The organism is Mesorhizobium sp. PL10 (genome assembly GCF_053714315.1).
The window spans coordinates 456,805-512,808 of record NZ_JBSKBR010000002.1; the positions used below are offsets into that span (position 1 = coordinate 456,805).

Sequence of the window (56,004 nt, forward strand, 5' to 3'; positions counted from 1 at the left end):
CCGGCGCCACCGGCACCGGCAAGACGGTCAGCCTGCAGATCCTGGCCGAGGGGTTTTCCAATGCCGGCGTGCCGGTGTTCTGCGCCGATATCAAGGGCGACCTGTCCGGCATCGCCATGATGGGCAAGGCGCAGGATTTCCTGGTCAAACGGGCCGAACAGGTCAAGCTTGATCCTTACGACTTCCAGGAATTCCCGGTCATCTTCTGGGATCTGTTCGGCGAGCAGGGCCACCCGATACGAGCCACCGTCTCGGAAATGGGGCCGCTGCTTCTGTCGCGGCTGATGAACCTCTCCGAAGCGCAGGAAGGCATCATGAACATCGCCTTCCGCATCGCCGACGAGGACGGCCTGCTGCTGCTCGACATGAAGGATCTGCAGGCGCTGCTGGCCAACATCGCCGAGCGCGCCGACGAGATAAGCTCCCGTTATGGCAATGTCACCAAGCCGTCCGTCGGCGCCATCCAGCGCACGCTGCTGGTGCTGGAACAGCAGGGTGCGGCGCATTTCTTCGGCGAGCCGGCTTTGCGCATCGCCGACATCATGCGCACCACCCGCGATGGCCGCGGCGCCATCAGCGTGCTCGCTGCCGACAGACTGATGATGAACCCCAGACTCTACGCCACCTTCCTGCTCTGGCTGATGTCGGAGCTGTTCGAGGAATTGCCCGAGGTCGGCGACCCGGACAGGCCGAAGCTGGTGTTCTTCTTCGACGAGGCGCATCTGCTTTTCGACGAAGCGCCGAAGGTGCTGATCGACCGCGTCGAGCAGGTGGTTCGCTTGATCCGCTCCAAGGGCGTCGGCGTCTATTTCGTCACGCAGAATCCTTTGGATATCCCTGAGAAGGTTCTCGCCCAGCTCGGGAATCGCGTGCAGCACGCGTTGCGCGCCTACACGCCGCGCGAACAGCAGGCGGTGAGGACGGCCGCCGACACCTTCCGGCCCAACCCGGATTTCGATTGCGCCACCGCGATCACCCAACTCGCCACCGGCGAAGCGCTGGTCTCGACGCTGGAGGCCAAGGGCGTGCCGTCCATGGTGCAGCGGACGCTGATCCGGCCGCCGTCGTCCAGGCTTGGCCCGATCACGGCGGACGAGCGCCGCAAGCTGATCGACCAGAGCCCGGTCGCCGGCCAGTACGACCAGACCATCGACCGCGATTCGGCTTTCGAGATGCTGCAGAAGAAAGCCAAGGATGCGCAGGACGAGCAGGCGCAGCAGGCCGATAGCGGCCGCTCGCGCTGGACCATTCCGGGCTTCGACAATGACGGTCCGCCGCCGCCGCAATCGGGCGGTCGCCGTGCACCGGCGCCGAGGCCCTCCAACCGCCAGACGGTCGCCGAGGCCGCGATCAAGGCGGTGGTGCGTTCCGTCGGCTCATCGGTCGGCCGCGCCATCGTGCGCGGGATTCTAGGCAGCCTGTCTAGGGGGCGATAGAAAAGCATTAGCCGGCCAGGCTGATTTGAGGCAGTGGACGTCAAGCCTGCTGCCTGCCCACCATGCCGTGTCGCGGACACCTCGATCGATGAAGCCCACGGCGTTCTGTAGGAGGTGGCAATGAAGGTCCTCGTCGATCGCGTCGTGCTTCTGACCGGCGGCCTTAGGCCGCTCGGGCCGGACCTAGGCGGTGACACCGACGCGAGCCGGCACGCGCGTACTGGTGCTCGACCGCCGATGTAGAGGACGGACCAGGGATTGCCTCGGAACTGGCCGCTGAGACAAGCGGCGACGTTCATCGGCTGGGATCTCAACCGGCTTGCGGAGGCAGAAGCTGCCGTGGTGGCGCTGGCGGCTGGCGCGAGCGCTCCTCCTCAGTCGCGGGCGGGGTAGCCCAAATCCTGCCGGTCAGCATTGTCGGTCCAGCGCCGGAACAACACGCTGGCGTTGACGCCGCCAAAGCCGAAGCCATTGGAGATCGCGTAGTCCATCTCCATTGGCCGGGCGCGGTTTGCGACGAAGTCGATCCCCTCGGCGGCTGGATCGGGGGCGCCCAGATTGAGCGTCGGCGGTGCGACCTGATCCCTGAGCGCTAGAATCGTGAAGATGGCTCCAAGCCCGCCGGCGGCTCCAAGCAGGTGTCCAGTCGCCGACTTCGTTCCGCTGACGGCTATGCCGAAATCCGTCCCGAAGACGCTTCTTATCGCCGCGATTTCTCCGAGGTCGCCGACCGGCGTTGAGGTCGCGTGTGCGTTGAGGTGGCGGACCTCACGCGCCGAAATACCGGCCTGGTCAATCGCGATCTCCATGGCTCGACGCGCACCGTCGCCGTCCTCGGGACCGGACGTGACGTGGTGGGCATCCGCCGTCGTGCCGTAGCCGACCAGCTCGGCCAGCGGTTTGGCGCCGCGCGCAAGCGCATGGCTCAATGCCTCGATGACCAGGATGCCAGCGCCTTCGCCCATGACGAAGCCATCACGCGACATGTCGAACGGGCGGGAGGCCTCGTCGGGACGGTGATTGAACGAAGTCGAAAGAGAGCGTGCCGCGGCAAACCCACCGAGACTGACGATGTTTATGCAGGCTTCCGTTCCGCCGCACACCGCGATGTCGGCCTCGTTGGCGCGGATCAAACGAGCCGCGTCGCCGATCGCCTGAATGCCGGCCGCGCACGCCGTCACCGGCGCGCCGAGCGGACCTTTGAAGCCGTGACGGATCGAAATCTGTCCTGCCGCCAGGTTCACCAGGAAGGATGGCACCGTGAACGGTGAAAGACGTCGAACACCCCGCTGATCGACCGTTCGCACCGCTTCGGTTATGGCCGGGAACCCCCCAATCCCCGAGGCGATGATTGTCGCGGTGCGGCCCCTGTCATCTTCCGAGACAGGCTTCCAGTTCGCCTGGGCAATCGCCTCTTCCGCTGCCGCCAGTGCGAAGAGAATGAAGCGGTCGACCTTGCGCTGATCCTTCGGCGCCAGGACGGCATTCGGATCGAAGCCGGCTTCGGGATCCTGTTCCCGGGAAGGAACCGTGCCGCCGATCTTCGCCGGCAGGTCTCCGACCACATCGTCGGTCAGCCTTCGGATGCCCGAGCGACCGGCCAGGAGACGCGACCAGGATGCTTCCACATCTGCGGCAAGGGGCGTGACCGCTCCCATGCCGGTAACAACGATCCGTCGCATCTATTCTCCTATCACTTGGGTGCGTCGCGAGCGCTGCGTGCGCTTTCAGGCCGCGACGGCTTCGCGAACTTGATCGGACGCTGCACCAAGAAAGGCCTTCGCGAGATCCGCATCATTGACGGCGCGCGAAAGGACGACCGCACCGACCATTGTCGAGAGAACGGCCATGGCCTTACCGCCGGTCTCCTCGCCGCCGGCTTTGCCAACCCATGAGCCTAGCATCCCGAGATATTCCCGGATGCCGGCCTCGAATGACGCCTTCACATCGGCACCTTGCCTGGCAGCATCCGAGCCAAGCGCAACCACCGGGCAGCCGTCCCTCTTTTCGTCGCGATGCCCGGTACTGAGATAGAAATCGATCACGGCGCCAAGCGGATCCTCAGGGCTCGCCGCGACCGCGGCCGACCAGCGGTTCGCGGCGCTTTCCAATGCCCGTCTGGACGCCTGCGCGACCAAGTCGTCCTTGGACGCGAACTGCTTGTAGAACCCCCCTTGGGTCAGCCCGGCGCTCTCCATCAAATCCTTGACGCCGATGCCATCAAATCCGCGCTCCCGAAAAAGCCGGCTTGCCACGTCGATTACGGTTTGCCGGTTTTGCTCAGCCTGACTGCGGGTCACACGCATCATCGGTCTCCTTTTGATTGCGTTCATAATCTATATAAGTTATAGAGTACGAATGCAATCTATTTTCACAAAAGGCGATGGGCATGAAAAAGCGACTTGTTATTGGACTGGGGGGGCATCCTGATCGCGTGTCATCGACACCATCCTGGCCTACCACGCCACCGATCAGACGGCGGCGAGCACGAGCCCGGAGCCGCCATGGCGAAGAAAAAGCGCGAAGCGCCCTGACCGATGTAACTCGTAACGATCTTGGCCTCCGGCTGCTCGCCAAGCCAGTGTTCCAGTTTCTCGACCGTGGCGGTCGTCGTACCGATGCTGGTGCCTTCCGGCAGGCGAACCTCGACCAGCACTTCAGGGCGATCGGATGTCGGGAAGAACTGTTGCTTGAGACCGCTCATGGCCGGAACTGCCGGATCCCGCCTACGCCAACATCGTCGTGCTGACACCGGACGCGGAGGCGCGCGAGCACCTGTGTCTTGCGGCCCCGGGCAGAAGCCGCGGGCCGCCATCCCGCACCTAGAGCGTTTTAGCGATCAGCATAAGAATCACCCAAACGCTATAACTCTTTGTTTTTACGAAATTTCGGACGGAAAATCGCTACGCACTTTTCCTGGAATTGCCGTGATTTTCTCCGCGCCAGATGCGGTCGATCACATCGAAAGCGAGAGAAACATTCGGATCGGATCGCCTTGGGAACAGGCAGGCAAAACCCAGACTTGTCTCCAGTCTGACTTTGTCAGCGATGACCATGCCGTTTGCCTGTCGTTCGTTAAGCGCGATGGATTCGCGGCAAAGGCTGAGCCCAAGGCCGGTGCGAACCATCGCCAGCATTGAGGATTCCTGATCGACGAGAGCGACGATGTTTTGCCTGATGCTGCCCAGTTGCCTTGCCAGCAGCCGGTTGTGGACCGATGCCGGCGGCGTACCGATCCATGGTAGTTCGGCAAGCTCCTTCCAGTCCCGTCCTGCGACCATGCCGGCGAAGGCAGGCGGCGCCACGACGCGATAGGTCAGGCGCGACAATGGCTTTATGAAGAACTGGGCTTCGGCATCGATGGTGGTGGTGCTGGTGCCGAAATCATCGAGGTCGCCGAGAAAAAAGCCGACGTCCAACTCGTTGCGCTTCAGCCGGATGGCAACTTCGCCGCTCATGCCTTGTCGAAGTTCGGTGTCGATGCCTGGGCCACTTTCGCCAAGAGCTTGCAGAAACGCGCCAAGGCGAGTGAACTCAGGGTCGATAATCGTGCCGATCCTGAGTTTGCCGCGCAGTTGTGCGTTGAGATGCCTCGCGGTCTGCCTGAACTCGCCCGCCAGCGCCAACACCTGCTGGCCCTTGGCGGCGAGCAGCGCGCCGTCGCGGGTCAGTTCAAGTCCGCTCGCCGTTCGCTGGAACAATGTCACGCCAAGGTCCAGAGAAAGGCGCTTGAGTTGAAGGCTGATGGCGGGCTGGGTCAGATGCAGCAATTCGGCCGCCCGGGTCACGTTGCCTTCCTGCGCCACGGTGACGAAGGCTGTCAGCAGCCTCAGATCGAGGTGATCAGGCATATAAAAATTCCTTATAATGCTTTCTCGCGTTTATCATTGGATTTGCCACAGGAATAGCCGCTATGTAGGCATTGGAGGATTTTCATGTCTGTAATTGCTGGCCAGAATTATAAGAGATGGCGGGGTTTTGGCCGCGCTGGTCGCGCCACCCGTCACTTCTCTCCGCTCATTGCTCTTCGTGGGAAACGCAAGCCATGAATCCGCAGACGAACCGTCCGGTTGCCGCGGTTTTCGACTATGTTGTCGTCGGCGCCGGCTCCGCAGGCTGCCTGCTTGCCAACCGCCTCAGCAATGATCCCGCCAAGCGGGTCCTGTTGATCGAGGCTGGCCGCAAGGACAATTACCCCTGGATCCACATACCGGTGGGCTACCTCTACTGCATAGGCAACCCGCGTACCGACTGGCTCTACAAAACCGAGGCCGAGGCGGGCCTCAACGGCCGGTCACTGCGTTATCCCCGAGGCAAGACCCTCGGTGGCTGCTCGTCGATCAACGGCATGATCTACATGCGCGGCCAGTCGCGCGACTACGATCATTGGGCGGCCATGACGGCCGACAATGAGTGGTCATGGGAAAACGCGCTGCCGGACTTCAAGGCGCATGAGGATCACCATCGACTCGACGGCGGCGCCGACCCGGTGACCGGCGACAACAGCCGCTTCTCGGACATGCATGGCCATGGCGGCGAGTGGCGCATCGAAAGGCAGCGCCTGAAATGGGATATTCTGGAATCATTCACCGATGCCGCGGTGCAGGCGGGGATCCCTCGCTCTCCCGACTTCAGCAGCAGCAATGACGAAGGTGTCGGCTACTTCGAGGTCAACCAGAAATCCGGCTGGCGCTGGAACACCTCGAAAGCCTTTCTGCGCCCGGTCCGCCATCGCCGCAATCTGGCGGTCTGGACCGAAGCCGAAGTAGACAGGCTGCGCATCGAAACCGCGCCGGATGGGCGCAAACGATGCACGGGGCTGTCTCTCCACAGACGCAACCAACCGCTATCGGTCGAGGCCAGTGGCGAGGTCATCCTGTGCGCCGGTGCCATCGGCTCGCCGCAGATATTGCAACTCTCCGGCATCGGCCCGGCGGCCCATCTGAAGGGTGCCGGCATCGACGTCGAACTCGATCTTCCCGGCGTCGGAGAAAACCTGCAGGACCATCTGCAAATCCGCACCGTCTTCAAGGTCACCAATGCCAGGACGCTCAACACGCTCGCCAACAGCCTCTTCGGCAAGGCGATGATCGGGCTGGAATATGCCGTCAAGCGCAGCGGCCCGATGAGCATGTCGCCGTCGCAGCTCGGCGCGTTCACGCGCTCCGATCCCGGCCAGACGCACCCCAATCTCGAATATCACGTTCAGCCGCTCAGCCTCGATGCTTTCGGCGAACCGCTGCATTCCGTCCCGGCCTTTACCGCCAGTGTCTGCAACCTCAATCCGACCAGTCGCGGCAATGTGCGGGTCCGCTCCGGACGGCGTGGCGAAGCACCTGCCATAGCACCCAATTATTTGAGTACCGAGGAAGACCGCAAGATCGCCGCCGATAGCATCCGGCAGATCAGGTCGGTCGTCGCCCAGCCGGCCCTTGCGAGATACAATCCCGTCGAATGGAAACCCGGCATCGAGTTTCAGAGCGACGAAGATCTGGCCAAACTCGCCGGCGACATCGCAAACACCATTTTCCATCCGGTCGGCACCGCCAGGATGGGCGGCAAGGACGACGCAATGGCTGTCCTCGACAGCCGGCTGCTTGTGCGCGGCATCGAAGGTCTGCGCGTCGTCGATGCCAGCGTGATGCCGACGATCACCAGCGGCAACACCAGCGCCCCGACAATGATGATCGCCGAAAAGGCAGCACGCTGGATCATCGACGACGCGCGACAGCGCGCCCACTGAAGAAAAGCGCCGGAGGATCACAATATGACATCGATCTCTCGTTCGGCTCTGCCGCTATCGGGTATCAGGGTCGTCGATTTTGGGCAGTATATCGCCGGCCCCGCGGTGGCGATGATCCTTGGCGACCTCGGTGCAACTGTGGTGCATGTCGATCCGCCGTCCGGTTCGCTTTGGGACAATCCCGCCAATGCGATCCTCAACCGCAACAAACTGATCGTCACCATCGATCTGAAAACCACAGCCGGCCTGGAACAGGCCAGTGCACTTGTTGCCGAGGCAGACATCGTCATCGAGAATTTTCGGCCCGGCGTGCTGGCCCGGCTCGGCATCGACTTCACAGCACTGCGAAAGGCCCGCCCCGAACTGATCACGGTGTCGATCCCCGGCTTTGCCTCGAACGATCAACTGCGCCGCGACTGGCGCGCCTTCGAGACCGTTATCGCCGCTTCGTCCGGCGTCTTCACCGACATGGGCCTGAACCGGGTGCTGATGGGGATCAATCCATCCTTCTCGCCACTTCCGCTCGCCTCCGCCTATGGCACCATGCTTGCGTCCTCTGCCACGGTTCTGGCTCTGCAAAGCCGGCAACGGACCGGGCATGGCGACCATATCGAGGTGCCGCTCGCCTGCGCGGTGATGGAGGGCCTGTCCTACAACTCCATCAGGATCGAAAACTATCCGCTTCGCTACCAGACGCAGCGCGAACAAGAGATTGAGCGGCGCCGTGGGCAAGGCCTGCCGATGGACATGTCCTACGACGATCTGCAGGAGTTTCTCGACCCTTTCTATCGCAGCTACATGTGCAGCGACGGTCGCATGTTCTACGTCGTGTGCCCGAGCCACAAAAATCACGCCAAACGCTGCCTGCAGACGCTCGGCCTTTACGACGAGCTTGTGGGCGAGGGGCTGCGCGAGGAAGACGACACCTATCTTCCAGTCTCAGAATGGTCGTCGGACGTGTCGCTAGGCGTCTATCCCTTGCCGAAATTCTGGGCCGACAAGATTGCGGCGCGGATGAAGGAGGTTTTCCTGACGCGCCCGGCGGCGGAATGGGAGCGCATCTTCGGCGAGGGATTGTTTCCCGGTGCGCCGCAGCGCTGGCTGCAGGAATGGATCGCCGACGATCATGCCAAGGCGGCTGGCCTGATGATCGAGGTTGAGGATCCGATTCTGGGCCACATGATCCAGCCGGGGCCGATGGTGTGGCTGCAGGAAAGCGGCGAAGCCATGCTGAGCCCGGGGCCGCGGAACTGGGTCACCGTGGCCGAGGCGCTGGCAAAGCTGGCACAAACACCCCGCCCACGCTTCCCCGACCCTATCGCAGATGCCTCCGCTGGCTGGCTCGACGGCATCAGAATCCTCGATCTCTGCAACGTCATTGCCGGTCCGCACTCAGCCGCTTACCTCGCTCGCTTCGGCGCGGAGGTGATCAAGGTCGATCCGGCAAAGCCATTTTATGATTGCTGGAACACCGTGATCTTTGGCATGTCCCACATGCGCGGCAAGAAGTCGGCGCTGCTTGATATTGCAAGCGCGGACGGGCGTGGGGCCTTCGAAAGGCTGGTCAAGTCCGTAGATGTCGTCATCTGGAATGCCACCGACCGTCAGGTCGAAATCATGGGCCTCGATCCCGAAGGGCTAAAAGCACTCAATCCTCAGGCAATCTTCTGCCAGCTCGATTGCTTCAGCGGCGTCCGTGCCGGACCTCGAACCAACTATCTCGGCTACGACGATCTGGTTCAGGCGGCGACCGGCATCATGCTTCGGTTTGGTGGATCGATGCAGACGCCGGAAGAGCATGCCCATGTCGGCACCATCGATGTCATGTGCGGGTTTGGCGCCGCTCTCGGCGTGGCCGCAGCGCTTTACCAGAAATCGACGACCGGTATTGTCGGCCGGCCACGCACGTCGCTGTCGGCGCTGACGGGTCTGGCGCAGATCCCGTTCTGCTACGACTATGATGGTCGCCAACCGTTCGACGAACCCGCTGGCCGCGAGACAAAAGGCTTCGATGTGTTGTCCAGGCTCTATGAAACGGCGTCCGGCGGCTCAATCCTGCTCTGCGCCGACGAAGCCGACCTGCCACGCTTCGACACCGTCGAAGGCCTGCGAGGACTGGCTTCGATACCGAAGCCCGAACGGGAGGGCCATCTGGCCAGCGCGTTTTTAACCGAACCAGCCGAAACCTGGCGGCAGCGCCTGGTCGACGCCGACATTGGTGCATCGCTGTGCGAGAACATCGAGACGATCCGAAGCCGCAGCGCAAGGACGGCGGATGGGAAGCCCGGCATTGAATATGGCAGCTATTCTTTCTCGGTCTTTCCGGGCCACCCAAGCGGTCATATGGTGACGCAGCTTGATCCTTTCGCCGTCCGGCCGGCTCGGGGAAAGGTCTACGCTCCCGCATCCGCCGAGAAGTACGGCGCATCGACGCGCGCCGTACTCGCTTCGGTTGGCTACACCGACGCTGAAATCGACAGAATGCTGAAGTCGGGTGCCGCCAGTATTTCCTGGAGCGGTGCCTATTTGCCGAACTGACAATAGGCACACGCCCAGCTTCGGTTCGCGACGCTCACTCAGAAAAAATCCCGTTTCGCCGCTCAGTTTACCGGGCCAAGCAGGACCGAACCGTCGGGCACGCCGCCGTCGATCGGGATGGCTTGGCGGTTTGCGCTCGCCACCATCGGCTGGCCGATGTCGGACGTTACGACCACCGGGCTCTTCGACGGTACGCGGTCGTAGAGATCGATGATGTCCTGGTTCATCAGACGCACGCAGCCCGACGAGACGGATTTGCCGATCGAGTTCCACTCCGGCGAACCGTGCAGGCGATAGAGCGTGTCGACATTGTCATGGAAGAGATAGAGCGCACGCGCGCCGAGCGGGTTCTTCAGCCCGCCGGGCATGCCGCCATTCTTGGCGCTGTACTGTTCCAGTTCAGGCTGGCGGGCGACCATCTCATCCGGCGGCGTCCATTTCGGCCACTTCTGCTTCCACTGGACGACGGCGTCTCCAGACCATTCGAAGCCGGCGCGGCCGAGGCCGACACCGTAACGGATCGCCTGGCCACCCTCGCGCACCAGATAGAGGAAATGGTTGGTCGTATCGACGATGATGGTGCCCGGCCGCTGTCCGGTCGGGTCGGGAACGATCTGGCGCAGGAACTGCGGGTCCATCTTCTTGATCGGGATGGCCGGCAGTACGAAGCCGCTGTCCGACATCGGGCCGTACATCGTGGCGTAGTCGCCGAGCGGTGGCTCTTCATAGGTCGGCGGCGGCGGTTCGGCCGGCGGCGGCGCCGAGCCGGTGGTGGTGCAGGCGGAGACCGCAATCGAGGCGGCGCCAAGGGCTGCGGCGTTCAGGAAGCCGCGACGGCTCAGGCGATAGGGGTCGATTTCGGTCTTCAACATGGTTGCCTTTTTTAAAGTCTCAGATCGCAAGAAAGCGTGAATGCCTTCAGGCGGCGCACTGTCGGCCTACCCCCCAATGCCTGGCGCGACAGGCGGTTCCGATTCTGGCCTGAGGGTGGACAAACAAAGGCGAAGCTGTGACCGTCCTGCCACTGTTGCTCCAAGGCAACAGAGCCCTTAGCCGCCCGTCAACAACCCTTCCAGCGACGGCAGGATAAGCGCCGGCGGAAAGTCCCTGTATTCCTCAGGCTGGTTGGCGCGGTTGATCCACACGGTGCGAAAACCGAATTTGGTCGCCCCGGCAATATCCCAGCGGTTGGACGACTGAAAGGAGACCGCGCCTGGATAGAGGCGCCAGCCTGTCGCCACCATGTCGTAGGTCGACGGGTCGGTCTTGAAGCGCTTGACGGCATCGACGGAAAAGATGTCGTCCAGTACCTGGTCGAGGGCCGCCGACTTGACAGCAGCTTCCAGCATCTCGGGCGAACCGTTGGACAGGATTGCCAGCTTGGCGCCGGACGCTTTGAGCGCCTTGAGCACGGCGGGAACTTCCGGATAGCAGTCGAGCCGCCAATAGGCTTCGAGCAGCTTTGCCTTCAGCCCCTTGTCTGCTGAGGGAACCTTGCGCAGGGCGAAATCGAGCGCCTGTTCGGTGAGCTGCCAGAAATCGGCATAGCCGCCCATCAGCGTGCGCACCCAGGAATATTCCAGCTGCTTGGCGCGCCAGATTTCCGACAGAAGCTGGCCGTCAGGCCCGATCTCGCCGTCGTGACGGCGCACGGCGGCATGCACGTCGAACAACGTGCCGTAGGCGTCGAAAACGTAAGCCGCGTAATGCATGGCAACAGTTTTGAGCGCAGGCGGGGCAAGGTGCAAGCATCGATTGCAGTCCTGGTCGCTTTCTTGCGGCTCGCTGGCCTCAACAAAATCCGCCGGATGCCGGTTGACGGCGCCGCCCAAAGCATCTTCCAATGTCGGCAACAGGCAGCTTTGAAGCGGAACCGAACAATGACACTGGCGACTGCGGCGCTCTCGACGACATGGACCTTCGTCGACGGCGACTGGTACGAGGGCAACGTCGCCATCCTGGGGCCGCGCAGCCATGCCATGTGGCTTGCCACCAGCGTCTTCGACGGCGCCCGCTGGTTCGAAGGCGTCGCCCCCGACCTCGAGCTGCATGCCGCCAGGGTGAATGCGTCCGCGATCGCGCTCGGCCTGAAACCGTCGATGAGCGCCGACGAGATCGTCGGACTGACCTGGGACGGACTGAAGAAGTTTGACGGCAAGACCGCGGTCTATATTCGGCCGATGTACTGGGCCGAGCATGGCGGCTATATGGGCGTGCCGGCCGATCCGGCCTCGACCCGCTTCTGCCTCTGCCTCTACGAATCGCCGATGATCTCACCGGCCGGCTTTTCGATCACCGTGTCGCCGTTCCGGCGGCCGACGATCGAGACCATGCCGACCAATGCCAAGGCCGGCTGCCTCTACCCCAACAATGGCCGCGCCATTCTCGAAGCCAAGATGCGCGGCTTCGACAATGCGCTGGTGCTGGACATGCTGGGCAATGTCGCCGAGACCGGAACCTCCAACATTTTCCTGGTCAAGGACAGCCATGTGCTGACGCCGGCGCCGAACGGCACCTTCCTGTCCGGCATCACCCGCTCGCGCACCATGACGCTGCTTGGCGATTACGGTTTCAAGACCACCGAAAAGATGCTGTCGGTACGCGACTTCCTCGAAGCCGACGAGATCTTTTCGACCGGAAACCATTCCAAGGTTGTGCCGATCACCCGCATCGAGGACCGCGATCTCCAGCCCGGGCCGGTAGCCAAGAAGGCGCGTGAACTCTATTGGGAATGGGCGCATTCGAAGCCTGCAGGCTGAGCCGCCGCGCTTCGTTTGCTAGGCGTTCTTTTTTGACGCAGCATCCTGTCGGCAAAACCGTGTGACACTTTTCCTGAACCCGCTTAGAAAAGGAGCCGGCACTTCAGTTCCGGAGTTGTTCCAGATCAATCCAGCCCTATCTTAATCCGGTATTCACACCGGGTTTTTCCATGAGGAGTATGACCGATGGCTTTTGAATTGCCCGCTTTGCCCTATGATTACGAGGCGTTGCAGCCCTACATGTCGAAGGAGACGCTGGAGTATCACCACGACAAGCACCACAAGGCCTATGTCGACAACGGCAACAAGCTGGCCGCGGAAGCCGGCCTTGGCGACCTGTCGGTCGAAGAGGTGGTCAAGCAGTCGTTCGGCAAGAATGCCGGCCTCTTCAACAACGCCGCCCAGCACTACAACCACATCCATTTCTGGAAGTGGATGAAGAAGGGAGGTGGCGGCAACAAGCTTCCCGGCGCCTTGCAGAAGGCGGTCGACGCCGACCTCGGCGGCTATGACAAGTTCAAGGCCGACTTCATCGCCGCCGGCACCACCCAGTTCGGCTCGGGCTGGGCCTGGGTCTCGGTCAAGGACGGCAAGCTGGCAATCTCCAAGACCCCGAATGGTGAGAATCCGCTGGTCCATGGCGCCTCGCCGATCCTCGGCGTCGATGTCTGGGAACATTCCTACTACATCGACTACCGCAACGCCCGGCCGAAATATCTCGAGGCTTTCGTCGACAGCCTGATCAACTGGGACCATGTCCTCGAACTCTACGAAAAAGCGAAAGCCTGACTGATCCTGAGAAGCCCCGGTACCCGGGGCTTTTCTTTTTCCGCTCGAAACGGGAAGCACACAGCAAATCGGCAGAATGCGTGTCGGCGAGAGGGAATAATCCCGTCTCGCCATCCGTTAACGTCAGGTCGCGAACCCTCATTACCCCCTTGGAGCCAATTGAATGAGAAAGCTTGTCATCGCCATCTCTATGCTCAGCCTCGCCGCATCGGCTGCTTTTGCCGACCCGATCCTCGACCGGCAGGGACTGATGAAGGAGCGTGGAAAGATCGTCGGCGGCCTGTCGAAAATCGCCAAAGGCGAACAGGACTTCGATGCCGCCGCCGTGCTGACGGCCTTGCAGGCATTGCAGGTCAATGCCGAGAAAGTCGATGTGGACACGTTGTTCCCGGCGGGCAGCGATACAGGTGACACCACGGCTTCGCCGAAAATCTGGGAAGACATGGCCGGCTTCAAGAAGACGAACGAGAAATATGTCGCCGACGTCAAGGCGGCGGTAGCCGCGGCGCCTGCCGATGTCGATGCGCTCAAGGCGCAGATCGGCACTCTCGGCAGCGATTGCGGCACCTGCCACCAGACCTACCGGGTGAAGAAGGGCTGACCCCGGGCAATGGCCCTGTTGAAAAAACTCATCGGCGCCGCCCTTGTCCTGGGCGTCGCCGGCGCCGGGGCCGGCTGGTTGTTGTCGGCGCCAGTGAAACTCGACACCGAAACCCTGGCGCAACTCGGCCCCGGCGATGCCGTCAGGGGCAAGCGCATCTTCAATGCCGGCGGCTGCACCTCCTGTCACGCAAAGCCGGGGTCCAAGGGCGAAGCCCGCCTGCAACTGGTCGGCGGCCTTGAACTCAAGACCCCGTTCGGCACCTTCGTGCCGCCCAACATCTCGCAAGATCCCAAGGACGGCATCGGCGCCTGGACGGTCGAGGACCTCGCCAATGCCATGCTGAAGGGCGTGTCGCCTTCGGGCGAGCATTTTTATCCGGCCTTTCCCTACACGTCCTATGCCCGCATGAAGCCGGCTGACATTGCCGATCTCTATGCGTTCCTGAAGACGCTGCCGGCGGTTGCCGGCAAGGCGCCGGACAACTCGCTCAGCTTCCCCTTCAACATCCGTCGTGGTCTTGGCCTGTGGAAGCGGCTCTATCTCGGCAAGGAACCGGTGGTTGCCTTTGCCGACGGCACGCCTGACCCGGTGCTGGCCGGCCGCTATCTCGTTGAAGGACCCGGCCATTGCGGCGAATGCCACACGCCGCGCGACATCACCGGCGGCACGCAGAAAGGCCAATGGCTGGCCGGTGCGGCCGCCGCCGAAGGCAGCGGCATCGTGCCGAACATCACATCGGGCGAGGGTGGCATCGGCGATTGGTCGGAAGCCGACATCGCCAATTACCTCGAAACCGGCTTCACGCCCGATTTCGATTCCGTCGGCGGCGCCATGGTCGACGTGCAGCGCCACATGGCCGAACTGCCGCCGGAAGATCGCGCAGCGATAGCCGCCTATCTCAAGGCGGTGCCGCCGCATCCCAACGGCTACCCGGTACGCGCCAAGCCGGCCAAGTGATCCCTGTTACGGATGGCGGTCGCCAAGGAAATCGAAGCCGCTGTCGAAGAAGTGGTTGTAATTGCAGGTCAATTCCTCGCCGGGTGCGATGTCGCGCAAAGCATAGGTCTCCTCGGGCGAGGAAACATCGCAATTCGGTTCGTCGTCATGGTTCATGTAGCGCGCGTCGTCGGCTTCGAAGACGATGTAGCTCGGATCGCGCCGGTCGGGATAGGAATAGCGATCGAGATAGCTCTTCACCGGCCCGCTCTCGCCCTCATAAGTCTCGACGTCGATGATCCGGTCAAAGCGCGGGTCGAGCTTCCAGACCAACGTGCCCTTGGCAATGTGGGTTTTGGCGAAAACACCGATGCCCTGGATCGGCGATTTCTCAAGATAGGTGTCGACGAGCAGCATTGTGGACCCTTTGCGTATGCCATGACCTGGAAGGCGCCGCGCATTGGGTAGCGCGCAGCCATCCCAAATGCGAGTAAAAATGCGCAGCGAGAAATTCAAAAAGTGATGATCAGCACGCCTCGAAGGGCGCGCCTTTCGCCACCGACATCAGCGCTGCTGCAAAGCCAGGCGAATGCCCAAGGCGCAGTAGATGCCGCCAACCACCTTGCCTTGCCATTTCACCACGGATGGATTGCGGCGCAGGAAAGTGCCGAGCCGGCCCGCGCTTACGGCAAAAACAACTGTGCTGAAAAGGCCGAGCAGAACAAAGATTACACCCAGCATCATCAGCTGGAGCATCACCGATCCGTTTTCAGGTCGCACGAACTGCGGCAGGAAGGCGAGGAAGAAAAGCGCGGTCTTTGGATTGAGTACTTCAGTCAGGACGGCCTGTCGAAACGCCTTGCCCGCGGAGATCGCGAGCGCGCCGGCAGCAGGATCGGCCGGTGTTCTCTCGATGATCGCGCGAACGCCGAGGTAAATGAGATACGCCGCGCCGATGTATTTCACGATGCTGAACAGTGTTGCCGAGGTGGCGATGATCGCTGAAATGCCGACCATCGCCATGACGGTATGGAACACATCGCCAGCCGCGACGCCGGCTCCCGTCGCGATGCCAACTCTCGTTCCGGAACTCGTCGCTCGCGCCACCGTCAGAAGCGTGGCTGGGCCTGGAATAAACACAAAGCCAAGCACAACCGCGATGTAAGTCGTCAAAGTGGGGAGATCGATCATTTCTACGCCTCCGTTGAAGTCTCAGCCTTGCCTGTCACCTTCAGCGCAAAGGAATAGGTGTAGGCGATCTCCTCCAGCCGGGAAAACCGGCCGGAAGCGCCGGCATGGCCGGAATCCATGTTGATCTTGAACAGCACCGGATTGTCGCCGCTCTTGCGCTCGCGCAGCCGCGCCACCCATTTGGCCGGTTCCCAATAGGTGACGCGCGGATCGGTCAGGCCGGCCAGCGCAAGGATCGGCGGATAGTCGTGATCGGCGACATTGTCATAGGGCGAGTAGGCGGCGATGATCCGGTAGTCCTCCGCTGACGCGATCGGATTGCCCCATTCCGGCCATTCCGGCGGCGTCAGCGGCAAGCTTGCGTCGAGCATGGTGGTCATCACGTCCACAAAGGGAACCTCGGCAATGATGGCGCCGAAACTTTGCGGCGCCATATTGGCGATCGCACCCATCAGCATGCCGCCGGCCGAGCCGCCTTGCGCGACGATGCGGTCGTGTTGTGTGTAACGCTCGGCGACGAGGTGCTGCGCGACGGCGATGAAATCGGTGAAGGTGTTCATCTTGTGCTGGCGCTTGCCGTCGTCGTACCAGCCATAGCCCTTGTCCTTGCCGCCGCGGACATGGGCGATGGCAAAGACAAAGCCTCGGTCGACCAGCGAGAACCAGTTGGTGTTGAAGGCGGCTGGAATGGCGATGCCGTAGGAGCCGTAGCCGTAAAGCAGGCAAGGTGCGGAACCATCGAGCGGCGTGTCGCGGTGATGTAGGAGCGAGATCGGCACAAGTTCACCATCGGCGGCAGGCGCCATCAGCCGGCGCGTGACATAGTGGTCCCGATCATGGCCGGAGGGCACTTCCTGGGTCTTCAGGAGCACGCGCTCGCGGCTGCGCATATTGTAGTCGAAGACCTGCGCCGGCGTCGTCATCGACGAATAGGTGAAGCGCATGATCTCGGTGTCGTATTCATAGGATCCCGAAAGGCCGAGCGAGAAGGCCTCTTCGTCGAACGAGATCAGATGTTCCTCGCCGTTGCGGCGGTCGCGCACGACGATGCGCGGCAGGCCCTCCTTGCGCTCGAGTCTGATCATATGGTCCTTGAAACCGACCACCGACAGGATCAGCCGGCCCGGCTCGTGCGCCACCAGCTCTTGCCAGTTGGCGCGCACCGGGTCATCAGCCGGCGCCGTCATGATCTTGAAGTCCTTGGCACCGTCGGCATTGGTAAGGATGAAGAAGATGTCGCCGCCTTCTTCCAGGTCATATTGCAGGCCGGTCTCGCGCACCGCCACAAGCTTTGGCTCGGCGAAGGGTTCATCGGCGCGCATCAGGCGGTATTCCGAGGTTTCGTGATCGTTGATGCCGATCATGATCCATTCATTGGAGCGCGTGCCGCCGACATCCATGAAGAAGCCGGGGTCGGTTTCCTCATAGATCAGCCGGTCATTCTCGGTTCTGTCGCCGAGCGCATGGAACAGCACCTTGGACGGGCGATGATTGTCGTCGAGCCTGGTGTAGAAGAAACCGTCATCGGCGGCATTCCAGGTGCCGCCACCACTGGTGGCGCCTATCTGGTCGGGCAATTCCTTGCCGCTGGTGAGGTCGCGCACGCGCAGCGTGAAGAATTCGGAGCCCTTGTCGTCGAACGCCCACAAAAGCTTGCGATGATCGGCCGAATGGTCGACGCCGCCGAGACGGAAATAGGGCTTGCCCTCGGCTTCCGCGTCGCCGTCGAGCAGGATCTGCTCATCGCCGCCATCGCGCGGCATGCGGAAATAGCGCGGCTGTTCGCCTCCAAGCTTGAAGGATGAGCCATAGGCATAGGGGCCATCCTTCATCGGCACCGTCGAGTCGTCTTCCTTGATGCGGCCTTTCATCTCGCCGAACAGCTGCTTCTGCAGCTCTAGCGTGTCGGCCATCAGTGTTGCCTGATAGGCGTTTTCGGCTTCGAGATGGGAGCGGATGCGGCCGTCGAGCAGGGAAGGGTCCCTGAACATCGCCTGCCAGTTATCAGCCCTTAGCCAGGCATAGTCGTCGGTGCGGGTAAAGCCGTGATGCGTGTCGAAGACGGGGTGTTTCTCGGGGCTCGGCGGGCTGGCGGTCGGAAAGGCTGGGGTCTTGGTCATTGCGTCTCACTGGAGAAGTTACTTGAATGGCAAATGAACACGCCGATCAGCGCGGGTTCAAGGGCAGGCAGGCATTGGTGCGGCGGGCTCGCGACAATGAGCCGAAAGGAGAGGATGATGAATTTCTACACCAGCACCGCCGCGGCTCTCGCCGTCGCTTCGACCGTTCTGGCCGTTACCGGCCAGTCTCATGCAACCGCGTTCGCCGCTTGGCAAGTGGCTGGTGTGCCGTTCGGCGACACGCTCAACGTTCGCAAATATCCGTCCAACGCATCCCAGAAGCAGGCTGCCTATCCCAACGGGACGATGCTGCAGATGACCGGCAAGTGCACCGGAGGGCTGAACCTTCTGGAGATCGCCGGCCAGCCGCACTGGAAGCAGAAACAGGCAATCCGCTACCAATGGTGTCAAGTTTGGCACGACCCAGCGCAGAATGGCGGTTTTGTCGCTGGCTGGGTCTACGGAAAATATCTCGTTCCCTATTGAATCCGGTCTAAAGCAGGTCTTCCTTTGGCGGGTCTCGCAAACACCTTGCAACTTCTGATTTTGTACGAATCAAACAATTCAGCCATTCGAGCCTACAAAGCATAGGCTAAGCATCGCAGTCCACTTTATGAGTCCTTGCTGATTTAGTGATGCATGACCTTACGTCATGCCAGTCCTGGTCCGACCAGAAAATATCGCGAAGTTACAGAGTGCACGAAAGATTGAAGCTGAAGAGCGACTATTCGATGAATATCGTTGAATATAGCGCAAGATGCGAATTGACTTACTTGGCCCGCAGGCTCATTAAGATGTCCGGACGCGAATCCATGAAGCTCTTCCAGCGTGAAATTCGCGCCATGCCCGATCTCTCAAAAAGGGCGCAAACAGAAACATCTTTCGTTGGGGCCTGAACACCATGGATATCGTCGAAACACCTTCCAGAAATAGCGATGCGCTGATCGAGCTGACCGCCGATGTGGTCGCTGCCTACGTCAGCAACAATCCCGTGCCAGTCGGCGAACTGCCGAATCTTATCGCCGACGTCCATGCTGCTCTCGGGCGCGTGGGCGGAGCAAGCGAACAGCCTCCCGCCGACAAGCAGAAGCCTGCGGTAAACCCGAAGCGTTCTGTCCATGACGACTACATCGTCTGCCTTGAAGACGGCAAGAAGTTCAAGTCGCTGAAGCGTCATTTGATGACCCACTACGGTCTGACGCCCGATGAATACCGCGAGAAGTGGAATCTCGACGCCAGCTATCCGATGGTTGCTCCCAACTATGCTGCTGCCCGTTCGCAGCTGGCCAAGAAGATGGGCCTCGGCCGCAAGCGCAAGGGCCGGTAACACCGGCTGCAGTTCGACAAGATCAACGGCGCCTTCGAGGCGCCGTTTTTGTTTCCGGAACTAAGCGGTCTGCTTGAGCGCCATTTCGGCATCGCGCTTGATGCGCTTGACCATCGAACGCAGACCGTTGGCGCGCTGCGGCGACAGGTGTTCGTCGAGGCCGAGCGACTTCAGCGTCGCTTCGGCGTCGGTTTCCAGGATCTGGCGGGCGGTCCTTCCCGAAAACAACGCCAGCATGATGGCGACCAGGCCGCGCACGATATGGGCGTCCGAATCGCCAGTAAAGGTGATGACGGGATCGGCGCCTGGCGCTTGTTCCGTGGTCAACCAGACCTGGCTGACGCAGCCGGGAACCTTGTTCACGGAATTGCGTTCGGCGTCGGGAAATGGCGGCAGCGCTTCGCCGAGCTCGATCACATAGCGATAGCGGTCTTCCCACTCGTCGAGCAGGGAAAAGTCGTCGCGGATCGTCTGGATCGTCGTGGCCATTGCTTGGGATATAGTCATCCGCGGCCGCGGCGTCACGGAAAAAGAAGAAAAACACCGCAGGCGCCGAGAGGTCCTACCGGCCTGCGGTGTCGCTGTAGAGACAGCGGAAACGGTGTTTAGTTCTTCACCACCAGGTTGGCAGGTATGTTGACGGTCGCCGGCAGCACGATGTCCTCGGCAACGCTGCCGGTGGCCAGTGAGGTATCGGGCAATGTCGTGGGCTCGGTGCCCTTGTCGTCCAGCATGGCGGCCGCGATCTTGGCGGTTTCCTTGGCCCGGGCGGTGATCGTGTGCATCGCCGACTTGCCGGTCTCGCAGACATCGGGCTTGCGCTCGCAAATGCCGGCGATGTCGCCGACCGCCTCGCGCGCCGCGAACAGTGCCTGGATCGGCCCGACGCTCTCGTGGCCCTCCTCGTCGGAGCCTACGCCCAGCGGCAGCGCCAGCAGCACCAGCGAAAACCAGAACGCCATTCTAATCAGAAAGCCCATCGATCTGCCCTCTCGTCCATGACCGGATCATGCGTCCATGCGACATGACCTCTTTTATATCAGCGACAATGACACATGAGGCGCAAAGGACGGCTTGCTTGCCCAGCGAAAATTTTCCTCAAATTTTAGGCAAATTCGAAACGGAGCATTTTGCAATGCATTGGCTTCAACTGCCGGCGATTCCCTTAACCCTGCACTAACCATCCAAGCGATTGTTATGCATGGATATATCCAGAAGGATTGGCATGCCGGCTCAGGATTTTGCCGCCTCAGGCACGCCTTTTGCCCATAACGCTCCGTTTACTATGGCCGCAAATGACGGTGCATTCTGGCGCCGGCACCACAATTTTTGCCGTAGGGGCGTCGTTGTTCCGGTCAGCCTTATTCATTCCTTAAACGCTGGATGCGAGTTTCAAACAAACAAAAACGACCTGCAAAGCAGGGGCAGTCACGACCGGGTGCGAGTGCGTTGAGTTGAGTTTGATAAAGGCCAGATATATTGAACTGCCTGGCGCGCTGGCAGCCGGTTGCGAACGCATGGTCCATCCAGCCATCGTCGGCCGGGACGACCGCCTGCGCCAGCGCCGGTTCATCGGCATCATGCTTGCCGCTCCGTTCTTTGCCGCGGGTGCTGCGGTGACACTGGTCACCTCGGGCATGGGTGCCGCCGTCACCGTCGCAACAATCTTCGCCGCGTTCGGTCTTTGCTGGTTCGCCGCCTTGCTGGTGGCGGCGTCGGGCAAGATGGCGCTGGCCGCCCAGGTTGCGCTTGCCGCCGGCGGTCTTGCCCTTGCCGGCGCCATCGCGGCAGCGGGCGGCCTGGCGTCGCCGGTTGCGCTGCTGGTCCTGGCGCTGCCATTCGAAGCCTGGTGGATCGGTGGTTCAAAGCGCGCGGCACTTTGGGGCGGCATTTCCGCCCTTGCCGCAGTGCTGCTGCAGCCCTTTGTCGGCTCGGTCGTCCCGCTCGGCGCGGTGCACGTCGCGGTGTGGCACTGGCTGCTGCCCCTGGCCTGGGGGCTGACGCTGGTTCCTCGCCTTGCAGCTCTTGGCGATGCCGCACGCGCGCGGCATGCGCTCCTTCCAAGCGATCGCCTCGAAGACATGATCGACGCCGTTGTCCTGCATGTCGCCCGGCACGGCGAAGTCCTGGATGCATCGGCCAAGGCGCGCACCATGCTGAAACTGCCGCCGGAACTGCTTTTCGGCGCCGGGTTGTTCGACCGCATCCATCTGTCCGATCGCGTCGCCTATCTGAGCGCCCTTGCCGACATGCGCGATGGCGCCCTGGCGCGGCGGCTCGATCTTCGGGTAAGGCTGCCGCAGGACGGCAATGCTCCGATGGCCGACAATTATCGGCCATTCCAGCTCGAACTGGTTCAGGCCGAGGAGCAGCAGGAGACCTTCACCCTGCTGCTGCGCGAGAACGACGAGATCGCCGAACTGCGCGACGAGCTTGCCGCTGCCAGTGAGGCGGCAGCCTCGGCCGAGGTGGCGAAGGGCCGCTTCCTGGCGGTGGTCAGCCACGAGCTTCGCACGCCGCTCAACGCCATCATCGGTTTTTCCGACATGCTGCTGCATGAAATGTTCGGCGGCTTCAAGGACCCGCGCCAGAAGGAATATGTCGGCCTGGTCCGGGATTCGGGCCAGCATCTGCTTGCCGTCGTCACCTCGATCCTGGACGTGTCGAGGATCGAGGCGGGCGCCTACGCGACCCAGCCAGAACCGTTCCGCTTCATCGAAGCGGTCGAGATGTGCCAGTCGATGATGCAGCTGCAGGCCAGCGCCAAGAACATCGACCTCCAGGCGCAAATTGCGCCCGACGCCGGCGAGATCAATGCCGACCGCCGCGCCGTGCAGCAGATCCTGATCAACCTTGTCTCCAACTCGATTAAGTTCACACCGGATGGTGGCGATGTCGTCGTCGGCGCCAAGCGGATCGGCTCGCGGCTGCATTTCTGGGTCAGGGACACCGGCATCGGTATCGCCGAGGAGGATTTCGCCAATCTCGGCAAGCCGTTCATGCAGATTCAGAACGACTATACGCGCCGCTTCGAGGGCACCGGGCTCGGCCTGTCGCTGGTCAAGGGCCTGGTGGCCCTGCATGACGGCACGATGTCGATCGAGAGCATGCCGGGCGAGGGGACCACGGTCACGATCAGCCTGCCGGTGAACGGGCCGAAGAAGCGCGCGGCCGACAGGAACGGCGTGCTGCCGATGCCCGTGACCAGGACGAAGGGCGACGCGAAAGGGGACAGGAATGGCTCGCTCCGCAAAACAGCCTAAGGCGGTCAAGCGCCGCAGCGGCGCTTTCGAGGCCGGCGCGATTGCGCTCGGCGGCGCGATCTCGCGCAATCCGGTCCTGGTCGGTGGCTCGACCGCCTTCCTGGTGACGCTGTTCTACGTTTCCGCCAACGCGCTGTGGTACCAGCCGTTTCCGCATGCCGGCGCCTTCTTCGCCACCCGCAGTATCGAGGGTTTCCCGCGCCCCGGCACAGACGAACCCGAAACCACCATCAACATCCTGCGGCCCGGCGCGGCGCCGGCCAAGAGCGACCCGACGGTCGAGCAGGTGCAAGGCATCCTGAAAGATCTCGATTTCTACACAGGCACGGTCGACGGCATTTCCGGGCCAAATACACACAAGGCGATCCAGGCCTACCAGCAGAAGGTCGGCTTGCCGGCATCCGGCGAGATCGACGCCGTCCTGCTCGACCAGCTCGGCGCCAAGCAGACAACGGCGGGTATTCCGCATCCGGCACCACGGCCGGTGTATATGGCCGCTGCTCCTGCTGTCGCGCCCGCGGCTGCACCCGCACCAATTCCGGTCTCCGCGCCGGCATCCGCCCAGGCGCTCGATCCCCGCATCGTCAAGATCCAGGCCGGGTTGAAGGCATTCGGCAATGACGACATGCAGCTCGATGGCGTCGTCGGCGCCCGCACCAAGGCTGCGATCAAGGAATTCCAGTCACTGTTCGGCCTGCCCGAGACCGGCGAGCCCGACGAGGTCGTCTACGTCAAGATGCGCGAAATCGGCCTGACCAACTGAACAGACCAGGCGACCGCTCGCGGGCGACTAAAAATCCGGCTAAGACGCTGCGCATGTCGTCCGGAACCCTGCCATGCGCGTAACCACCGATCTTTGGGTGTCGGCCCTGCTGCGCCGTGTTTTCGGCGCCGGCGGCTTTGCGGCCGTCGCCAAGCGCGGCGCCACCGAGGCCGGCGCTGTCTTCGTGCTGTCGCGCGGCCGGCTGGGCGAGGTCTCCCTGTTCGGCCCGGCGCCGCAGACCAGCTACGATTCGGCCAAACCGGATGACCGGTTTTTCACGCTGCTCGGCGCCGGCGACGATGCCGGCCCGTTTGACGCCAGGCTGGAGCGGGAAAAGAAATTCGATCCCGATATCTGGGTGGTCGAGATCGAGGCCGGCTCGGTTCCCATCGAGGAGCTTCTCTCGGTCAAGATGCCTTGAGGCTGGCCTTCTTGCCGCCCTGCGCCAGGTCGGCATTCGCGGCGACAGGGGCGTTGCCGCGCACAGCTCGTGACAGTGCTTCGGCCTTCCAGCCGCGGAGCTTTTCGAGGGCCGCATCGTGGTGCAGCAGACGGTAGCGGTCGAGGAAGATGCGGATCGCCTGCGGGTGCGGGAACTCCCGGGGGTAGACCGCGACCGCGATCAGGAATGCCCTGTCCTCGCTGAGGTCGAGCGCCCGCAGGGCGGCGAGCAGCGAGACGTAGCTCGACTGCTCGGTCAGCGCGCGCGCCGTCGAAAACTCGATGTCGAGCGCGTCGGCAAGCGCGGTCTGGAAGAAGGCGGCGTTGCCGGTCAGCGCCGTCTCGCGCAGCTTGCTATAGGTCGCTGAGCCGACGAAGGGATTGACCGATGTCGCCTCGCCTTCGGCGAGCATCATCGCGCGCAGCCGGTGCCTCGCGCTTTCGGCAGCGCTGCCGGGTAGTTTTGGTGGGCTGAGGGCGGCGGCAGCGGGTTCGGCACTGTCGCCCGGCGCCTTGGCAATCGGCTCGGGCTGTCGCACCCGCACCAGCGTCGGTTTCTCCAGCGCCTTGATCAGCTGCGCGATGGTCGGGTGCAGATCCTCGCGGCGAGCGATGGCGCGCGCATGCGGCAGGCCGTGACGGCCGATCAAAGCGATCAGGTCGATATCGCTGAGTGCCCGCGAACGGACGAGCAAAGGAGCGCAGACATCGACCGGCTCCTCGCAAAGCCGCCGCACCAGGGCGGCCGGGGCATATTCGCATTCGGAAAGGGCTGCGGCGACGTAGCGGCGCGATTCGACCGACACGCTGTCGAACAGCGGCAGCGTCAGATCCTCGAGCTGGGCGATCTCGCGGCGCGACGGGCGGGTCAGCGAGCAGAACGCCGACACGGCGGCGCGAAACAGCCTTTCGGCTTTTCCCGACTCCGTCCGTATAGCGATTTGCCTGAAATCCGAAGCTGACACGGAAGATACGCCCGACACTCGACACGACCCGGACCATGCTCAACCGCAACTGTGTCGGTTTCGCGTGAGGTCTGGAACAAACATCAAATTAGCGGCGATCCGTTAGCGCTCCGTTAACCCTCTGCCTGCCTTAATCACATTTGGAGGCGTTGCGTTGTGCTCCGGGGCAACCGAGAGGAATACGCGAACCATGGGCATGGTACTGTCTTTTGTGCCGCGACGGGCACCAGTCAATCGAGCAGTTCAGGACACCGCTACGCCGGCGGCAGTGATCATTTTCCCCGGCGTCCGCTACGAGCATCCGCCATTGACGGGCGGGGCGCGGCCAGCCGGTTCGGACAAGCCAGACACACCACGGACGCCTGCTCCGCATCACTGAACGGCCTCACGGGCCTGGAGATCAGTAGTCCTGCAGCTCGCAGGAGCTCTGCTCCAGAAACTGTTCGACAATCGGCTTCCAGCTGTCGTCGGGCACGAAGGCGCGGATGACGAAGATGCCTTCCTCGATCGGCGCTTCGACGAAGATCGCCCCTTGCAAATCCTCCGGCAGCTCCCGGCGCACGTCGATCATCTGCGCCGGTGTCAGCACCACGGTGTCGAGCTTGTTGCCGGTCGCCGTGTGGTCGTTGAAGGAATAGAAATTGTAGCCGTTGCGGTCATAGACCGAGACCGACCAGAACGGCACGCTGCCCGGCGCCTTGATGCGCACTATCCCCTCGGCAAGGTCGAAGCGGCAGGCGGCAGCGTAAAACAGCGGATCGACCGACTTGACCACTGGCGCACCGCCGGCCTCGGCGTCGAGCCTGGTCATCTTGTAGAGGTCGGACGCCAGCGCCAGCCGTGACCAGGCGTCGCGCTCGGTAAACTCCGGCACCAGCAAAAGCACCACGATGTGGACGATGCCGGCGCCGAGCAGCCCGAGCAGGAGGGCGTGCAGCAGCCTACGCATTGCAGCCAGCCTTGACGATGCGGGGCAGCGTCACGTCGGAAAGGCCGGTGCTCGAGGCGATCGGCGTGTCGTAGAAGGTGAGAACGAAATACATCCGGCCAAAGCCTTCGGTCAGAAGCCAGTTGCCGGGCGCCGGGCGATTGCCGACGGCAATGATCACCGAATTGTCGGGCTGGCGCAGCACCTGGTACGATTGCAGCGCCGCCAGCCGCGGCTTGCCGGTGTCGACCACGCCGAGCGACTGATCGGCCGCGTAGAGCGTCCAGAACCGGGCGGTGGGGAAACTGCCTTCGATCCTGTAGTCGCACTGCCGCTGAAGCTGATCCCCTGCCGCATCGCGTTCGGCGATGAAAGACAGCCCCTCCGCCTTGCCGAGCGCCAGCACGCCCTCACGCGCCACGCGCGCCTTCGAATAGGGGTCGGCATTTTGGGTGCCGATCTCAGGGAAGGCGGTCCATTGGCCGATGCTGATCGCGCCGACGCCGCTCTGCGCCTGCAGCGCATACCAGACGCTGCCGCTGCCGAGGCCGATGGCTATGGCAAGCGAGAGCAGCGTTAGAAAGGCGGTCTTGAGCATGAAGAACCGGGACGCGAGAATTGTCGTTCGGGGATATAGCGGGGCAGGCCGCAGGGCAAGCGGCCCAGTGGAACGGCGGATCAGAGCGCCGACAGGGTCTCCGGCGCCGATGGTGCGTAGAGCACGGGTGCTGCCTGGAACACCTTGGTCATCTCGCGCAGCGTCTGCGTCGTGCGGCTGGACAGCACCGGTGGGCGCTCGGCTGCAGCGTCGGCGGCCACTTGGTCGGCGTTTTTCTTCTCTGCTTCCTCAGCCTTGGCCGCGATTTCTTCGTCGACGAAGGGCTTGTCGAGGCCGGGGATCGGCTTCAGGTCGATGTTCTGGTGCGCATAGACCATCAGCCGCTGCCACACCATCGCCGGCAGCGTGCCGCCGGTCATGTTGCGGGTCGGGGTGAAGTCATCATTGCCGAGCCAGACGGCGGCCGTGTAGTTGCCCGTGAAGCCGACAAACCAGGCGTCGCGGTAGGACTGCGTCGTACCCGTCTTGCCGGCAACCACGATGTTGGGCAGCTGCGCGCGCCGCGCCGTGCCGATCGCCGGCACCGCCGCCAGCATGGTGTTCATGTATTTCAGCGCCTGTTCCGACAAAACCCGATGCGGCGCCGGCGCATCCTTGGCAAAGTCGTAGACGACATCGCCGGTGCGGGTGACGAGCTGCGTGATGCCGTGCCGTGAGCCGACGAAGCCGTTCTGGGCGAACACGCTGTAGCCCGTCGCCTGGTCCATGACGGTCATGCCCGACGTGCCGAGCACCATGGTCTTGTGCGATTCCAGCGGCGATTCCACACCGAATGATTCCGCCATCGCCTTGATCGGGCCGATGCCGAGATAGTCCTTGGCCAGCCGCACCGGCACGGTGTTGATCGACTTGGCGATCGCCGTGATCAGCGTCACATTGCCGGCCGAGCCGCCATTGTAATTGTGCGGCGACCAGCCGCCCCAGCTGATCGGCCCGCCGGAGACAACGGAGTCCGGCGTGAAGCCATGCTCCATCGCGGTGGCGTAGACGTAAGGTTTGAATGACGAACCGGTCTGGCGCAGCGCCTTGGTGGCGCGGTTGAACTGGCTGGCGCCATAGTCGCGACCGCCGACGATGGCGCGCACCGCACCATTGGTCTCGATCACCACCACGGCGCCCTCGGTGACGTTGTATTCCTTGCCGAACTGGCGGAGATGGAATTCGACGGATTCCTCCGCCGCCTTCTGGATATTGGCGTCGAAGGTGGTGTGGGCGACCAGCGAATGCTGGCCGGGCTTGGCGATCTTCTTGACCTCGTCGAAGGCCCAGTCGAGGAAATAGTCCGGGCTCTTCTGCTCGCCGCGGTCGACGATCTCGGCCGGATGCAGCCTTGCCTGCAACACCTGGCCTTCGGTCATGAAACCGGAATCGACGAGGTTCGACAGCACCACATTGGCGCGAGCGCGGGCGGCGGGCAGATTGATGTGCGGTGCATACTTGGTCGGCGCCTTGAACAGCCCGGCCAGCATCGCCGCCTCGGCGAGGTTCAGGTCCTTGACGCTCTTGCCGAAATAGAAATCCGCCGCCGCCTCGATGCCGAACGTGCCGCCCCCCATATAGGCGCGGTCGAGATAGAGCTGCAGGATCTCCTTCTTCGACAGATTGGCCTCAAGCCATAGCGAAAGGAAGGCTTCCTTGATCTTGCGCTGCAAGGTCCGCTCATTCGACAGGAACAGGTTCTTGGCCAGCTGCTGGGTGATGCTGGAGCCACCCTGGACGACGGAATTGGCCCGCACATTCTCGAAGATGGCGCGCGACAGGCCGAGCACGTCGATGCCGTAATGCTCGAAGAAGCGCCGGTCCTCCGTCGCCAGCACCGCCTTGATGACATGGTCCGGCATCTCGTCGACCGGCACGGAATCGCGCTGGATGATGCCGCGCTGGCCTATCTCGTTGCCGTAGCGGTCGAGGAAGGTGACGGCGAAATCGCCTTGGCTGCGCCAGTCGCCCGTGGTGATCTGGAAGGCCGGCATCGCCAGCGCCAGGAGCACCACGAAGCCGCCCGCGCCCATGGTGAAACCTTCGCTCAGCACTTCGATAATGCCGCGCCGCCAGCCGGTGACGCGAAAGCGTCGCGAAAAAATGGTTGCCGATTCCCAGAACTGGCCGGCCTTGAAGCGGATCTCGTAGAGCGAGGAATCGATCCACGCATCCACCGCCAGCAGTGCGGCGGCGATCGGACCTCTTCTTCTTCTTGGACGTCGTTCTAAAGGACTGGCCATTCCCGAAACTCACCCCACCCACGACCTGAAAACCCTAAGCGGGCAATTTCAGGGCGGGCACACCCGGCGAAGACTATTCATCCATTTCAGCCCGCTCACAAGGGCAGCCGGGCCGCACCGCACGGATTTTGAGCATGGGCATGCCGGCCGATATCAGCGCGCGGCGATGAAGTGCATGAAATGCGCCACATCCGCTTCGCTCGGCTCCTGACCCGTGAAGGCGCGCAGATAGGCGGCGAGATGGCTGACCCGCGCCTCGACCGGCTCCTTGAGGTCGAGCACGTAGTAGCCGATCTGCATGTAGTAGAGCACACGTGCCCGGATGAAAGCGTCTTCCTCATCATAGCCGTGCCGGCGATACATCGCGCGGATTGCGCCGAGACGGTCGTTGTCGGCCTGGTCGATGGCGACACGAACATCGTTGGAGCGCCTTGCCCATTCGCGAACGGCAAAATCGAGCCGCGGATCGAACAGGCGCTCGTCGGCCCAGCATTCGAAGACGTTCAGGACCGCCATGATGATTGTCTCGGCCGGCCGCTTTGCGCGCTCGACGATCGCCTTGGTGTTGGTGTCATGCCAATGGGCGAGCAAATGGTCGAGCAGGTCCTGGCGGCTCTGGAAATACCAGTAGAAGCTCGAGCGCGAGACGCCGAGCTTCTGACCGAGCGTTAGAACCCGCACGCTTTCGATGCCATCCGCGATGAGGGTCTGCAGCGCCAGATCGATCCAGTCCCGGCGCGTCACCTTGATATTGCCGGGTGCCGGCTCGGCCTGCGGAGCAATCATGATCATGGACCCACAAGTGCCATGGCGATGAATTCTGCGCAAGCTCTGGACATAAGTGTCTAGACACATGTGTCCAGTACATGTATCGTGTCGGTATCCAACGAGGGAGAGGCTCGTGAAGTCGCATTATCGGGCGGTCGTCATCGGAGGAGGCGTGGTCGGCGCCTCGGTGCTCTATCATCTGGCGCGCTTCGGCTGGACCGACGTGGCACTGATCGAGCGCGCCGAGCTGACCGCCGGCTCGACCTGGCACGCCGCGGCCGGCTTCCATGCGCTGAACGCCGATCCCAATGTCGCGGCACTGCAGGATTATACAATCAAGCTCTATCGCGAGATCGAGGCCGAGTCCGGCCAGAATGCCGGCCTGCACATGACCGGCGGCGTCAACATGGCGAGCGACCCGCAGCGCTGGGAGTGGCTGAAATCGGCCTGGGCTGTGTTCCAGTCGGTCGGCATCGAGACCGCCAGGCTGGTGACGCCGGAGGAGATCAAGGCAATCTGCCCGATTGTCGATGTCAGCGAAGTGCTGGGCGGCCTCTACGATTCCAACGAGGGGCACCTCGACCCCTACGGTACGACGCACGCCTATGCCGGTGCTGCGAAAAAACGCGGCGCGGATGTCATCCTGCGCAACCGGGTACTCGATCTGAAGGCGCGCCCCGATGGCGGCTGGGATATGCTGACCGAGCAGGGCACGATCGTCGCCGAGCATGTCGTCAATGCCGCTGGTCTGTGGGCCAAACAGGTCGGCCGCATGGCCGGCGTCGAGCTGCCGGTGACGCCGATGGAGCATCACTACTTCGTCACCGAGGACATTCCGGAGGTGGCCGCGCTCGACAAGGAGCTCGGCCTCGCCGTCGACCTCGACGGCTTCTCCTATCTCAGGCAGGAGCGCAAAGGCGTCCTGCTCGGCGTCTATGAGCAAAACCCGAAGCACTGGAATATGGACGGCGCCCCCTGGGATTACGGCATCGAGTTGATCCCGGAAGACATCGAGCGCGTCAGCCCGGAGCTGTCGAAAGCCTATGAGCGCTTCCCGTGCCTGGCCACGGCCGGCATCCGCAAATGGGTCAACGGCGCCTTCACCTTCACGCCCGACGGCAACCCGCTCGTCGGCCCGGTTCGCGGCCTGAAGAACTACTGGGTTGCGTGCGGTGTTATGGCCGGTTTCAGCCAGGGTGGCGGCGTCGGCAAGTCGCTCGCCGAGTGGATGATCCATGGCGAACCGCAAGCCGACATCTTCGGCATGGACATCGCCCGCTACGGCGCTTTTGCTGCAAACCGCGAATATCTCAGGCAGACGACGCGCCAGTTCTATGCCCGCCGCTTCGTCATGACGTTCCCCAACGAGCGCCTGCCCGCCGGCCGGTCGCTGAAGCGCCCGGGCGCCTATGACGGCATGAGCGCTGCCGGATGCGAATGGACGGCCTCCTGGGGGCTGGAAATCCCCGCCTATTTCGCACCGATCGGTTTTCGTGAGGAGACGACGCTGAAGCGCTCCAACGCTTTCGACATTGTCGGCGACGAGGCGTTGCAGGTCCGCCGCGCCGCCGGCCTCGTCGATACCTCGGCCTTCTCGCGTTATGCCGTGTCGGGGCCGGGCGCCGAAGCCTGGCTCGACCGGCTGTTGGCGTCGAAACTGCCGAAGCCGGGGCACGCGAAGCTGGCGCCAATGCTTGGAGCTGACGGGCGGCTCAAGGGCGATCTCACTGTCTTCAATTGGGGCAGCGGCGAATACTGGCTCATGGGCTCCTACTATCTCCGGGAATTCCACATGCGCTGGTTCGAGGCGCATGCGGCGCAAGGCGTCTCAGTCGCCGACATCTCCGACACCGTCAGCGGTTTCCTCGTCACCGGGCCGAACGCGCGGGACATCGTGGCGCGGACCACGCATCAGGATGTCTCGGCAGGCGCCTTGCCCTTCATGGCTTGCGGCCGGTTCGACATCGGCATGGTGAGCGCCCGCGTGGCGCGGCTGTCGATCGCCGGCGAGCTCGGCTTCGAGATCAATTGCCCGGCCGTCATGCACGCCGCCTTGCGCGAAACCGTACTCGCCGCCGGCGCGGATCTCGGCCTTGCCGAGGTTGGCTATTATGCGCTCAACGCACTGCGGCTGGAAAAGAGTTTTGGCATCTGGTCGCGCGAGTTCACGCAAGGCTATACGCCCGGACAGACCGGGCTCGACCGCTTCATCGCCTTCAAAAGCGGTTTCATCGGCCGCGAGGCGGCACTGAAGGAGCGTGATGCCGGCGCCACACGACGGATCGTGACGCTGGAAGTCGACGCCGTCGATGCCGACGCCGGCGGCTTCGAGCCGGCCTGGCACAAGGGCCGGCGTGTCGGCTTCGTCACCTCCGGTGGCTATGGCTACACGGTTCGTAAAAGCGTCGCGCTGGCGTTGGTCGACGACGATTTCGCAGGCGAGGGGACCGAGCTTTCGGTGCACATTGTCGGCGTCGAGCGACCGGCGCGTGTCATTGCGGCTTCGCCCTACGACCCTGACGGCAACGCAATGCGGCAATGAGGAGTGGTGGCCATGGTCGATGATGTCATAAGGGAGACCAGGCGCGAGCGCCGGCGCGGGCACACCGGTGAGGCCGGCAGCGGGTCGAGCCGCCATCCCAACTACCGTTCGCTCAAAAACCCGTTCCTGCCGCAGCCCGTGTTTTCGGACGATCGCGTCGCCGCCATCCACGACACGGCGCTGCGGGTGCTGGAAGAGCTCGGCATCAAGGTGCTGCTTCCCGAGGCGCGCGCGATCTACGCGAAAGCCGGTGCGCTGATCGATGAGGACAGCCAGATGGTGCGCATCGGCCGAGACATCGTCGCGGCCGCACTGGCCTCGGCGCCAAAGTCCATCCCGGCGCTGGCCGGCGATCGCAGCCGCGATCTGATGCTCGAACTCGGCTCCATGACCTTCCTCGCCGGCGCCGGCGCGCCTAACGTCACCGATCTCGAACGCGGCCGCCGGCCGGGAACGCTCAGCGCCTTCGAGGAATTGACCAAGCTCATCCAGCATTTCGACGTACTGCACATGCTTTGCCCCTGCATCGAGCCGCAGGATGTCGACCACCGTTTACGCCACTATGCCGTCAACCGCGCGCAGTTGACGCTGTCCGACAAGTTCCCCTTTGTCTTCGCTCGTGGAACGCCGCAGGTCGAGGATGGGTTCGAGATGATCCGGCTGGCGCGCGGGCTGTCAGAGGATGAATTCCGCGCCGGCGCCCATTGCTACACCATCATCAACACCAATTCGCCGCGCCAGCTCGACATTCCGATGGCGCAAGGCATCATCGACTTCGCCCGCGCCGGGCAGGTCCTGGTCATTACGCCGTTCTGCCTGGCCGGGGCCATGGCGCCGATCACCGTCGCCGGCGCGCTGACGCTGCAGCATGCCGAGGCGCTGGCCGGTCTGGCACTGGCGCAGGTCGTACGTCCGGGCGCACCCGTGCTTTACGGTTCCTTCTCCTCCAATGTTGACATGAAGTCGGGCGCACCGGCGTTCGGAACGCCCGAACACGTCAAGGCGACACTTGGGGCCGGCCAATTGGCGCGCTTCATCGGCCTTCCCTGGCGTTCGGGTGCCGGCAGTGCCGCCAACATTTCCGATGCGCAGGCAGCTCATGAGTCGCAGTTCGCCCTTTGGGGTTCGGTGCTTGCCGGCGCCACCGTCTGCATCCACGCCGCGGGCTGGCTGGAGGGTGGCCTGAGTGTCTCTTTCGAGAAGCTGATCACCGACATCGAGGCAGTGCAGTCGATTGCCGAGCTTTGCGCGTCAACTCCCGGCGACGACGATGCGATCGGTTTCGAGGCCATCGCCGAAGTGCAGCCAGGCGGGCATTTCTTCTCCGCCGGCCATACCATGGCGCGCTACCGTACCGCCTTCTACGAGCCGCTGGTTGCCGACTGGTCGAATTTCGGCAACTGGACGCAGTCCGGTTCGAAGTCGGCGACCGAGCGCGCCACCGGCATCTGGAAGCGGGCGTTGGCCGACTTCCAGCCGCCGGCTTCGGCGGCCGCTACACCAGGTATTCTCGATGAATTCATAGCGCGGCGCACCGAACAGGGCGGGGCAGCGCCGGTCTCGTGAAGGGAACGCAACCGGCAATGATGGTCTGCTGCGGCCGCCGGGATATTGACCGGGCGGTCCTGTTTTTCACGCTATATGCACGCGGCCCGGTTCACGGGCCGGCGTATCGCTCTCAGCGATCAGCGGAGCCCGCCGCTCACGCGCCGGGCTCCTCCTTTTGTCGTCACCGATCACGCATGCGCGTGCGGGTGACGGAAGTCCCAGACTGCCCAGGCCGATGCGAGAACCACCAGCACGCCGAGAACCACATGGGTCCCCATTGCGTTTGCGTTCGCCATGAAACCAAGCAGCCAGGGCGAGACGATCAGCCAGAGCCCGAGAACAAGATTCACCCACTCTTCCCACTCGGCGAATACGGAAAGCGTCGCGAAAGCCAGCGCACCGAGCACAACGCCAACAATCCAGGCGTTGTAGGCGGCAGTGGTTTCAGCGGCGAAGCCGATTATCCAGGGTGAGACGAACAGGCAAACGGCAAGGATCAGATTAATCAGATCCTGGCCACGTTTTCCTTCCATGAGTTTATTGGCCATGACAACCTCCATAGAGAAGCTTGACCAAAGCACTACGTTTCGCGTGCACCGCACGCTTAGTTGTTGATATAATTACGCTTCAAATGACCTTCAAGGACCTGCCCCAGGGCGGCCGATGGCTGCGAATTCATAGCGCAGCACGCCGAACAGGGTCGAGGCAGCCCGGCCTCTTGAGGGAACGAAGCGCGCGCCTCACATCGGCCGCTTGTCGCCGGTCCTCGGTGGTTCGCGGCGGATCGTGCCGGCATCGGTCAGCCTGTGCTTGTCGGCGGCAATTCGGCGGATGCGATCGAAGCGGCTTTCCTCCGCCGGCTTGGTCGCGGGCACAGCATTTGGCTTCGGTGCGAACGTGATCATCTGTCGCTGACTGCTGACCGACGGAAATCCTCGGGCACGCCGGGAAATTGTCCCCGGCGGCAGTTGTTCTGGCCTGGCCCGCCCGGCTTGCCAGGCGGACACTTCAGCAGACGGTCAATAGCCGCCCATGCCGCCGCCACCACCCGCGGGCGTCGCATCCTTGGCCGGAACGTCGGTGATCATGGCTTCGGCGGTGATCAGAAGCGCTGCGATCGAGCCGGCATCCTGCAGTGCGGTGCGCACCACTTTCGCCGGGTCGACGATGCCCGCCTTGATCATGTCGACATAGATCTCGTTCTGGGCGTCAAAGCCCTGATTGTGATCCTTGTTGTCGGAGAGCTTGCCGACAACGATCGAGCCTTCGACACCGGAATTCTCGGCGATCTGGCGGATCGGCGCCTCGAGCGCGCGAAGCACGATCGAAATGCCCGCCGTCACATCGTCATTGGCGCCGGTCAGTCCGGCAAGCGCCGGCCTGGCGCGCAGAAGCGCCACGCCGCCGCCGGGGACGATGCCTTCCTCGACCGCCGCGCGCGTCGCGTTCAGCGCGTCGTCGATGCGGTCTTTCTTTTCCTTCACTTCCGACTCGGTGACGCCGCCGACGCGGATGACGGCAACGCCGCCGGCAAGCTTGGCCAACCGCTCCTGCAGCTTCTCCTTGTCATAGTCGGACGTCGTCTCCTCGATCTGGCCCTTGATCTGTGCGATCCGCGCCTGGATGGTGGCCTTGGTTCCGGCGCCGTCGATGATCGTGGTGGCGTCCTTCTCGATCAGCACGCGCTTGGCGCGGCCGAGCATCTCGATGGTGACGTTTTCGAGCTTGATGCCGAGATCTTCGGAAATCATCTGCCCCGATGTCAGCACCGCGATGTCTTCCAGCATCGCCTTGCGGCGGTCGCCGAAGCCTGGCGCCTTGACGGCCGCCACCTTGAGGCCGCCGCGCAGCTTGTTGACGACCAGCGTGGCCAGAGCCTCGCCTTCGACGTCTTCGGAGATGATCAGCAGCGGCCTGCTGCTCTGCACCACCGCTTCGAGGATCGGCAGCATCGCCTGCAGATTGCCGAGCTTCTTCTCGTGGATGAGGACGTAAGGCTCTTCCATCTCGACACGCATCTTGTCGGCGTTGGTGACGAAATAGGGCGAGAGATAGCCGCGGTCGAACTGCATGCCTTCGACGACGTCGAGTTCAGTGTCCGCGGTCTTGGCTTCTTCGACGGTGATGACGCCGTCATTGCCGACCTTGTCCATCGCCTTGGCAATCATGGCGCCGACGGTGGCGTCGCCATTGGCGGCGATGGTGCCGACCTGGGCGATCTCGGCCGACGACTTGACCTTCTTGGCCTTCGCCTTGATGTCCTTGACCACGGCGGCGACAGCCTGGTCGATGCCGCGCTTGAGATCCATCGGGTTCATGCCGGCGGCAACCAGCTTGGCGCCTTCGCGCAGGATCGAGGCGGCCAGCAACGTGGCGGTGGTGGTGCCGTCACCGGCGAGGTCGTTGGTCTTCGAAGCCACTTCGCGCACCATCTGCGCGCCCATGTTCTCGAACTTGTCGGCAAGCTCGATTTCCTTGGCCACCGTGACGCCGTCCTTGGTGATGCGCGGCGCGCCATAGGCCTTGTCGATGATGACGTTGCGGCCCTTTGGCCCAAGCGTGACCTTCACCGCATCGGTGAGGATCTCGACGCCGCGCAGCATGCGGTCGCGCGCGTCGGTGGAGAATTTGATTTCCTTGGCAGACATTTTTTCAATCCCGTTCGTGTGGTGAAACAAGCGGCTGGCCGGAGCCTGGCAAAGCCAAGCCGGTCAGGCGGCTTTCTTGGCTTTGACGCTCTTGCCGATGACGACCGTCTCGCTCTTGTCGATGACGCCCATAATGTCGGCTTTCCTTGAACTTCCTTCTTGGGCCTGCACAGGCGGCCAGCCGCTCTTATAGGCGCGTTGGCACTCGATAGATAGGAGTGCCAAAAATTATTCGCGGGCAACTCAAAATATTAAAAAGTATTATTTGGCATGCGGATTTCCAGATATCGCGCTCGGCATAAATAATTCAAAAAATTGAATTTCCGCGCCAAAGCGCCTATTTATATGGAAAGTTTCGTTTTGACGGTTTCAGGCACAAGGGAGATTTAAGCGATGGCCGACGGCAATCAGAGTATCATGGAAAAAGCTGAGGCCCGCTTCGTGGACAAGCAGAAGAAGACGGCCGAGCGCAACAAGGCAACCTCCGATTACATATCCGAGGCCAGAGCCAGGGAGATCAAGACCGCAAGGCTCAGGGGATTGCGCCTGGCCAAGGAAGAGGCCGACCGCGTTGAGGAAGCCCTGAACCCGACACCGAAGAAGAAGCGGGCGACAGTCAAGAAGGCCGCCGCCGCACCGAAGGGAGCCAAGTCATGAGCCTGACATTCCCCAATCCAAGCCGCAGCTATGACGAGGCCGGCAAGCGCATCCGCTTTGTCGGCCATGACGGCATGTTCCAGATTTCCTTCTCTGTCGCCGCCGATGCAATCTCGAAGGCGCCATCGGGGACGGCGACCGCGGAAGCTACCTATCTGGCCGCCTTCGATACGGCGTCCAACTCCATCCATGACATTGCCAGCAAGGCCTATGCCCGCACCCGCAAGAGCATGTATGTGCTCACCGCCGCGGATTTCGGCTAGCTCTTCGCCGCGCAATCAGGACGGCTGGGATCAGCCTGGATCAGGCTTTGCGGTCCGCTTTTGCCGCGGCTTGACGTCCCGGCTGTTCAGGCGGCCATCGCTTCGGCATCGCGTATTGTCATGCCCACCAAACAGGCTTCCTCATAACACCCTTCTTGAAACTCCCTGCATGCCAAATAGAAACCGGTCCGTGAAACGGCCATGCCGCCCGATTCGCAACTTGCGTCGGGCCGGTCGTCATCTGGCGAAACTGGTGCAACACCGTTAGGTTGCGCGCGAAACTAAGGTTGTTCCAAACGTGACAGGCGAACGGAGACGAGGATGACGGCGCCCGGCGATTTGCTGCAAGCCTTGTTCATGAGATTGAAGAGCGACGCCTCGCTGACGGCGCTGCTCGGCGGCGCCGGGTTGCGCGAGCAGGCGGCCGACGGCGCTGCCTTCCCCTATGTCACTTATGGCCGGACCAGTGCGTTCGATCTGGACACCGGCGCCGACAATGATGCCGACCAGCTGATCACGTTGCATGTCTGGTCGAAGGCGCAAGGCGAGGCCGAGACGCGCCTGATCATGGACAGCATCCGGGCGCGCCTCGACGGCGCTGCATTCGCCACCGGCTCGCGCGAGCAGACCCGACTGTCCCTCGAGTTCGCCGAGGCGCGCTATGACGAGGACCTGGCGCTCCATCACGGGGTGCTGCGGATTCGCGCCCTCACGCAAAGCGCACCCTAGAGCGTTTCGCGGAAACGCCGAACCGATCTATCTCCTTGTTTGACGCAATTCCCAAGGGAAAGCGCTACGCGCATTTCCCGGGAAAACCGCTTCACACTTTTCCTGGAATTGCTCTAAATCTGCGCCTGGATCTCGGCCTTGTCGATGACCGACCACACCTCGCGGATGCGACCCTCTCCGAATTCGTAGAAAACATTCTCGGTGAACGTCACGCGCTTGCCGTTCACCGGCAGGCCGAACAGCATGCCCTTGGGATGACAGTCGAAATGCAGGCGTGCCGCCACGCGCGGTGGTTGGCAGACCAGCAGTTCGATATTGAAACTGAGATCGGGAATGGCCTCGAAATCGCCTTCGAGCATGCGGCGATAGCCTGACAGGCCGAGCATTTCGCCATTGTGCTGAACTTCATTGCCGACAAACATTCCGAGATTGGCCCAGTCCTGGGCATTCAGGCAGGCGATGTAGCCCCGGTAGAGGTCGGCAAGGTCACTATCCGTCATGGCGCACTCCGATGGTTTGGCGTTTCCTCGGCTAATTAGGGCGCCTCTGAGAATGGTCGCGCCTTGACCTGTTCCCAATCCACCTGCGATTTGAAGCCCGTTCGCAAAAATCATAGCCGCGCAGCCGGTTTTCCGGCTATGAATCCCACGCCCGGTCTGAGGGGACAGGGGTAACATGATTGCATTCATTCGTTTCGCGCGCAGGGGGAATTGCGGCGATGGATTTCCGACCGTTCAACGTTCATTTCACGTTCAGCACAGTTGCGTTACAACGCCGACCATGAAAACGCTTCGCTCTCTTTTCGGAACCGCGACACTGGCGCTTGCAGCGGCCGGAGTTTTGGCGTCGGTGCCGGCGGCCGCGGCAGATTGCTATGCGATCGGCCAGCAGGTTGCCGAGCAGTATGGCGGCACCCTGGCCAAGGCTTCGCAGTCGACCCGTGGCGGCCAGGAGGTCTGCGTCATCGTCGTGCTCGTTCCTGGCAAGGACGGTCAGCGCCCCCGCCGCTCCGAGATCGTCGTCCCGGCGAACTGATCCCATCTTCCCTCTCGCAGGGCTCGTTTCCCAGGCCGCCGGAATCGGCCTATATCTGAGACATCAACAGGCCTGACCGATCATGCGCGTACTCGTCGTCGAAGATGACAAGGATCTGAACCGGCAACTGGCCGACGCGCTGGTCGATGCCGGCTATGTCGTCGACCGCGCCTATGACGGCGAGGAGGGCCATTTCCTCGGCGACACCGAGCCTTACGACGCCGTCGTACTCGACATCGGCCTTCCGCAGATGGACGGTATCAGCGTCGTCGAGCGCTGGCGCCGCAACAGCCGCAAGATGCCGGTACTGATCCTGACCGCGCGCGACCGCTGGAGCGACAAGGTGTCGGGCATCGATGCAGGCGCCGACGACTACGTCACCAAGCCGTTCCACATCGAGGAGGTGCTGGCGCGAGTGAGGGCGTTGATCCGGCGCGCCGCCGGCCATGCCTCGTCCGAGCTCACCTGCGGGCCACTGCGCCTCGACACCAAGGCCTCCAAGGCCGATGTCGACGGCCAGCCGCTGAAGCTGACCTCGCATGAATTCCGCCTGCTTGCCTATCTCATGCACCATATGGGCGAGGTGGTGTCGCGCACCGAACTGGTCGAGCATCTCTACGACCAGGATTTCGACCGCGATTCCAACACCATCGAGGTGTTTGTCGGCCGGTTGCGCAAGAAGATGGGCATCGACATGATCGAAACCGTGCGCGGCATGGGCTATCGCATGCGTGAGCCGGAGGCGTAAGGCGGAACCGCTCCCCAGACCAGCAAGGAAGCCTTTTTCGGCACGGCTCTGGCCGCGCTCGCTAGCTTTCCGCGTCATCGGCTTTTCCACGATCTGGGCGATCCTCACCCTGGTCGTCATCTTCACCCTGATCACCACGCTCTACCGCCAGGCCAGCGAGCGTGGCTTCGACAGCCTTTTGTCGGCGCATTTGTTCAACCTGATCGGCTCCGTCGGCGTTTCCGAATCGGGCCAGCTCACCGGCGCTCCCGACCTCGGCGACCTGCGCTTCTCGGAACCGAATTCGGGCTGGTACTGGTCGGTGGAGCCGGCGTCCGAAGGCGTGCACGGCAACCTTCATTCGTCCTCGATGACCACGACGATACCGTCGCCGACCGTCGCCGAGGTGCCTTTCAATTCCAGTTTCCAGCGCAGCTATTCCACCGACGGCATCGGTGACGAGGAACTGCAGGTGTTCGAAAGCGAGTTCGTCCTCGACGCCAAGAACCGCGCCGCGCGCTTCCGCGTCATGGGCAACAAGACGGAGCTCGAGCAGGAGATCGCCACCTTCCAGCGCCGCCTGCTGACCTATCTTAGCCTGTTTGGCGTCGGCATGATCGCCATCAATGCGATCGCCATCCTGCTCGGCCTGCAGCCCTTGCGCCGGGTCCGCAACGCGCTTGCTTTGGTGCGCGAAGGTACGGCGCAGCGGCTCGACGGCCAGTTCCCCGCCGAGATCGAGCCGTTGGCCAACGAGACCAACGCACTGATCGAAAACAACAAGCGCATCGTCGAGCGCTCGCGCACGCAGGTCGGCAACCTTGCCCATTCGCTGAAGACGCCGCTGGCGGTGCTGATTAATGAGGGGCGGGCACTGGGCGGCGTCAAGGGCCAGCTCATCGCCGACCAGGCCGCCTCGATGCAGAAGCAGGTCGATCATTATCTGCAGCGGGCCCGAGTCGCTGCGCAGCGCGACAGCGTCGTCTACCGCACCCCCGTGACGCCCCTTGTGCAGCGCATGGTGCGCGTGCTGCAAAAGCTCAAGCCTGATGTCAGCCTGTCGCTTACGCTGCCGGCGGCCGACATCGTCTTTGCCGGCGAGCGCGAGGATCTGGAGGAACTGCTCGGCAATCTGCTGGACAATGCCATGAAATGGGCAAGGAGCACTGTTGCCGTGTCCGTCATGCCGGCTGGAAAGGACGCCTCCGGGCTATTCGAGATCGCTATCGAAGATGACGGTCCCGGCATTCCCGAGGACAAGGCCCGCGATGCCTTGAAACGCGGACGGCGCCTTGACGAGACAAAGCCGGGGACCGGGCTCGGCCTTGCCATTGTCGCTGACCTCGTCAACGAGTATGGCGGCGTTCTGGCGCTGGAACGCTCTGCCATGGGCGGGCTGAAGGCAGTGGTACGCCTGAGGAGCCTCCAGTGATGCTTTTTCCACAGCCAATCGACATGGCTGGGTGCCTGTGTTATGGCGGCCCGGCGATTGCTCAAAAAGCCGTCGGAAACGCCAAATTTCCGACAAATATCAATAGTATGGCTTGTAGATATCCCTGATGACGCGGGCCCCCGGCGCATCCCGTTCAAGAAAACTGGTTGTAGGCATGAAGATTCGCGTTGCGCTCGTTTCCGCACTGCTCGCCCTTTCCGGCTGCGGAACGCTGAGCAAAGGCGGCGGCCCGGATATTTCCATCACCAACCCGCCCGCGTCGCCTCCTTCAGGGGCCAAAGTCGCGACGACGATCATTTCGGCCATGGCCGGCGGGCTCGTCGGTGGCTCCATCGGCAGTGGCCTCAACGAGACCGAGAAGCGCAAGGCGCTCGAGGCGGAATACAAGGCGCTCGAATACACGGCGAGCGGCCAGAAGGTGACGTGGAAGAGCGACAGTTCGGCCCATTCCGGCGAAGTCGTCGCGGCCCAGCCCTATCGCGTCGGCTCGCAGGATTGCCGCCAGTACACCCATACGGTGTTTACCGGCACGGCCGGCCAGACCGCGCGCGGCACCGCATGCCGCAACACCGACGGCAGCTGGACGCCGTTGACCTGACAACCCGGTCCGGCGGATCGGAACCGGGCCTTGCCTTGATCGGGACTTGATGTCCCGTCAAAGCGTCGCAGCATGCCCGTGTTGGCAGGGCAGGGCACTCGTTCTATTGGAAGAACCATGCTGTTCTGGGTCATAGCCGCAATCCTCACGCTGGGCGCAAGCCTGGCGGTGCTGCTGCCGCTGACAGGCGGTGGCAAGGGCGCTTCGACCAGCAGCGAGCACGATCTCGAAGTCTATCGCGACCAACTGGCCGAGCTCGAGCGTGACGCCGCGCGCGGCCTGATCCAGCCGGCGGAAGCCGAGGAAGCGCGTGCCGAAATCGCCCGCCGCATCCTTCGCCTGGGGGATGTTGGTCAGGCCCATGCACCCGGCATGCGGCAGCCGTCGAGGGCGGCCAGGCTGGTGGCGACGGGATCCGTGTTGCTGGTCCCGCTGCTCAGCTGGAGCCTCTACAGCCAGCTGGGCTCGCCGGATCTGCCGTCGCAGCCGCTTGCCGAACGGCTGGCCAAGAATCCGGCCGATAGCTCAGTGGATGAGTTGGTGGCACGCGCCGAGGCTCATCTTGCGGCCAACCCCAGCGATGGACGTGGCTGGGACGTGCTGGCCCCGATCTATCTGCGCCTGCAGCGTTTTTCCGATGCCGTGACCGCCTATCGCAACGCCATCCGCCTCGACGGCGACACCGCTGCCCGCGAGGCCGGGCTCGGCGAGGCGATCGCCAATGCGGCCGGCGGTATTGTCTCGGCCGATGCCCAAGCCGCTTTCGAGCAGGCGTTGAAGCTCGATCCGGCAAACCCGAAAGCGTCCTTCTACCTGGCGATGGCGCTGGCGCAGGAAGGCCGTCTGGCAGAGGCAACCGCTGCCTGGCAGAAGATGCTCGGGCTCCTGCCGCCGGACTCACCCTGGCGCGGTGCCGTCCAGCAGGCGCTGGCCGAGGCTTCCAACCGCAGCGTCGCGTCAGGAGAGCCCGCGAAAGGCCCCGATGCGGCAGCCGTCGATGCTGCTTCGTCGATGGCGCCGCAGGACAGGCAGGCCATGATCGACACCATGGTCGCTGGTCTTGATGAAAAACTGCGGCAAAATCCGCGCGACACGGAAGGATGGATGCGGCTTATTCGTTCCTATGTGGTGCTGGGCAAGGCTGACCAGGCGCGCGACGCGCTACATCGCGGTATTGCCGTTTTCGGCGCCGACAGTGACGAAGCGAAGAAATTCACCGCCTTTGCCGCCTCGCTCGGCCTGACGGCGACGGAGTAGGACATGACGCGCAAGCAGAAGCGATTGTCGGTGATTGTCGGAGGGCTGGCTTTCCTCGGCGCCGCCACCGGACTGACCTTCTATGCGCTCGGCCAGAAGGCCTCCTATTTCTACATGCCTGCCGATCTGACCACCGCCAGCCTGGAGCCGGGTCAGCGCATCAGGCTCGGCGGCCTCGTCGAAAAGGGCACGGTCGTGCGCGGGCAGGGCGCAACCGTTGCGTTCTCGGTGACCGACACGCACAAATCGGTCAAGGTCACGTATACCGGCATCCTGCCCGACCTGTTCCGCGAGGAGCAGGGCGTCATCACCGAGGGCAGCTTCGGAACGGACGGTGTCTTTGTCGCCGACAGCGTGCTGGCCAAGCATGACGAACGCTACATGCCCAAGGAAGTGGCCGACGGGCTGAAGGCCAAGGGCGTCTGGCAGGAAAGCACGAACTGATAATGGTAGAGACCGGACATTTCGCGCTCGTCCTCGCCTTCGCACTGTCGCTGGTGCAGATGCTCGTGCCGCTCATCGGCGCCCGTACCGGCAACCAGCGGCTGATGGCCGTCGGCGGGCCGGTCACGGTTACCGGCTTCGCGCTGACCGCGCTGTCCTTCGCCGCACTTGCCGGCGCCTATGCAAGCTCCGATTTCTCGGTGGCGAGCGTGTGGGAAAACTCGCATTCGCTGCAGCCGCTGATCTACAAGATCACCGGAACCTGGGGCAATCACGAAGGCTCGATGCTGCTCTGGGTGCTGATCCTGACCTTCTTCGGAGCGCTCGTCGCCGTCTTCGGCTCCAACCTTCCGACGACGCTGCGCGCCAATGTTCTGGCCGTGCAAGGGGCGATCGGCGCCACCTTCTTCCTGTTCATTCTGGCGACGTCCAATCCGTTCATCCGGCTCAACCCGGCGCCGATTGAGGGTCGTGACCTCAACCCGGTCCTGCAGGATCTCGGCCTCGCCATCCATCCGCCGCTGCTTTATCTCGGCTATGTCGGCTTCTCCATCTGCTTCTCCTTCTCGGTTGCGGCCCTGATCGAAGGCCGCATCGATGCGTCCTGGGCGCGCTGGGTGCGGCCGTGGACGCTGGTCGCCTGGATGTTTTTGACCGGCGGCATCGCCATGGGCTCATACTGGGCCTATTACGAGCTCGGCTGGGGCGGCTTCTGGTTCTGGGACCCGGTCGAGAACGCCTCCTTCATGCCGTGGCTTGCGGGCACCGCGCTGCTGCATTCGGCCATCGTCATGGAAAAGCGGTCGGCGCTAAAAATCTGGACGCTGCTGCTTGCCATTTTGACCTTCTCGCTGTCGCTGCTCGGCACCTTCCTGGTGCGCTCCGGCGTGCTGACCTCGGTGCATGCCTTCGCCACCGATCCGACGCGCGGCATCTTCATCCTGTGCATATTGACGCTGTTCATCGGCGGCTCGCTGGCACTGTTTGCGCTGCGCGCCTCAAGGCTGACCGCTGGCGGCCTGTTCCACCCGATCTCGCGCGAAGGCGCGCTGGTGCTCAACAACCTGTTCCTGACCACGGCGACCGCCACCGTGCTGGTCGGTACGCTCTATCCTCTGGCGGTCGAGGCGCTTTCGGCCGGCAAGATCTCGGTCGGCGCACCGTTCTTCAACCTGACATTCGGCCCGCTGATGCTGCCGCTGCTGGTCCTGGTTCCGTTCGGGCCGCTGCTCGCCTGGAAGCGCGGCGACCTCTATGCCGCCGCCCAGCGCCTCATGGCGGCCTTTGCTGTCGCCCTCTCGGCGATACTGGTCACCGGCTTGTTCATCGACGGCGCCTCGGTGTTCGCGGCCCTCGGCGTCGGCCTCGCCTGCTGGCTGGTCTGCGGCGCGCTCACCGACCTTGCCGTCAAATCCGGCTTTGGCAATGTGTCGCCGGCCATCATGCTGCGCCGTTTCGCCGGCCTGCCGCGTTCGGTGTTCGGCACGGCACTTGCCCATCTCGGTCTTGGGCTGACGACGCTCGGCATTGTCGGCACTCTGTGCTTCGGCACCGAAAAAATCCTGTCGATGCATGCCGGTGAGAGCGTCGAACTGTCCGGCCACACGCTTCGCTTCGAAGGGCTCTATCCCGCGCAAGGCCCGAACTACAGCGAAGACCGCGGCCGCTTTTCTCTGATCGGGGCGGATGGCGGTGTTTCGGCTGAGATCACCTCGGCCAAGCGCTTCTTTCCGGTGCGGCAGACGACCACGACAGAATCCGGCATCGAGACGATCGGGTTCAGCCAGCTCTATTTGTCGCTGGGCGACGAGGGCACCGACGGGTCGGTCGTCGTGCGCCTGTGGTGGAAGCCGCTGGTGACGCTGATCTGGGGCGGTGCTCTCGTGATGATGGCGGGCGCGGCAATGTCGCTGTTCGACCGCCGCCTACGTGTCGGCGCGCCGTCGCGCCGCCGCAAGCAGGCTTCCGCCATACCGTCGGCAGGCGTGCCGTGAGCACCAAGGTCTCGCTGGCTTCGTTGATCCTGTTGCTGGCACTGTTGTTTGCCGGCGCCGCCCAGGCAGTCAAGCCGGACGAGGTTCTCGCTGACCCCGCGCTTGAGGCGCGGGCGCGTCTCCTGTCGGAAGGCTTGCGCTGCATGGTCTGCCAAAACCAGTCCATCGACGAATCCGACGCCGACCTTGCCCGCGACCTGCGCATCCTGGTGCGCCAGCGCCTGGTTGCCGGCGATAGCGACCAGCAGGTGATGGACTATATCGTGTCGCGCTACGGCGAGTTCGTGCTGCTGAAGCCGCGCTTCAGCCCGCGAAACGCCTTGCTGTGGGGCACGCCGGTGCTTCTGCTTCTGGTCGGCGGCATTTTCATTGTGCTGACCACGCGCTCCCGCCGCTCGCAGGCGACCAAGGCGCTGAGCGCCGAGGAACAGGCGGCGCTGGACACCATCCTGCGGCGCGACTGAAGCCCCAACATTACAAAACTTTCATGAACCGGAAATGGCGCCGTAATGTGCGCCTCTCTATTCCTCTTGTCCGAGGATGCTCTGCCTGAGCCGCATCCAGTGAAAAGAGGATACAGATCCATGTCTATTGCACCCAATTCATATTCCCGCACCCGCAAACGCCTGTTGGCCGCCGCCGCCTCGCTGGCCATTGCCGGAGCCATTGGTTTCGGCGCCGTCGCCACCGGCACGGCCCCTGTTCTGGCCGACGCCGTGCGGGTCGAGGCGCCGCAGGTGCCGGGCTTTGCCGACGTCGTCGAGCGCGTTTCGCCCGCCGTGGTCAGCGTCAAGGTCAAGGCCAGGATCGAGCCTGCCGCCGATGATGGCTCCGACCAGATGCAGGATCCGGACGGCAACCCTCTGCCCGACAATCCGCAGTTGCGCCAGTTCTTCAAGCAATTCCGCGGCTTCGGCGATCAGGACGGCCAGTTCGGCAACCGCCGCTTCAACCACCGCGACCACAACAACGACCAGCCCCGCCCGGTGGCGCAGGGTTCGGGCTTCTTCATCTCCGATGACGGCTATCTCGTCACCAACAACCATGTCGTCGAGGAAGGCTCGGCCTTCACTGTTGTGATGAACGACGGCAAGGAACTCGATGCCAAGCTGATCGGCACCGATCCGCGCACCGATCTGGCCGTGCTCAAGGTCGATGGCGTCGGCAAGTTCACCTATGTCGACTTCGCCGATGATTCCAAGGTTCGCGTCGGCGACTGGGTGGTTGCCGTCGGCAACCCGTTCGGCCTCGGTGGCACGGTTACCGCTGGCATCGTCTCGGCCCGTGGCCGCGATATCGGCGCCGGCCCCTATGATGACTTCATCCAGATCGACGCGTCGGTCAACCGCGGCAATTCGGGTGGCCCGACCTTCAACCTCAACGGCCAGGTCGTCGGCATCAACACGGCGATCTTCTCGCCCTCGGGCGGCAGCGTCGGCATCGCCTTCGACATTCCGGCCTCGACCGCCAAGCAGGTGGTGCAGGATCTGATGAAGAGCGGCTCGGTGCAGCGTGGCTGGCTCGGCGTGGAAATCCAGCCGGTCACCTCCGATATCGCCGAATCGCTCGGCCTGAAGTCGCAGAACGGCGCCCTGGTTTCCAGCGCCCAGGACGGCGGACCCGGCAAGAAGGCCGGCATCACCGCCGGTGACGTGATCACCCAGGTCGAAGGCAAGGACGTTGCATCGCCGAAGGAGCTGGCCCGCTTGATCGGCGCCTATTCGCCCGGCAAGGCGATCGACGTCACGGTGTGGCGCGACGGCAAGAGCGAGACGATCAAGGTCGATCTCGGCACGCTGCCGTCCACCGACAAGCAGGCCTCGGCCGACCAGCAACAGCCTGCGGCACCGGCAAAGCCCGCAGCACTCGCCGATCTCGGTCTCACCGTTACCAAGTCGGAGAACGGCAAGGGCCTGGTGGTGACCGATGTCGATCCCGACAGCGATGCCGCAGACCGTGGCATCCAGCCCGGCGATGTCATCACCTCGGTCAATTCGACGGAGGTGAACGGCACCGAGGACGTCACCAAGGCGATGGCCGATGCAGCCAAGTCCGGCCGCAAGGCGGTGCTGATGCAGATCACCCGCGACGATAGCAATCGCTTCGTCGCCCTGCCGGTCGCCAAGGGCTGACGTCACACAGTTTCCAGTGCAGCGGTTTCAACACCCCCGAGCCGCCGCACGGGAAAGCAAGGGGCCGAACGCGTTAGTCAGTCATCGTGTTCTGCCCCCGGCGGCAGCGGGCCCCCATCGCCCGCTGCCGCTCTAACAGCAAAGATTTGCGAACATGGCGGCCCCTCAATCTTCCAGCGAAATCGCGTATAACGGCCCCATGAAGATTCTCGTCATAGAAGACGATCGCGAGGCGGCCGACTATATGCAGAAGGCCTTTGCCGAGGCCGGGCATACCGCCCATGTCGCCGGCGACGGCGAAACCGGCTTTGCGCTGGCCGATGCGGGCGACTATGACGTGATGGTCGTCGATCGTATGATGCCGCGCCGCGACGGGCTCTCGGTCATTGCCGGCCTGCGCTCGCGCGGCAACACCACGCCGGTGCTGATCCTGTCGGCGCTGGGCGAGGTCGATGACCGCGTCACCGGCCTGCGCGCCGGCGGCGATGACTATCTGACCAAGCCCTACGCGTTTTCCGAATTGCTTGCCCGCGTCGAGGTGCTGAACCGGCGCGCCAGCGCCAGGGAAGCCGAAACCGTCTACCGGGTCGGCGATCTCGAGCTTGACCGTCTCTCTCATTCCGTGAAGCGTGCCGCGCGCGAGATCACGCTGCAGCCGCGCGAATTCCGCCTGCTCGAATATCTGATGCGCCATGCCGGCCAGGTGGTGACGCGCACCATGCTGCTCGAAAATGTCTGGGACTACCATTTCGATCCGCAGACCAACGTCATCGACGTGCATGTCTCGCGGCTGCGCGGCAAGATCGAGAAGGGTTTCGACAAACCGATCCTGCATACCGTGCGCGGCGCCGGCTATATGCTGAAGAGCGGCTAGAAACTCGATGGCCCTATCCTTGCCGGCCATCATGAGGACGACGGCGGCGCGGCTTTCGGCGCTCTATTTCCTGCTTTTCGCGCTCTGCGCCGTGCTGCTGGTCTTCTACATGACGTCGCTGTCCGCGCGCATGCTGACCGGCCAGACCCAGCAGACCATCAATGACGAGGTGCTCGGCCTGGCACGGGCCTATCAGCGCGGCGGCCTGCCGGTGCTGGTGCGCGTGGTCGAGCAGCGCTCGCGCCAGCCCGGCGCCAACCTCTACCTGATCGCCGACGCCAACGGCCAGATCCTGACCGGCAACGTGCAGAGCCTGGAGCCGGGCGTGCTTGAGACCGACGGCTGGACGACCGAGCCGTTCTCCTACCGGCGCTTCGGCGAAGGCGAGCTTGAGCGGCAGCGCAATCAGGCTTCCGATCCCAACGGGACGCAGCCCGGCGAGACCGAAATTCAGTCCGAAGGCGAGAAGGGTCACAACGCCATCGCCCTGGTGCTGCGGCTGCCCAACCAGATGATCATGCTTGTCGGCCGCGATCTCGGCGAACCCGAGCGCTTCCGCGCCGTCATCCGCCGGGCCTTGATGCTGGCGCTGGGCATGATGGGGCTGGGCGGGCTGCTGATCTGGTTCTTCGTCGGCCGCGCGGCTCTGAAGCGCATCGACAGCGTCTCGGAGGCGAGCCGCCGCATCATGGGCGGCGACCTGACAGGCCGGTTGCCGGTGACCGGCGCCGGCGATGAGTTCGATCGCCTGTCGGAAAACCTCAACACCATGCTGGCCAGGATCGCGACGCTGAACGAGGGCCTGAAACAGGTCTCCGACAACATCGCCCATGATTTGAAGACGCCGCTGACCAGGCTGCGCAACCGCGCCGAGGCCACACTTTCAGGCAAGCGCAAGACCACCGACTACCGGCAGGCACTGGAGGGCACCATCGCCGAGTCCGACCAACTGATAAAAACCTTCAACGCCATCCTGATGATCTCCAGGCTGGAGGCGGGCTATTCCTCGGAAAGCACCAGCAAGGTCGATCTCGCCGCCGCCGTGCGCGATGTCGTCGAGCTGTACGAACCTGTGGCGGAGGAGGCTGGCGTCGAGCTCGAAACCTCTGTGGCCGGGGAGTTCTCCGTCCATGGCAACCGCGAGCTGATTGGCCAGGCGCTGTCGAACATCGTCGACAACGCCATCAAATACTCCACCGACGCGACGGAAAAGCCTTCTGTGCGCGTGGCCCTGCAGCGCGTCGGCCATGACATCCGCCTTTCTGTCGCCGACAATGGGCATGGCATCCCTGACGACGCCGACCGCGCCAGGGCAACCGAGCGCTTCGTGCGACTGGAAAAGAGCCGCTCGCAGCCGGGATCAGGCCTCGGCCTCAGCCTCGCCAAGGCCATCATGACGTTTCACAATGGCAGGCTCGAACTTCTGCCTGCCAATCCCGGATTGTCCGTTATCATGAGTTTCCCGGTGCGGGAGGACCATTGATGGCGGTGAGGATGGCGGCGAAACGGACGGAGACGGAATGGCACCTGCAGCTGGCCACGCAACTGGCGCCGCTGGACAGGAGCCGCGCCCGGCGTGAACTGTCGGAGATCGCCGGCGATGCCGAGGACGAAGGTCTGCCACGGCTGGCGAAGTTTTTGGGCGGCAAGGGCGCCGCCCAGGATTTTCTCGCTGCCGTCTTCGACCTCTCACCCTTCCTGCGCGATATCGCGCGCCGCCGGCCGCAAATCCTCGACGCGCTGTTCGATGACGGTGTCGAGGCCAGGTTGCTCAGCATTGCCGAAGCGATCGGCAAGGCCGCCTTTGCTGAGACTGTTTCGGAATCGAGCCTGATGATGGAGCTCAGGCATTGGAAGGGGGAAGCTCACTTCCTGATTGCGCTTGCTGACCTCTCCGGCGAGGCCGATGCCGCGCTGACGGTCAGGCGTCTCAGCGATCTCGCCGACGCCTGCACCCGTGCTGCCGTCGATTTCCTGCTGCGCGAGGCCCACAGCCAGGGCAAGCTCAAACTGCCCGATCCCGACAATCCGTCGTGGTGGTCCGGCTGGATCTTGCTCGGCATGGGCAAGCTCGGCGCGCATGAACTGAATTTTTCCTCCGACATCGACCTCGTCGTCTTCTTCGATCCCGATGCGAAGGCGATTCTCGATCCGCTGGATGCCACCGAGCTGTTTGCGCGGCTGACCCGCAGGTTGGTCCGCATCCTGCACGACCGCACCGAGCACGGCTATGTCTTCCGCACCGACCTCAGGCTCCGCCCCGATCCCGGCTCGACGCCGCTGGCGATCCCGGTCGAGGCGGCGCTGCGCTATTATGAGGCGCGCGGCCAGAACTGGGAACGTGCCGCCATGATCAAGGCGCGCCCCGTGGCCGGCGATCTCGCCGCCGGTGAGGCGTTCCTGCGGGAGTTGCAGCCCTATGTCTGGCGCAAATACATGGATTACGCGGCGATCGCCGATGTCCATTCGATCAAGCGCCAGATCCATGCCCACAAGGGCCATGGCGAGATCGCGGTGAAGGGGCACAACGTCAAGCTCGGCCGCGGTGGCATTCGCGAGATCGAGTTCTTCGTCCAGACCCAGCAGCTGATTGCCGGCGGCCGTTTTCCCGAGCTGCGCGGCCGCGAGACCGTGCCTATGCTGGGTGCCCTGGCAGCGCGCAACTGGATCACCGCCGATGCGCGCGACACACTCACCCGCCAGTACTGGTTCCTGCGCCGCGTCGAACATGCCATCCAGATGGTCGCCGACGAGCAGACGCATATCCTGCCGGACGATGATGAGGGGCTGGAACGCATCGCCCATATGCTGGGCTTTGCCGATGCCGCCAAATTTTCCGAAACTTTTCGCGCGGCTTTGCATGAAGTTGAGCGCCACTATGCTGCGCTGTTCGAAACCGCGCCGGAACTGTCGGCAGGCGTCGGCAACCTGGTCTTCACCGGCGATGTCGACGACCCCGACACGCTGCAGACCTTGCACGGCCTCGGCTTCAAGCGGCCGAGCGATATCTGCCGCGTCATCCGCGGTTGGCATTTCGGCCGCTACCGCGTCACCCAGTCGGCCGAGGCGCGCGAGCGGCTGACCGAACTGACACCGGCGCTGCTCAAAGCCTTCGGCCAGACGCGCCGCGCCGATGAGGCGCTTGTTCGCTTCGACGAATTCCTCGCCGGTCTGCCCGCCGGCATCCAGCTGTTTTCGCTGCTACAATCGAACCCCGCTCTGCTGAAGCTGATGGCGACCATCATGGGCGCTGCGCCCCGGCTGGCTGCGATCATCACCAGGCGCCCACATGTCTTCGACGGTCTGCTCGATCCGGCGTTGCTGACCGAACTGCCCAATCGCGCCTATCTCTCGGCGCGACTGGCGGCTTTCATCGAAGGTGACAGCGCTTACGAGGATGTGCTCGATCGCTTGCGCATCTTTGCCTCCGAGCAGAAATTCCTGATCGGTGTCAGGCTGCTCGCCGGATCGATCAGCCCGAGCCGTGCCGGCCGCGCCTTTTCCGACCTCGCCGACCTTACCATTGGCGCCGCACTGCAGGCGGTAACGGCCGAATTTGAGCGGCGCCACGGCCGTATCGCCGGCGGCACCGTGTCGCTGCTCGGCATGGGCAAGCTCGGCAGCCGCGAATTGACGGCCGGCTCCGATGTCGACCTCATCCTGCTCTACGATCACGACGCCGATGCCGAAGAATCCGTCGGCGACAAGCCGCTGGCGCCGTCGCATTACTACACTAGGATGACGCAGCGGTTGATCGCGGCTGTCTCGGCGCCGACCGCCGAGGGCGTGCTGTACGAACTCGACCTGCGCTTGCGGCCATCCGGCAACAAGGGGCCGGTGGCCACCCACGTCGACGCCTTCAAGAAATACCAGCGCCAGGAGGCCTGGACCTGGGAGCACATGGCGCTGGCGCGGGCACGCGTCATTGGCGGCGACGCTGCGCTCTGTGCAGAGGTCGAGGCCGAGGTGGCCGCACTGCTGGCCCTGCCGCGTGACATCGCCAAGGTGAAGGCCGAGGCTCTAGAGATGCGCGCTCTGATCGAGAAGGAAAAGTCGCCGCGCGATCTCTGGGACATCAAGTTGATCTCCGGCGGCCTCATCGACCTCGAATTCATTGCGCAGGTAGCCGTCATCACCGGCCAGGTCGAAGCCGGCCGCGGGGTGACCGCGACCGGCGAAATCCTCTCGCATCTGGCGCCGAATTTCGCCGACGCCGATGTCAGGCAAGAGCTTTGCGAGGCCTACCAGCTCTATCTGGCGTTGACCCAGATGACGCGGCTTTGCCTCACCGGTGCCTTCGAACGCGAGGACGTTCCGCCGGGATTGTCGGATCTGCTTCTGGCGGTGACTGGCCTGCCGGATTTCGGTGTGCTGGAAGCACATCTCAAGGAGACGTCGCAAAAGGTCAGAAAGGAGTTCGACCTTCTGCTTCGTACGGAGCGGTCGTGAGGGCGTGAAGCGCTGACGGCTGTTTCGGATCGCATCGGGGGTGACGATGCAACAGGAGAATACAAAATGAGAAAGACAACCGGACTTGCCCTTGCCTTCGTCGCGCTCGCCGGCGCCGTTGGCACCACCGCCTATGCCGAGAACAATGCCAGCGCCAGAATGCGCGAGGGCACGATGATGCGCCTCAGCAAGGCGATGAAGGATTCCAACGGCACCATCTGCTTCGACCAGTTCTCCGACGCCATGAACGCGCGGCTGAAGAAGCTGGTCGCCGACAATGGCGGCAAGCTGACCGTCGCCCAGCTCGCCGACGCGCTGGAGAAGGCGCGGTTCGAGGAAATGGCCAAGCGCATCGTCGCTCGCTACGACACCAAGGGCGACGGCACCTTGACCACGGAAGACATCACCGGGCGTGAGAAAAAAGTGTTCGCCATGCTAGACCGCAACAATGACGGCAAGATCGAGCGTAACGAATTGCCGAAGAACGGCCGCATGGGCCGTCATCGCCAATGGGACGGCGGCGACGACATGCAGTGAATGCCGATTACGGCCTCGGCGGCAAAAGCCGCCGGGACCGACAAGACCGGACAGCTACTCGGTCCTTTGAACACGGCGCAGAGCGCGGCTCGCGTGAGCCTGCAAAATCCGCTCGCGCAGATACGCGTAGAAGCGAGGCGGCAGCATGCCATAATCGAAGCGGGTGGGCCTGCTTCCCGCAAAGGGCCTGAGATCGGGCCCGGGCCAGAGGAAATCATTGGTTTCGCTGACGAGCACCCATGACGGCATGTTGTCGAGCCCAAGGTGGGCCTTGAGCGATGCAGGTATCTCGATCGCATCGGCCGGATCGCTCGGGACCGAGTGGGTAATCGGAACCACCGTGACGACCTCGCGGCCCTCCACGATTCGGCGCGCGGCAACGATTGCGCAGGGGCCGATTCTTGCGGCCTTCTTCCGCGCCTTGGCTGCTTTCGTCCGCCCATAGATAGGAATAGGAAATCACCAGACCGGGGACAGGCTTGGGCAGACTCACGGCGTCCAGTCTTTGAGCATCGCGTCCAGCCCGTCATATTCTGATGGGACAGCGCTTCTGGCGATCGCGTTTAATGTCTCGTCGTCCAGGTCCTCAACGGGACGGGCGACCCGCCCCTTGACCAGAACTTCAAACATAGCCGCCGAGAGAAGCACTGTATGGGTCCGGCCATTCTTCGTTATCGCAACCGGCGCCCGCTGTGCGGCATCCTGGAACCGTCCGACGTTCTGCTGGAATTCTGTCGATGTCACACGCATGAAAGATACCTCTATATCTATAATAGATAGAATAGATGACCTTTTCAAGGATGGCTGCCACAGCGCGCGCCCGACAGGGTGCCTACCTCATGCCGCCGCTTTCACCGCCCGCTGCGCCTTCTTCACCGGGATGCGCACAGACACGATGGTGCCAACGCCTTCGGTCGAGCGGATTTTCAGCGCCCCGCCCTGCAACTCGGCGAGCGAGCGAGAGATGGCGAGGCCGAGGCCGGAGCCAGCGTGGTTCTTGGAGAACTGGTTCTGCACCTGTTCGAATGGCCGGCCAAGCTTGCTCAGCGCTTCCTTCGGAATGCCGCAGCCAGTGTCCTCGATTGTCAGCACCAACGCGCCGGAGGTGTTGCGGGCGCGCACCAATATATGGCCGCCCTGGCCGGTGAACTTCACTGCGTTCGAGAGAAGGTTGATGGCAATCTGCTTGATCGCCCGGCGGTCGGCGAACAGTGTCATCGTATCGGCGATGCGGGTTTCGACAGTGATCGATTTCTCGGCCGCCTGCAGCGAGATGACGCGCACCGTCTCGCGGATCAGCGGACAGAGATCGATTTCCTCGCGGTCCACTGAGAACTGGCCGGCTTCGATCTTCGACATGTCGAGTATGTCGTTGATGACGCCCAGCAGATACTTGCCGCTGCCGTTGATGTCATTGGCATATTCCTCGTAGCGCGGCGAACCGAGCGGCCCGAACAGGCCCTGTTCCATCAGTTCGGAAAAGCCGATGATGGCGTTGAGCGGCGTGCGCAGTTCATGCGACATGTTGGCCAGGAACTCGGACTTGGCCCGGTTGGCGGCCTCGGCGCGCTCGGTCTCCTTCATGTATTTGCGGTTCAGTTCGACCAGTTCCTTGGCGCGTTCTTCCTCGGCCCGGCGGGCAAGGCTGAGGTCGTGGATGGTCGCCATCAGCCGGCGTTCGCTGTCGACCAGCTTTTCCTGGTGCAGTTTGATCTGGGTGATGTCGGAGCCGACCGAGACGGTGCCACCGTCACGGGTCCTCAGTTCGTTGACCTGCAGCCAGCGCCCGTCCGAGAGTTGCCGCTCGAAGGTTGCGCCGCCTTGCGGCCCATTGGTGTTGGCCAACCGCCGTTCCGAGGCGAAGGCCAGCATGCGTTCTTCCAGCATGGCGCGCGCCGCGCCCGGCATGACGTCGCGGTCCGACAGGCCGTTGTCCTTCTGGTATTTGGAATTGCACATGATCAGGCGCTGGGTGGCATCCCACAGCACGAAGGATTCGTTGATGTTCTCGATCGCGGTCCGCAGCCGCAGGTCGGCCGCCTCGGAGCGCAGTGCCAGGTGCCGTTGCTCGGTGACGTCGACGGCGATGCCGATCAGCTGGATTTCAGGCGCTTCCGGATCGATCACCTGAGCCCTGGCGCGCATCCACACCCACTGGCCGTCGGCGTGACGCATGCGGAACACCTGGTCGATATGGTCGATCTCGCGCTCGACGATCCGGTTGGCAAGTTGGAACAGGTCGCCGTCTTCGGGGTGGATGATGTCGTCGACCTCGCCGAACGACAGCATCGAGTTGCAGGGCTCGTAGCCCAGCATGTCATACATCGAGCGCGACCAGTACATCTTGCCGCGCACCATGTCCCAGTCCCACAGGCCGCACCGGCCGCGCACCAGCGCCATGTCGATGCGCTGGTGGGCTTCGAGATAGATGCGGTCGGCCGTCTGGGCGCGCGATGCCTGGCCGAAATAGGCGTAGAGGATGATGATCAGCACGCCCGCCGTCAGCACGAACAGCGTAACGTTGAGCGAGACGGTCTTGCGCCAGCTGTCGAACACCGCTTCCTGTGGCACCAGCACTGCGGCGGCGTTCTTGCGGTCCCTGGTCAGGCTCACTGCCGCATACCAGTCCTGGCCGCCGATGCTGACATCCATGACGCCGGCGCGGTCGCCGAACATGAACAGCGGCTGGCCGTCCAGCACCAGGC

52 protein-coding genes and 1 pseudogene (2 of these 53 cut by a window edge) are annotated in these 56,004 nt (G+C 63.1%); 30 read left to right on the forward strand and 23 right to left on the reverse strand.

What is annotated here, in order from left to right; all coding sequences use genetic code 11:
• Positions 1–1,436, forward strand: partial view of a helicase HerA-like C-terminal domain-containing protein gene (locus ACWGTO_RS05760; RefSeq protein WP_454573890.1) — the 3' portion only. It extends 109 nt beyond the left edge of the window; 1,436 of the gene's 1,545 nt are visible here — the last part of the coding sequence; its start codon lies beyond the left edge, outside the window; the stop codon is at positions 1,434–1,436.
• A gap of 374 nt (positions 1,437–1,810) precedes the next feature.
• Here the strand turns inward: ACWGTO_RS05760 and fabF are convergent, their stop codons facing one another.
• The 4 genes and pseudogenes from fabF to ACWGTO_RS05780 all read right to left on the reverse strand — a co-directional run bounded on the left by fabF (position 1,811) and on the right by ACWGTO_RS05780 (position 5,287).
• Positions 1,811–3,118 carry a beta-ketoacyl-ACP synthase II gene (gene fabF, locus ACWGTO_RS05765; protein WP_454573891.1) on the reverse strand — a complete coding sequence of 436 codons (1,308 nt, stop codon included), beginning with the start codon at positions 3,116–3,118 and terminating at the stop codon, positions 1,811–1,813.
• Between the two features lie 45 nt (positions 3,119–3,163).
• Positions 3,164–3,742: a TetR/AcrR family transcriptional regulator gene (locus ACWGTO_RS05770; RefSeq protein ID WP_454573892.1), complete on the reverse strand. Its 579-nt coding sequence runs from the start codon at positions 3,740–3,742 to the stop codon at positions 3,164–3,166.
• A 194-nt stretch (positions 3,743–3,936) separates the two neighbouring features.
• Positions 3,937–4,152: pseudogene (locus ACWGTO_RS05775) on the reverse strand (hypothetical protein); the annotation flags it as partial.
• Positions 4,153–4,339: 187 nt separating this feature from the next.
• Positions 4,340–5,287: a LysR family transcriptional regulator gene (locus ACWGTO_RS05780; protein WP_454573893.1), complete on the reverse strand. Its 948-nt coding sequence runs from the start codon at positions 5,285–5,287 to the stop codon at positions 4,340–4,342.
• Between the two features lie 194 nt (positions 5,288–5,481).
• Here ACWGTO_RS05780 and ACWGTO_RS05785 point away from each other — a divergent pair, with 194 nt between their 5' ends.
• Both ACWGTO_RS05785 and ACWGTO_RS05790 read left to right on the forward strand, forming a co-directional pair.
• Positions 5,482–7,179: a GMC family oxidoreductase gene (locus tag ACWGTO_RS05785; protein WP_454573894.1), complete on the forward strand. Its 1,698-nt coding sequence runs from the start codon at positions 5,482–5,484 to the stop codon at positions 7,177–7,179.
• Between the two features lie 24 nt (positions 7,180–7,203).
• Positions 7,204–9,717, forward strand: a complete 2,514-nt coding sequence (locus ACWGTO_RS05790) for a CoA transferase (protein WP_454573895.1) — start codon at positions 7,204–7,206, stop codon at positions 9,715–9,717.
• Positions 9,718–9,779: 62 nt separating this feature from the next.
• Here the strand turns inward: ACWGTO_RS05790 and ACWGTO_RS05795 are convergent, their stop codons facing one another.
• Entirely contained in the window at positions 9,780–10,589 is an 810-nt protein-coding gene (locus tag ACWGTO_RS05795) for a L,D-transpeptidase (RefSeq protein WP_454573896.1), read from the reverse strand.
• Between the two features lie 177 nt (positions 10,590–10,766).
• On the reverse strand, positions 10,767–11,429 hold the full coding sequence (locus tag ACWGTO_RS05800) for a haloacid dehalogenase type II (protein WP_142866649.1): 663 nt from the start codon (positions 11,427–11,429) through the stop codon (positions 10,767–10,769).
• Positions 11,430–11,597: 168 nt separating this feature from the next.
• Here ACWGTO_RS05800 and ACWGTO_RS05805 point away from each other — a divergent pair, with 168 nt between their 5' ends.
• From ACWGTO_RS05805 to ACWGTO_RS05820, 4 genes are all read left to right on the forward strand, one after another.
• Positions 11,598–12,476, forward strand: coding sequence for a branched-chain amino acid aminotransferase (locus ACWGTO_RS05805; protein WP_454573897.1), 879 nt, complete (start codon positions 11,598–11,600; stop codon positions 12,474–12,476).
• 186 nt (positions 12,477–12,662) lie between these two features.
• Positions 12,663–13,265, forward strand: coding sequence for a superoxide dismutase (locus ACWGTO_RS05810; protein ID WP_112395582.1), 603 nt, complete (start codon positions 12,663–12,665; stop codon positions 13,263–13,265).
• A gap of 163 nt (positions 13,266–13,428) precedes the next feature.
• A complete protein-coding gene (locus ACWGTO_RS05815; RefSeq protein WP_454573898.1) occupies positions 13,429–13,866 on the forward strand; it encodes a c-type cytochrome in 438 nt (145 codons plus the stop codon).
• A gap of 9 nt (positions 13,867–13,875) precedes the next feature.
• On the forward strand, positions 13,876–14,826 hold the full coding sequence (locus tag ACWGTO_RS05820) for a c-type cytochrome (RefSeq protein ID WP_454573899.1): 951 nt from the start codon (positions 13,876–13,878) through the stop codon (positions 14,824–14,826).
• Positions 14,827–14,832: 6 nt separating this feature from the next.
• Here the strand turns inward: ACWGTO_RS05820 and ACWGTO_RS05825 are convergent, their stop codons facing one another.
• The 3 genes from ACWGTO_RS05825 to ACWGTO_RS05835 all read right to left on the reverse strand — a co-directional run bounded on the left by ACWGTO_RS05825 (position 14,833) and on the right by ACWGTO_RS05835 (position 18,116).
• Positions 14,833–15,222 carry an SET domain-containing protein gene (locus ACWGTO_RS05825; RefSeq protein WP_454573900.1) on the reverse strand — a complete coding sequence of 130 codons (390 nt, stop codon included), beginning with the start codon at positions 15,220–15,222 and terminating at the stop codon, positions 14,833–14,835.
• 147 nt (positions 15,223–15,369) lie between these two features.
• Positions 15,370–15,996, reverse strand: coding sequence for a LysE family translocator (locus ACWGTO_RS05830; RefSeq protein WP_454573901.1), 627 nt, complete (start codon positions 15,994–15,996; stop codon positions 15,370–15,372).
• Positions 15,997–15,998: 2 nt separating this feature from the next.
• Positions 15,999–18,116, reverse strand: coding sequence for a S9 family peptidase (locus tag ACWGTO_RS05835; RefSeq protein ID WP_454573902.1), 2,118 nt, complete (start codon positions 18,114–18,116; stop codon positions 15,999–16,001).
• Positions 18,117–18,230: 114 nt separating this feature from the next.
• On the opposite strand from ACWGTO_RS05835, the gene ACWGTO_RS05840 reads away from it, so the two are divergent.
• Both ACWGTO_RS05840 and ACWGTO_RS05845 read left to right on the forward strand, forming a co-directional pair.
• Positions 18,231–18,602, forward strand: a complete 372-nt coding sequence (locus ACWGTO_RS05840) for an SH3 domain-containing protein (RefSeq protein WP_454573978.1) — start codon at positions 18,231–18,233, stop codon at positions 18,600–18,602.
• Between the two features lie 415 nt (positions 18,603–19,017).
• Positions 19,018–19,443: a MucR family transcriptional regulator gene (locus ACWGTO_RS05845; RefSeq protein ID WP_023673680.1), complete on the forward strand. Its 426-nt coding sequence runs from the start codon at positions 19,018–19,020 to the stop codon at positions 19,441–19,443.
• A 60-nt stretch (positions 19,444–19,503) separates the two neighbouring features.
• On the opposite strand, the gene ACWGTO_RS05850 is transcribed toward ACWGTO_RS05845, so the two are convergent.
• Both ACWGTO_RS05850 and ACWGTO_RS05855 read right to left on the reverse strand, forming a co-directional pair.
• Positions 19,504–19,932, reverse strand: coding sequence for a SufE family protein (locus tag ACWGTO_RS05850; protein ID WP_454573979.1), 429 nt, complete (start codon positions 19,930–19,932; stop codon positions 19,504–19,506).
• A 116-nt stretch (positions 19,933–20,048) separates the two neighbouring features.
• Complete coding sequence (locus ACWGTO_RS05855; protein WP_454573903.1) at positions 20,049–20,423, reverse strand: DUF5330 domain-containing protein; 375 nt, start codon at positions 20,421–20,423, stop codon at positions 20,049–20,051.
• A gap of 537 nt (positions 20,424–20,960) precedes the next feature.
• Here ACWGTO_RS05855 and ACWGTO_RS05860 point away from each other — a divergent pair.
• From ACWGTO_RS05860 to ACWGTO_RS05870, 3 genes are all read left to right on the forward strand, one after another.
• The gene (locus ACWGTO_RS05860) at positions 20,961–22,706 is read left to right on the forward strand and encodes a PAS domain-containing sensor histidine kinase (RefSeq protein WP_454573904.1); all 1,746 of its coding nucleotides are present in this window, start codon (positions 20,961–20,963) and stop codon (positions 22,704–22,706) included.
• On the forward strand, positions 22,681–23,469 hold the full coding sequence (locus ACWGTO_RS05865; RefSeq protein ID WP_454573905.1) for a peptidoglycan-binding domain-containing protein: 789 nt from the start codon (positions 22,681–22,683) through the stop codon (positions 23,467–23,469). Before ACWGTO_RS05860 ends, ACWGTO_RS05865 begins: the two co-directional genes overlap by 26 nt.
• Before the next feature lie 73 nt (positions 23,470–23,542).
• Positions 23,543–23,890: a DUF1491 family protein gene (locus ACWGTO_RS05870; RefSeq protein WP_454573906.1), complete on the forward strand. Its 348-nt coding sequence runs from the start codon at positions 23,543–23,545 to the stop codon at positions 23,888–23,890.
• On the opposite strand, the gene ACWGTO_RS05875 is transcribed toward ACWGTO_RS05870, so the two are convergent.
• The 5 genes from ACWGTO_RS05875 to ACWGTO_RS05895 all read right to left on the reverse strand — a co-directional run bounded on the left by ACWGTO_RS05875 (position 23,877) and on the right by ACWGTO_RS05895 (position 29,436).
• Complete coding sequence (locus tag ACWGTO_RS05875) at positions 23,877–24,875, reverse strand: hypothetical protein (RefSeq protein WP_454573907.1); 999 nt, start codon at positions 24,873–24,875, stop codon at positions 23,877–23,879. The two genes, ACWGTO_RS05870 and ACWGTO_RS05875, sit on opposite strands and share 14 nt — an antisense overlap.
• Before the next feature lie 400 nt (positions 24,876–25,275).
• Positions 25,276–25,824: a DUF1254 domain-containing protein gene (locus ACWGTO_RS05880; RefSeq protein WP_454573908.1), complete on the reverse strand. Its 549-nt coding sequence runs from the start codon at positions 25,822–25,824 to the stop codon at positions 25,276–25,278.
• Complete coding sequence (locus tag ACWGTO_RS05885; RefSeq protein WP_454573909.1) at positions 25,817–26,401, reverse strand: DUF1214 domain-containing protein; 585 nt, start codon at positions 26,399–26,401, stop codon at positions 25,817–25,819. The genes ACWGTO_RS05880 and ACWGTO_RS05885 overlap by 8 nt, the downstream gene beginning before the upstream one ends.
• 80 nt (positions 26,402–26,481) lie before the next feature.
• Positions 26,482–28,644: a transglycosylase domain-containing protein gene (locus ACWGTO_RS05890; RefSeq protein WP_454573910.1), complete on the reverse strand. Its 2,163-nt coding sequence runs from the start codon at positions 28,642–28,644 to the stop codon at positions 26,482–26,484.
• Positions 28,645–28,797: 153 nt separating this feature from the next.
• A complete protein-coding gene (locus ACWGTO_RS05895; protein WP_454573911.1) occupies positions 28,798–29,436 on the reverse strand; it encodes a TetR/AcrR family transcriptional regulator in 639 nt (212 codons plus the stop codon).
• A 109-nt stretch (positions 29,437–29,545) separates the two neighbouring features.
• Between ACWGTO_RS05895 and ACWGTO_RS05900 the strand changes: the two genes are divergently transcribed.
• Together ACWGTO_RS05900 and ACWGTO_RS05905 are read left to right on the forward strand one after the other, a co-directional pair.
• Positions 29,546–31,954, forward strand: a complete 2,409-nt coding sequence (locus ACWGTO_RS05900) for a GcvT family protein (RefSeq protein WP_454573912.1) — start codon at positions 29,546–29,548, stop codon at positions 31,952–31,954.
• A 12-nt stretch (positions 31,955–31,966) separates the two neighbouring features.
• Positions 31,967–33,520 carry a trimethylamine methyltransferase family protein gene (locus ACWGTO_RS05905; protein ID WP_454573913.1) on the forward strand — a complete coding sequence of 518 codons (1,554 nt, stop codon included), beginning with the start codon at positions 31,967–31,969 and terminating at the stop codon, positions 33,518–33,520.
• A 170-nt stretch (positions 33,521–33,690) separates the two neighbouring features.
• Here ACWGTO_RS05905 and ACWGTO_RS05910 read toward each other — a convergent pair whose 3' ends face one another.
• From ACWGTO_RS05910 to groL, 3 genes are all read right to left on the reverse strand, one after another.
• Positions 33,691–34,050 (reverse strand): SPW repeat protein, encoded by a 360-nt coding sequence (locus ACWGTO_RS05910; protein WP_454573914.1) that lies wholly within the window; start codon positions 34,048–34,050, stop codon positions 33,691–33,693.
• Positions 34,051–34,242: 192 nt separating this feature from the next.
• Positions 34,243–34,407 carry a hypothetical protein gene (locus tag ACWGTO_RS05915; RefSeq protein WP_454573915.1) on the reverse strand — a complete coding sequence of 55 codons (165 nt, stop codon included), beginning with the start codon at positions 34,405–34,407 and terminating at the stop codon, positions 34,243–34,245.
• Between the two features lie 114 nt (positions 34,408–34,521).
• On the reverse strand, positions 34,522–36,150 hold the full coding sequence (gene groL, locus ACWGTO_RS05920; protein ID WP_454573916.1) for a chaperonin GroEL: 1,629 nt from the start codon (positions 36,148–36,150) through the stop codon (positions 34,522–34,524).
• A gap of 393 nt (positions 36,151–36,543) precedes the next feature.
• On the opposite strand from groL, the gene ACWGTO_RS05925 reads away from it, so the two are divergent.
• The 3 genes from ACWGTO_RS05925 (at position 36,544) to ACWGTO_RS05935 (ending at position 37,799) form a co-directional block, all read left to right on the forward strand.
• Entirely contained in the window at positions 36,544–36,807 is a 264-nt protein-coding gene (locus ACWGTO_RS05925; protein ID WP_454573917.1) for a hypothetical protein, read from the forward strand.
• Positions 36,804–37,070 carry a DUF1488 domain-containing protein gene (locus ACWGTO_RS05930; RefSeq protein WP_454573918.1) on the forward strand — a complete coding sequence of 89 codons (267 nt, stop codon included), beginning with the start codon at positions 36,804–36,806 and terminating at the stop codon, positions 37,068–37,070. The genes ACWGTO_RS05925 and ACWGTO_RS05930 overlap by 4 nt, the downstream gene beginning before the upstream one ends.
• Positions 37,071–37,391: 321 nt before the next feature.
• A complete protein-coding gene (locus tag ACWGTO_RS05935) occupies positions 37,392–37,799 on the forward strand; it encodes a DUF3168 domain-containing protein (RefSeq protein WP_454573919.1) in 408 nt (135 codons plus the stop codon).
• Between the two features lie 113 nt (positions 37,800–37,912).
• On the opposite strand, the gene ACWGTO_RS05940 is transcribed toward ACWGTO_RS05935, so the two are convergent.
• Positions 37,913–38,299: an ester cyclase gene (locus ACWGTO_RS05940; RefSeq protein WP_454573920.1), complete on the reverse strand. Its 387-nt coding sequence runs from the start codon at positions 38,297–38,299 to the stop codon at positions 37,913–37,915.
• A gap of 280 nt (positions 38,300–38,579) precedes the next feature.
• Here ACWGTO_RS05940 and ACWGTO_RS05945 point away from each other — a divergent pair, with 280 nt between their 5' ends.
• The 13 genes from ACWGTO_RS05945 to ACWGTO_RS06005 all read left to right on the forward strand — a co-directional run bounded on the left by ACWGTO_RS05945 (position 38,580) and on the right by ACWGTO_RS06005 (position 53,299).
• Entirely contained in the window at positions 38,580–38,834 is a 255-nt protein-coding gene (locus tag ACWGTO_RS05945; RefSeq protein ID WP_454573921.1) for a hypothetical protein, read from the forward strand.
• An 82-nt stretch (positions 38,835–38,916) separates the two neighbouring features.
• Positions 38,917–39,582: a response regulator transcription factor gene (locus ACWGTO_RS05950; protein ID WP_454573922.1), complete on the forward strand. Its 666-nt coding sequence runs from the start codon at positions 38,917–38,919 to the stop codon at positions 39,580–39,582.
• A complete protein-coding gene (locus ACWGTO_RS05955) occupies positions 39,566–40,993 on the forward strand; it encodes a sensor histidine kinase (protein ID WP_454573923.1) in 1,428 nt (475 codons plus the stop codon). Before ACWGTO_RS05950 ends, ACWGTO_RS05955 begins: the two co-directional genes overlap by 17 nt.
• Positions 40,994–41,168: 175 nt before the next feature.
• Positions 41,169–41,612 carry a hypothetical protein gene (locus ACWGTO_RS05960; protein ID WP_454573924.1) on the forward strand — a complete coding sequence of 148 codons (444 nt, stop codon included), beginning with the start codon at positions 41,169–41,171 and terminating at the stop codon, positions 41,610–41,612.
• Positions 41,613–41,729: 117 nt separating this feature from the next.
• Positions 41,730–42,869 carry a c-type cytochrome biogenesis protein CcmI gene (gene ccmI / locus ACWGTO_RS05965; protein WP_454573925.1) on the forward strand — a complete coding sequence of 380 codons (1,140 nt, stop codon included), beginning with the start codon at positions 41,730–41,732 and terminating at the stop codon, positions 42,867–42,869.
• 3 nt (positions 42,870–42,872) lie between these two features.
• Positions 42,873–43,313, forward strand: coding sequence for a cytochrome c maturation protein CcmE (ccmE, locus tag ACWGTO_RS05970; protein WP_454573926.1), 441 nt, complete (start codon positions 42,873–42,875; stop codon positions 43,311–43,313).
• Between the two features lie 2 nt (positions 43,314–43,315).
• Complete coding sequence (locus tag ACWGTO_RS05975) at positions 43,316–45,307, forward strand: heme lyase CcmF/NrfE family subunit (protein WP_454573927.1); 1,992 nt, start codon at positions 43,316–43,318, stop codon at positions 45,305–45,307.
• Positions 45,304–45,771: a cytochrome c-type biogenesis protein gene (locus ACWGTO_RS05980; protein ID WP_454573928.1), complete on the forward strand. Its 468-nt coding sequence runs from the start codon at positions 45,304–45,306 to the stop codon at positions 45,769–45,771. Before ACWGTO_RS05975 ends, ACWGTO_RS05980 begins: the two co-directional genes overlap by 4 nt.
• 120 nt (positions 45,772–45,891) lie before the next feature.
• Positions 45,892–47,439 carry a Do family serine endopeptidase gene (locus ACWGTO_RS05985; protein WP_454573929.1) on the forward strand — a complete coding sequence of 516 codons (1,548 nt, stop codon included), beginning with the start codon at positions 45,892–45,894 and terminating at the stop codon, positions 47,437–47,439.
• A gap of 199 nt (positions 47,440–47,638) precedes the next feature.
• On the forward strand, positions 47,639–48,313 hold the full coding sequence (locus ACWGTO_RS05990) for a response regulator transcription factor (RefSeq protein WP_023670185.1): 675 nt from the start codon (positions 47,639–47,641) through the stop codon (positions 48,311–48,313).
• A 7-nt stretch (positions 48,314–48,320) separates the two neighbouring features.
• Entirely contained in the window at positions 48,321–49,796 is a 1,476-nt protein-coding gene (locus ACWGTO_RS05995) for an ATP-binding protein (RefSeq protein ID WP_454573930.1), read from the forward strand.
• Positions 49,796–52,762, forward strand: coding sequence for a bifunctional [glutamine synthetase] adenylyltransferase/[glutamine synthetase]-adenylyl-L-tyrosine phosphorylase (locus ACWGTO_RS06000; protein WP_454573931.1), 2,967 nt, complete (start codon positions 49,796–49,798; stop codon positions 52,760–52,762). Before ACWGTO_RS05995 ends, ACWGTO_RS06000 begins: the two co-directional genes overlap by 1 nt.
• 66 nt (positions 52,763–52,828) lie before the next feature.
• Positions 52,829–53,299, forward strand: coding sequence for a hypothetical protein (locus ACWGTO_RS06005; protein ID WP_454573932.1), 471 nt, complete (start codon positions 52,829–52,831; stop codon positions 53,297–53,299).
• Positions 53,300–53,353: 54 nt separating this feature from the next.
• Here the strand turns inward: ACWGTO_RS06005 and ACWGTO_RS06010 are convergent, their stop codons facing one another.
• The 3 genes from ACWGTO_RS06010 to ACWGTO_RS06020 all read right to left on the reverse strand — a co-directional run.
• A complete protein-coding gene (locus ACWGTO_RS06010; RefSeq protein WP_454573933.1) occupies positions 53,354–53,662 on the reverse strand; it encodes a hypothetical protein in 309 nt (102 codons plus the stop codon).
• 126 nt (positions 53,663–53,788) lie between these two features.
• Entirely contained in the window at positions 53,789–54,049 is a 261-nt protein-coding gene (locus ACWGTO_RS06015) for a type II toxin-antitoxin system prevent-host-death family antitoxin (RefSeq protein ID WP_454573934.1), read from the reverse strand.
• An 87-nt stretch (positions 54,050–54,136) separates the two neighbouring features.
• Positions 54,137–56,004 carry the 3' portion of a PAS domain-containing sensor histidine kinase gene (locus ACWGTO_RS06020; RefSeq protein ID WP_454573935.1) on the reverse strand. The gene runs 454 nt beyond the window's last position, so 1,868 of the gene's 2,322 nt are visible here — the last part of the coding sequence; its start codon lies off the right edge, out of view; its stop codon occupies positions 54,137–54,139.

What these genes read in the sequence shown, in the direction of transcription:
- ACWGTO_RS05840 (WP_454573978.1), top strand. Translation starts at nt 18,231, where the DNA reads ATGATGAATTTCTACACCAGCACCGCCGCGGCTCTCGCCGTCGCTTCG.
- ACWGTO_RS05805 (WP_454573897.1), top strand. Translation starts at nt 11,598, where the DNA reads ATGACACTGGCGACTGCGGCGCTCTCGACGACATGGACCTTCGTCGAC.
- ACWGTO_RS05845 (WP_023673680.1), top strand. Translation starts at nt 19,018, where the DNA reads ATGGATATCGTCGAAACACCTTCCAGAAATAGCGATGCGCTGATCGAG.
- ACWGTO_RS05785 (WP_454573894.1), top strand. Translation starts at nt 5,482, where the DNA reads ATGAATCCGCAGACGAACCGTCCGGTTGCCGCGGTTTTCGACTATGTT.
- ACWGTO_RS05865 (WP_454573905.1), top strand. Translation starts at nt 22,681, where the DNA reads ATGGCTCGCTCCGCAAAACAGCCTAAGGCGGTCAAGCGCCGCAGCGGC.
- ACWGTO_RS05770 (WP_454573892.1), bottom strand. Translation starts at nt 3,742, where the DNA reads ATGCGTGTGACCCGCAGTCAGGCTGAGCAAAACCGGCAAACCGTAATC.
- ACWGTO_RS05950 (WP_454573922.1), top strand. Translation starts at nt 38,917, where the DNA reads ATGCGCGTACTCGTCGTCGAAGATGACAAGGATCTGAACCGGCAACTG.
- ACWGTO_RS05885 (WP_454573909.1), bottom strand. Translation starts at nt 26,401, where the DNA reads ATGCTCAAGACCGCCTTTCTAACGCTGCTCTCGCTTGCCATAGCCATC.
- ACWGTO_RS05995 (WP_454573930.1), top strand. Translation starts at nt 48,321, where the DNA reads ATGGCCCTATCCTTGCCGGCCATCATGAGGACGACGGCGGCGCGGCTT.
- ACWGTO_RS05930 (WP_454573918.1), top strand. Translation starts at nt 36,804, where the DNA reads ATGAGCCTGACATTCCCCAATCCAAGCCGCAGCTATGACGAGGCCGGC.
- ACWGTO_RS05815 (WP_454573898.1), top strand. Translation starts at nt 13,429, where the DNA reads ATGAGAAAGCTTGTCATCGCCATCTCTATGCTCAGCCTCGCCGCATCG.
- ACWGTO_RS05990 (WP_023670185.1), top strand. Translation starts at nt 47,639, where the DNA reads ATGAAGATTCTCGTCATAGAAGACGATCGCGAGGCGGCCGACTATATG.
- ACWGTO_RS05880 (WP_454573908.1), bottom strand. Translation starts at nt 25,824, where the DNA reads ATGCGTAGGCTGCTGCACGCCCTCCTGCTCGGGCTGCTCGGCGCCGGC.
- ACWGTO_RS06000 (WP_454573931.1), top strand. Translation starts at nt 49,796, where the DNA reads ATGGCGGTGAGGATGGCGGCGAAACGGACGGAGACGGAATGGCACCTG.
- ACWGTO_RS05940 (WP_454573920.1), bottom strand. Translation starts at nt 38,299, where the DNA reads ATGACGGATAGTGACCTTGCCGACCTCTACCGGGGCTACATCGCCTGC.
- ACWGTO_RS05830 (WP_454573901.1), bottom strand. Translation starts at nt 15,996, where the DNA reads ATGATCGATCTCCCCACTTTGACGACTTACATCGCGGTTGTGCTTGGC.
- ACWGTO_RS05800 (WP_142866649.1), bottom strand. Translation starts at nt 11,429, where the DNA reads ATGCATTACGCGGCTTACGTTTTCGACGCCTACGGCACGTTGTTCGAC.
- ACWGTO_RS05895 (WP_454573911.1), bottom strand. Translation starts at nt 29,436, where the DNA reads ATGATCATGATTGCTCCGCAGGCCGAGCCGGCACCCGGCAATATCAAG.
- ccmE (WP_454573926.1), top strand. Translation starts at nt 42,873, where the DNA reads ATGACGCGCAAGCAGAAGCGATTGTCGGTGATTGTCGGAGGGCTGGCT.
- ACWGTO_RS05915 (WP_454573915.1), bottom strand. Translation starts at nt 34,407, where the DNA reads ATGATCACGTTCGCACCGAAGCCAAATGCTGTGCCCGCGACCAAGCCG.
- ACWGTO_RS05910 (WP_454573914.1), bottom strand. Translation starts at nt 34,050, where the DNA reads ATGGCCAATAAACTCATGGAAGGAAAACGTGGCCAGGATCTGATTAAT.
- ACWGTO_RS05835 (WP_454573902.1), bottom strand. Translation starts at nt 18,116, where the DNA reads ATGACCAAGACCCCAGCCTTTCCGACCGCCAGCCCGCCGAGCCCCGAG.
- ACWGTO_RS05890 (WP_454573910.1), bottom strand. Translation starts at nt 28,644, where the DNA reads ATGGCCAGTCCTTTAGAACGACGTCCAAGAAGAAGAAGAGGTCCGATC.
- ACWGTO_RS05820 (WP_454573899.1), top strand. Translation starts at nt 13,876, where the DNA reads ATGGCCCTGTTGAAAAAACTCATCGGCGCCGCCCTTGTCCTGGGCGTC.
- ACWGTO_RS05975 (WP_454573927.1), top strand. Translation starts at nt 43,316, where the DNA reads ATGGTAGAGACCGGACATTTCGCGCTCGTCCTCGCCTTCGCACTGTCG.
- groL (WP_454573916.1), bottom strand. Translation starts at nt 36,150, where the DNA reads ATGTCTGCCAAGGAAATCAAATTCTCCACCGACGCGCGCGACCGCATG.
- ACWGTO_RS05870 (WP_454573906.1), top strand. Translation starts at nt 23,543, where the DNA reads ATGCGCGTAACCACCGATCTTTGGGTGTCGGCCCTGCTGCGCCGTGTT.
- ACWGTO_RS05860 (WP_454573904.1), top strand. Translation starts at nt 20,961, where the DNA reads ATGGTCCATCCAGCCATCGTCGGCCGGGACGACCGCCTGCGCCAGCGC.
- ACWGTO_RS05780 (WP_454573893.1), bottom strand. Translation starts at nt 5,287, where the DNA reads ATGCCTGATCACCTCGATCTGAGGCTGCTGACAGCCTTCGTCACCGTG.
- ACWGTO_RS05790 (WP_454573895.1), top strand. Translation starts at nt 7,204, where the DNA reads ATGACATCGATCTCTCGTTCGGCTCTGCCGCTATCGGGTATCAGGGTC.
- ACWGTO_RS06005 (WP_454573932.1), top strand. Translation starts at nt 52,829, where the DNA reads ATGAGAAAGACAACCGGACTTGCCCTTGCCTTCGTCGCGCTCGCCGGC.
- ACWGTO_RS05925 (WP_454573917.1), top strand. Translation starts at nt 36,544, where the DNA reads ATGGCCGACGGCAATCAGAGTATCATGGAAAAAGCTGAGGCCCGCTTC.
- ACWGTO_RS05945 (WP_454573921.1), top strand. Translation starts at nt 38,580, where the DNA reads ATGAAAACGCTTCGCTCTCTTTTCGGAACCGCGACACTGGCGCTTGCA.
- ACWGTO_RS05810 (WP_112395582.1), top strand. Translation starts at nt 12,663, where the DNA reads ATGGCTTTTGAATTGCCCGCTTTGCCCTATGATTACGAGGCGTTGCAG.
- ccmI (WP_454573925.1), top strand. Translation starts at nt 41,730, where the DNA reads ATGCTGTTCTGGGTCATAGCCGCAATCCTCACGCTGGGCGCAAGCCTG.
- ACWGTO_RS05795 (WP_454573896.1), bottom strand. Translation starts at nt 10,589, where the DNA reads ATGTTGAAGACCGAAATCGACCCCTATCGCCTGAGCCGTCGCGGCTTC.
- fabF (WP_454573891.1), bottom strand. Translation starts at nt 3,118, where the DNA reads ATGCGACGGATCGTTGTTACCGGCATGGGAGCGGTCACGCCCCTTGCC.
- ACWGTO_RS05985 (WP_454573929.1), top strand. Translation starts at nt 45,892, where the DNA reads ATGTCTATTGCACCCAATTCATATTCCCGCACCCGCAAACGCCTGTTG.
- ACWGTO_RS05825 (WP_454573900.1), bottom strand. Translation starts at nt 15,222, where the DNA reads ATGCTGCTCGTCGACACCTATCTTGAGAAATCGCCGATCCAGGGCATC.
- ACWGTO_RS05905 (WP_454573913.1), top strand. Translation starts at nt 31,967, where the DNA reads ATGGTCGATGATGTCATAAGGGAGACCAGGCGCGAGCGCCGGCGCGGG.
- ACWGTO_RS05960 (WP_454573924.1), top strand. Translation starts at nt 41,169, where the DNA reads ATGAAGATTCGCGTTGCGCTCGTTTCCGCACTGCTCGCCCTTTCCGGC.
- ACWGTO_RS05855 (WP_454573903.1), bottom strand. Translation starts at nt 20,423, where the DNA reads ATGGGCTTTCTGATTAGAATGGCGTTCTGGTTTTCGCTGGTGCTGCTG.
- ACWGTO_RS06015 (WP_454573934.1), bottom strand. Translation starts at nt 54,049, where the DNA reads ATGCGTGTGACATCGACAGAATTCCAGCAGAACGTCGGACGGTTCCAG.
- ACWGTO_RS05935 (WP_454573919.1), top strand. Translation starts at nt 37,392, where the DNA reads ATGACGGCGCCCGGCGATTTGCTGCAAGCCTTGTTCATGAGATTGAAG.
- ACWGTO_RS05850 (WP_454573979.1), bottom strand. Translation starts at nt 19,932, where the DNA reads ATGGCCACGACGATCCAGACGATCCGCGACGACTTTTCCCTGCTCGAC.